This is a genomic window from Nocardioides islandensis, assembly GCF_015352455.1.
In the GTDB taxonomy this organism is placed as follows: domain Bacteria; phylum Actinomycetota; class Actinomycetes; order Propionibacteriales; family Nocardioidaceae; genus Nocardioides; species Nocardioides islandensis.
Window position 1 is genome coordinate 1 of the sequence record NZ_JADKPN010000014.1, and the last position, 54,877, is coordinate 54,877.

At 72.1% G+C, this 54,877-nt stretch carries 58 protein-coding genes (1 of these 58 cut by a window edge); 27 read left to right on the forward strand and 31 right to left on the reverse strand.

Annotated features, from left to right (window positions below):
• Positions 1-418, forward strand: a 418-nt coding sequence (locus ISU07_RS18885) for an HNH endonuclease signature motif containing protein (RefSeq protein ID WP_194708395.1), incomplete at its 5' end; no start/stop codon positions are given.
• A 3-nt stretch (positions 419-421) separates the two neighbouring features.
• On the opposite strand, the gene ISU07_RS18890 is transcribed toward ISU07_RS18885, so the two are convergent.
• Both ISU07_RS18890 and ISU07_RS18895 read right to left on the reverse strand, forming a co-directional pair.
• The gene (locus tag ISU07_RS18890; protein ID WP_194708396.1) at positions 422-1,210 is read right to left on the reverse strand and encodes a carbon-nitrogen hydrolase family protein; all 789 of its coding nucleotides are present in this window, start codon (positions 1,208-1,210) and stop codon (positions 422-424) included.
• A complete protein-coding gene (locus ISU07_RS18895; RefSeq protein ID WP_194708397.1) occupies positions 1,207-2,313 on the reverse strand; it encodes a GuaB3 family IMP dehydrogenase-related protein in 1,107 nt (368 codons plus the stop codon). The genes ISU07_RS18890 and ISU07_RS18895 overlap by 4 nt, the downstream gene beginning before the upstream one ends.
• 99 nt (positions 2,314-2,412) lie before the next feature.
• Between ISU07_RS18895 and ISU07_RS18900 the strand changes: the two genes are divergently transcribed.
• Complete coding sequence (locus tag ISU07_RS18900; RefSeq protein ID WP_194708398.1) at positions 2,413-3,735, forward strand: DUF2252 domain-containing protein; 1,323 nt, start codon at positions 2,413-2,415, stop codon at positions 3,733-3,735.
• Here ISU07_RS18900 and ISU07_RS18905 read toward each other — a convergent pair.
• The 3 genes from ISU07_RS18905 to guaB form a co-directional block, all read right to left on the reverse strand.
• Positions 3,732-4,136 carry a secondary thiamine-phosphate synthase enzyme YjbQ gene (locus tag ISU07_RS18905; protein ID WP_194708399.1) on the reverse strand — a complete coding sequence of 135 codons (405 nt, stop codon included), beginning with the start codon at positions 4,134-4,136 and terminating at the stop codon, positions 3,732-3,734. The two genes, ISU07_RS18900 and ISU07_RS18905, sit on opposite strands and share 4 nt — an antisense overlap.
• The gene (locus ISU07_RS18910; RefSeq protein ID WP_194708400.1) at positions 4,136-4,870 is read right to left on the reverse strand and encodes a phosphatase PAP2 family protein; all 735 of its coding nucleotides are present in this window, start codon (positions 4,868-4,870) and stop codon (positions 4,136-4,138) included. The genes ISU07_RS18905 and ISU07_RS18910 overlap by 1 nt, the downstream gene beginning before the upstream one ends.
• Positions 4,871-4,932: 62 nt before the next feature.
• Positions 4,933-6,453 carry an IMP dehydrogenase gene (gene guaB / locus ISU07_RS18915; protein ID WP_194708401.1) on the reverse strand — a complete coding sequence of 507 codons (1,521 nt, stop codon included), beginning with the start codon at positions 6,451-6,453 and terminating at the stop codon, positions 4,933-4,935.
• 87 nt (positions 6,454-6,540) lie between these two features.
• On the opposite strand from guaB, the gene ISU07_RS18920 reads away from it, so the two are divergent.
• On the forward strand, positions 6,541-7,098 hold the full coding sequence (locus tag ISU07_RS18920; RefSeq protein WP_194708402.1) for a hypothetical protein: 558 nt from the start codon (positions 6,541-6,543) through the stop codon (positions 7,096-7,098).
• A 6-nt stretch (positions 7,099-7,104) separates the two neighbouring features.
• On the opposite strand, the gene ISU07_RS18925 is transcribed toward ISU07_RS18920, so the two are convergent.
• Complete coding sequence (locus ISU07_RS18925) at positions 7,105-7,974, reverse strand: GNAT family N-acetyltransferase (protein WP_194708403.1); 870 nt, start codon at positions 7,972-7,974, stop codon at positions 7,105-7,107.
• Between the two features lie 98 nt (positions 7,975-8,072).
• On the opposite strand from ISU07_RS18925, the gene ISU07_RS18930 reads away from it, so the two are divergent.
• The 3 genes from ISU07_RS18930 to ISU07_RS18940 all read left to right on the forward strand — a co-directional run bounded on the left by ISU07_RS18930 (position 8,073) and on the right by ISU07_RS18940 (position 12,504).
• On the forward strand, positions 8,073-9,536 hold the full coding sequence (locus tag ISU07_RS18930) for a thrombospondin type 3 repeat-containing protein (RefSeq protein WP_194708404.1): 1,464 nt from the start codon (positions 8,073-8,075) through the stop codon (positions 9,534-9,536).
• A 61-nt stretch (positions 9,537-9,597) separates the two neighbouring features.
• Positions 9,598-11,235: a hypothetical protein gene (locus tag ISU07_RS18935; RefSeq protein WP_194708405.1), complete on the forward strand. Its 1,638-nt coding sequence runs from the start codon at positions 9,598-9,600 to the stop codon at positions 11,233-11,235.
• A 6-nt stretch (positions 11,236-11,241) separates the two neighbouring features.
• On the forward strand, positions 11,242-12,504 hold the full coding sequence (locus ISU07_RS18940; protein WP_194708406.1) for a hypothetical protein: 1,263 nt from the start codon (positions 11,242-11,244) through the stop codon (positions 12,502-12,504).
• 6 nt (positions 12,505-12,510) lie between these two features.
• Here ISU07_RS18940 and ISU07_RS18945 read toward each other — a convergent pair whose 3' ends face one another.
• From ISU07_RS18945 to ISU07_RS18955, 3 genes are read right to left on the reverse strand one after another with little or no spacing between them, the layout of a single operon-like run.
• Positions 12,511-12,924, reverse strand: a complete 414-nt coding sequence (locus ISU07_RS18945) for an MAPEG family protein (RefSeq protein WP_228522213.1) — start codon at positions 12,922-12,924, stop codon at positions 12,511-12,513.
• Positions 12,921-13,904, reverse strand: a complete 984-nt coding sequence (locus ISU07_RS18950) for an ATP-grasp domain-containing protein (RefSeq protein WP_194708407.1) — start codon at positions 13,902-13,904, stop codon at positions 12,921-12,923. Before ISU07_RS18950 ends, ISU07_RS18945 begins: the two co-directional genes overlap by 4 nt.
• Positions 13,901-14,875, reverse strand: a complete 975-nt coding sequence (locus ISU07_RS18955) for a glutamate-cysteine ligase family protein (protein ID WP_194708408.1) — start codon at positions 14,873-14,875, stop codon at positions 13,901-13,903. The genes ISU07_RS18950 and ISU07_RS18955 overlap by 4 nt, the downstream gene beginning before the upstream one ends.
• Positions 14,876-14,931: 56 nt before the next feature.
• On the opposite strand from ISU07_RS18955, the gene ISU07_RS18960 reads away from it, so the two are divergent.
• From ISU07_RS18960 to ISU07_RS18975, 4 genes are all read left to right on the forward strand, one after another.
• Positions 14,932-15,399, forward strand: coding sequence for a MarR family winged helix-turn-helix transcriptional regulator (locus ISU07_RS18960; RefSeq protein ID WP_194708409.1), 468 nt, complete (start codon positions 14,932-14,934; stop codon positions 15,397-15,399).
• Positions 15,400-15,439: 40 nt separating this feature from the next.
• Positions 15,440-15,922 (forward strand): sigma factor-like helix-turn-helix DNA-binding protein, encoded by a 483-nt coding sequence (locus ISU07_RS18965; protein ID WP_194708410.1) that lies wholly within the window; start codon positions 15,440-15,442, stop codon positions 15,920-15,922.
• On the forward strand, positions 15,915-16,979 hold the full coding sequence (locus ISU07_RS18970; RefSeq protein ID WP_194708411.1) for an NHL repeat-containing protein: 1,065 nt from the start codon (positions 15,915-15,917) through the stop codon (positions 16,977-16,979). The genes ISU07_RS18965 and ISU07_RS18970 overlap by 8 nt, the downstream gene beginning before the upstream one ends.
• A 78-nt stretch (positions 16,980-17,057) precedes the next feature.
• Positions 17,058-18,029 carry a TolB family protein gene (locus ISU07_RS18975; RefSeq protein ID WP_194708412.1) on the forward strand — a complete coding sequence of 324 codons (972 nt, stop codon included), beginning with the start codon at positions 17,058-17,060 and terminating at the stop codon, positions 18,027-18,029.
• A 69-nt stretch (positions 18,030-18,098) separates the two neighbouring features.
• On the opposite strand, the gene groL is transcribed toward ISU07_RS18975, so the two are convergent.
• Entirely contained in the window at positions 18,099-19,718 is a 1,620-nt protein-coding gene (gene groL, locus ISU07_RS18980; RefSeq protein WP_194708413.1) for a chaperonin GroEL, read from the reverse strand.
• 168 nt (positions 19,719-19,886) lie between these two features.
• A complete protein-coding gene (groES, locus tag ISU07_RS18985; protein WP_194697247.1) occupies positions 19,887-20,180 on the reverse strand; it encodes a co-chaperone GroES in 294 nt (97 codons plus the stop codon).
• A 207-nt stretch (positions 20,181-20,387) separates the two neighbouring features.
• Between groES and ISU07_RS18990 the strand changes: the two genes are divergently transcribed.
• Positions 20,388-21,554, forward strand: a complete 1,167-nt coding sequence (locus ISU07_RS18990) for a class I SAM-dependent methyltransferase (protein ID WP_194708414.1) — start codon at positions 20,388-20,390, stop codon at positions 21,552-21,554.
• A 59-nt stretch (positions 21,555-21,613) separates the two neighbouring features.
• Here ISU07_RS18990 and ISU07_RS18995 read toward each other — a convergent pair whose 3' ends face one another.
• From ISU07_RS18995 to ISU07_RS19010, 4 genes are all read right to left on the reverse strand, one after another.
• The gene (locus ISU07_RS18995; RefSeq protein WP_194708415.1) at positions 21,614-22,081 is read right to left on the reverse strand and encodes a hypothetical protein; all 468 of its coding nucleotides are present in this window, start codon (positions 22,079-22,081) and stop codon (positions 21,614-21,616) included.
• Positions 22,082-22,419: 338 nt separating this feature from the next.
• Complete coding sequence (locus ISU07_RS19000) at positions 22,420-23,997, reverse strand: glycoside hydrolase family 3 N-terminal domain-containing protein (RefSeq protein ID WP_194708416.1); 1,578 nt, start codon at positions 23,995-23,997, stop codon at positions 22,420-22,422.
• Between the two features lie 66 nt (positions 23,998-24,063).
• On the reverse strand, positions 24,064-24,669 hold the full coding sequence (locus ISU07_RS19005) for a hypothetical protein (protein ID WP_194708417.1): 606 nt from the start codon (positions 24,667-24,669) through the stop codon (positions 24,064-24,066).
• Positions 24,656-25,201: an RNA polymerase sigma factor gene (locus ISU07_RS19010; RefSeq protein ID WP_194708418.1), complete on the reverse strand. Its 546-nt coding sequence runs from the start codon at positions 25,199-25,201 to the stop codon at positions 24,656-24,658. The genes ISU07_RS19005 and ISU07_RS19010 overlap by 14 nt, the downstream gene beginning before the upstream one ends.
• Positions 25,202-25,358: 157 nt before the next feature.
• Here ISU07_RS19010 and ISU07_RS19015 point away from each other — a divergent pair, with 157 nt between their 5' ends.
• Both ISU07_RS19015 and ISU07_RS19020 read left to right on the forward strand, forming a co-directional pair.
• Positions 25,359-25,871 (forward strand): superoxide dismutase family protein, encoded by a 513-nt coding sequence (locus ISU07_RS19015; protein ID WP_194708419.1) that lies wholly within the window; start codon positions 25,359-25,361, stop codon positions 25,869-25,871.
• The gene (locus tag ISU07_RS19020; RefSeq protein WP_194708420.1) at positions 25,868-26,449 is read left to right on the forward strand and encodes a hypothetical protein; all 582 of its coding nucleotides are present in this window, start codon (positions 25,868-25,870) and stop codon (positions 26,447-26,449) included. The genes ISU07_RS19015 and ISU07_RS19020 overlap by 4 nt, the downstream gene beginning before the upstream one ends.
• Here ISU07_RS19020 and ISU07_RS19025 read toward each other — a convergent pair.
• Complete coding sequence (locus ISU07_RS19025) at positions 26,366-26,965, reverse strand: MBL fold metallo-hydrolase (protein WP_407671457.1); 600 nt, start codon at positions 26,963-26,965, stop codon at positions 26,366-26,368. The genes ISU07_RS19020 and ISU07_RS19025 overlap by 84 nt on opposite strands.
• Before the next feature lie 20 nt (positions 26,966-26,985).
• Positions 26,986-28,071: an S-(hydroxymethyl)mycothiol dehydrogenase gene (locus ISU07_RS19030; protein ID WP_194708421.1), complete on the reverse strand. Its 1,086-nt coding sequence runs from the start codon at positions 28,069-28,071 to the stop codon at positions 26,986-26,988.
• 183 nt (positions 28,072-28,254) lie between these two features.
• On the opposite strand from ISU07_RS19030, the gene ISU07_RS19035 reads away from it, so the two are divergent.
• Genes ISU07_RS19035 through ISU07_RS19045 form a run of 3 tightly spaced genes read left to right on the forward strand, consistent with a single transcriptional unit; the run spans position 28,255 to position 31,928 of the window.
• A complete protein-coding gene (locus tag ISU07_RS19035) occupies positions 28,255-29,709 on the forward strand; it encodes a coiled-coil domain-containing protein (RefSeq protein WP_194708422.1) in 1,455 nt (484 codons plus the stop codon).
• Entirely contained in the window at positions 29,706-30,734 is a 1,029-nt protein-coding gene (locus tag ISU07_RS19040; RefSeq protein ID WP_194708423.1) for a coiled-coil domain-containing protein, read from the forward strand. The genes ISU07_RS19035 and ISU07_RS19040 overlap by 4 nt, the downstream gene beginning before the upstream one ends.
• A 36-nt stretch (positions 30,735-30,770) precedes the next feature.
• Positions 30,771-31,928, forward strand: a complete 1,158-nt coding sequence (locus ISU07_RS19045; protein ID WP_194708424.1) for a hypothetical protein — start codon at positions 30,771-30,773, stop codon at positions 31,926-31,928.
• A gap of 9 nt (positions 31,929-31,937) precedes the next feature.
• Here ISU07_RS19045 and ISU07_RS19050 read toward each other — a convergent pair whose 3' ends face one another.
• Positions 31,938-32,306: a CBS domain-containing protein gene (locus ISU07_RS19050; RefSeq protein WP_194708425.1), complete on the reverse strand. Its 369-nt coding sequence runs from the start codon at positions 32,304-32,306 to the stop codon at positions 31,938-31,940.
• A gap of 117 nt (positions 32,307-32,423) precedes the next feature.
• Here ISU07_RS19050 and ISU07_RS19055 point away from each other — a divergent pair, with 117 nt between their 5' ends.
• Positions 32,424-32,984 carry a SigE family RNA polymerase sigma factor gene (locus ISU07_RS19055; RefSeq protein WP_323742708.1) on the forward strand — a complete coding sequence of 187 codons (561 nt, stop codon included), beginning with the start codon at positions 32,424-32,426 and terminating at the stop codon, positions 32,982-32,984.
• Positions 32,981-34,192, forward strand: coding sequence for a TolB-like translocation protein (locus ISU07_RS19060; RefSeq protein WP_194708426.1), 1,212 nt, complete (start codon positions 32,981-32,983; stop codon positions 34,190-34,192). The genes ISU07_RS19055 and ISU07_RS19060 overlap by 4 nt, the downstream gene beginning before the upstream one ends.
• Positions 34,193-34,197: 5 nt before the next feature.
• Here ISU07_RS19060 and tsaD read toward each other — a convergent pair whose 3' ends face one another.
• Positions 34,198-35,244 carry a tRNA (adenosine(37)-N6)-threonylcarbamoyltransferase complex transferase subunit TsaD gene (gene tsaD / locus ISU07_RS19065; protein ID WP_194708427.1) on the reverse strand — a complete coding sequence of 349 codons (1,047 nt, stop codon included), beginning with the start codon at positions 35,242-35,244 and terminating at the stop codon, positions 34,198-34,200.
• 142 nt (positions 35,245-35,386) lie between these two features.
• Between tsaD and ISU07_RS19070 the strand changes: the two genes are divergently transcribed.
• Positions 35,387-36,988 carry an HAD family acid phosphatase gene (locus ISU07_RS19070; RefSeq protein WP_194708428.1) on the forward strand — a complete coding sequence of 534 codons (1,602 nt, stop codon included), beginning with the start codon at positions 35,387-35,389 and terminating at the stop codon, positions 36,986-36,988.
• A 4-nt stretch (positions 36,989-36,992) separates the two neighbouring features.
• Here the strand turns inward: ISU07_RS19070 and rimI are convergent, their stop codons facing one another.
• Entirely contained in the window at positions 36,993-37,505 is a 513-nt protein-coding gene (rimI, locus tag ISU07_RS19075; RefSeq protein WP_323742709.1) for a ribosomal protein S18-alanine N-acetyltransferase, read from the reverse strand.
• Entirely contained in the window at positions 37,502-38,140 is a 639-nt protein-coding gene (gene tsaB / locus ISU07_RS19080) for a tRNA (adenosine(37)-N6)-threonylcarbamoyltransferase complex dimerization subunit type 1 TsaB (protein WP_194708430.1), read from the reverse strand. The genes rimI and tsaB overlap by 4 nt, the downstream gene beginning before the upstream one ends.
• Before the next feature lie 43 nt (positions 38,141-38,183).
• Between tsaB and ISU07_RS19085 the strand changes: the two genes are divergently transcribed.
• From ISU07_RS19085 to ISU07_RS19095, 3 genes are all read left to right on the forward strand, one after another.
• The gene (locus ISU07_RS19085; RefSeq protein WP_194708431.1) at positions 38,184-38,861 is read left to right on the forward strand and encodes a Type 1 glutamine amidotransferase-like domain-containing protein; all 678 of its coding nucleotides are present in this window, start codon (positions 38,184-38,186) and stop codon (positions 38,859-38,861) included.
• Between the two features lie 155 nt (positions 38,862-39,016).
• Complete coding sequence (locus ISU07_RS19090; RefSeq protein WP_194708432.1) at positions 39,017-39,793, forward strand: helix-turn-helix domain-containing protein; 777 nt, start codon at positions 39,017-39,019, stop codon at positions 39,791-39,793.
• 43 nt (positions 39,794-39,836) lie between these two features.
• Complete coding sequence (locus ISU07_RS19095) at positions 39,837-40,268, forward strand: HIT family protein (protein ID WP_194708433.1); 432 nt, start codon at positions 39,837-39,839, stop codon at positions 40,266-40,268.
• Positions 40,269-40,324: 56 nt separating this feature from the next.
• On the opposite strand, the gene ISU07_RS19100 is transcribed toward ISU07_RS19095, so the two are convergent.
• From ISU07_RS19100 to ISU07_RS19110, 3 genes are all read right to left on the reverse strand, one after another.
• Complete coding sequence (locus ISU07_RS19100; RefSeq protein ID WP_194708434.1) at positions 40,325-41,209, reverse strand: GNAT family N-acetyltransferase; 885 nt, start codon at positions 41,207-41,209, stop codon at positions 40,325-40,327.
• A gap of 96 nt (positions 41,210-41,305) precedes the next feature.
• Complete coding sequence (locus tag ISU07_RS19105) at positions 41,306-42,346, reverse strand: Vgb family protein (protein WP_194708435.1); 1,041 nt, start codon at positions 42,344-42,346, stop codon at positions 41,306-41,308.
• Between the two features lie 72 nt (positions 42,347-42,418).
• On the reverse strand, positions 42,419-43,204 hold the full coding sequence (locus ISU07_RS19110) for a hypothetical protein (RefSeq protein ID WP_194708436.1): 786 nt from the start codon (positions 43,202-43,204) through the stop codon (positions 42,419-42,421).
• A 205-nt stretch (positions 43,205-43,409) separates the two neighbouring features.
• Between ISU07_RS19110 and ISU07_RS19115 the strand changes: the two genes are divergently transcribed.
• The gene (locus tag ISU07_RS19115) at positions 43,410-43,949 is read left to right on the forward strand and encodes an RNA polymerase sigma factor (RefSeq protein ID WP_194708437.1); all 540 of its coding nucleotides are present in this window, start codon (positions 43,410-43,412) and stop codon (positions 43,947-43,949) included.
• Positions 43,942-44,757, forward strand: coding sequence for a hypothetical protein (locus ISU07_RS19120; RefSeq protein ID WP_194708438.1), 816 nt, complete (start codon positions 43,942-43,944; stop codon positions 44,755-44,757). The genes ISU07_RS19115 and ISU07_RS19120 overlap by 8 nt, the downstream gene beginning before the upstream one ends.
• Before the next feature lie 49 nt (positions 44,758-44,806).
• Here ISU07_RS19120 and ISU07_RS19125 read toward each other — a convergent pair whose 3' ends face one another.
• Complete coding sequence (locus ISU07_RS19125; RefSeq protein ID WP_228522227.1) at positions 44,807-45,304, reverse strand: SRPBCC domain-containing protein; 498 nt, start codon at positions 45,302-45,304, stop codon at positions 44,807-44,809.
• Between the two features lie 84 nt (positions 45,305-45,388).
• Between ISU07_RS19125 and ISU07_RS19130 the strand changes: the two genes are divergently transcribed.
• Complete coding sequence (locus ISU07_RS19130) at positions 45,389-46,063, forward strand: Type 1 glutamine amidotransferase-like domain-containing protein (RefSeq protein ID WP_194708440.1); 675 nt, start codon at positions 45,389-45,391, stop codon at positions 46,061-46,063.
• A gap of 24 nt (positions 46,064-46,087) precedes the next feature.
• On the opposite strand, the gene ISU07_RS19135 is transcribed toward ISU07_RS19130, so the two are convergent.
• Together ISU07_RS19135 and ISU07_RS19140 are read right to left on the reverse strand one after the other, a co-directional pair.
• Entirely contained in the window at positions 46,088-46,498 is a 411-nt protein-coding gene (locus ISU07_RS19135; RefSeq protein WP_194708441.1) for a hypothetical protein, read from the reverse strand.
• Between the two features lie 42 nt (positions 46,499-46,540).
• Positions 46,541-47,329 carry a metallophosphoesterase gene (locus tag ISU07_RS19140; protein ID WP_194708442.1) on the reverse strand — a complete coding sequence of 263 codons (789 nt, stop codon included), beginning with the start codon at positions 47,327-47,329 and terminating at the stop codon, positions 46,541-46,543.
• A 43-nt stretch (positions 47,330-47,372) separates the two neighbouring features.
• Between ISU07_RS19140 and ISU07_RS19145 the strand changes: the two genes are divergently transcribed.
• Both ISU07_RS19145 and ISU07_RS19150 read left to right on the forward strand, forming a co-directional pair.
• Entirely contained in the window at positions 47,373-47,948 is a 576-nt protein-coding gene (locus ISU07_RS19145) for a hypothetical protein (RefSeq protein ID WP_194708443.1), read from the forward strand.
• Between the two features lie 67 nt (positions 47,949-48,015).
• A complete protein-coding gene (locus ISU07_RS19150; protein WP_194708444.1) occupies positions 48,016-51,165 on the forward strand; it encodes an ATP-binding protein in 3,150 nt (1,049 codons plus the stop codon).
• On the opposite strand, the gene ISU07_RS19155 is transcribed toward ISU07_RS19150, so the two are convergent.
• From ISU07_RS19155 to ISU07_RS19170, 4 genes are all read right to left on the reverse strand, one after another.
• Positions 51,149-51,976, reverse strand: coding sequence for an ABC transporter permease (locus ISU07_RS19155; RefSeq protein WP_194708445.1), 828 nt, complete (start codon positions 51,974-51,976; stop codon positions 51,149-51,151). The two genes, ISU07_RS19150 and ISU07_RS19155, sit on opposite strands and share 17 nt — an antisense overlap.
• Positions 51,973-53,010: an ATP-binding cassette domain-containing protein gene (locus ISU07_RS19160; protein ID WP_194708446.1), complete on the reverse strand. Its 1,038-nt coding sequence runs from the start codon at positions 53,008-53,010 to the stop codon at positions 51,973-51,975. Before ISU07_RS19160 ends, ISU07_RS19155 begins: the two co-directional genes overlap by 4 nt.
• A gap of 74 nt (positions 53,011-53,084) precedes the next feature.
• On the reverse strand, positions 53,085-53,990 hold the full coding sequence (tsaE, locus tag ISU07_RS19165) for a tRNA (adenosine(37)-N6)-threonylcarbamoyltransferase complex ATPase subunit type 1 TsaE (protein ID WP_194708447.1): 906 nt from the start codon (positions 53,988-53,990) through the stop codon (positions 53,085-53,087).
• A protein-coding gene (locus ISU07_RS19170; protein WP_194708448.1) for an alpha/beta fold hydrolase crosses the window boundary here: on the reverse strand, positions 53,987-54,877 show its 3' portion. It continues 198 nt past the right edge of the window; only the last 891 of its 1,089 coding nucleotides appear in the window; its start codon lies off the right edge, out of view; the stop codon is at positions 53,987-53,989. Before ISU07_RS19170 ends, tsaE begins: the two co-directional genes overlap by 4 nt.

Sequence of the window (54,877 nt, forward strand, 5' to 3'; positions counted from 1 at the left end):
GATGGTGATGACCACCCTCGAGTCCCTCCGCAGCGGCGCCGGGATCGCGGAGACCTCCACCGGGGACCGGCTCACCGCCGACCAGACCCGACGGCTGGCATGTCAGGCCGGCATCATCCCCGTCGTCCTGAGCGGGAAGGGCGAGATCCTCGACCTCGGCCGCAGCAAACGGTTGTTCACCGGCCCCCTACGCAAGGCCCTGGCCCTCCGCGACCGCCAGTGCACCGCTGACGGCTGCACCATCCCCGCTGCCTGGTGCGAAGCCCACCACCACAACCAACCCTGGAGTAGGGGCGGGAAGACGAACCTGTCCGACGGCAAGCTCCTCTGCCCCTTCCACCACCACCGCGCCCACGACCCCGCCTGGGCCACCCACCACCACCCCAACGGCAGCACGACGTTCCACCGGCGGACGTGAGGGCTAGAGAACGACGCGCTCCCCCAGCCCGTCGCGGTGGTCGGCGAGCATCGTGTGGCGGGCGCGGGTGGCCTCCACCAGGGAGGTGTCGAGGTCGGCGACGGCGACGCCCGGTTCGGCTCCGAGGCGGACGAGGGGACGGCCCTCGGGGTCGTAGATCGCCGAGCCGCCGCTGAACTCGCGCGCGCCACAGGGGCCGGTGAGGCCGGCGAACACGACGTACATGCCGTTCTCGACCGCGCGGGCGGGGTAGTAGAGGTCGCGGCGGTGGTCGGAGCCGGCGAAGTACGCCGAGGAGCTGAGATAGGCGACTGCGCCGTCCTCGGCCGCGGCCCGGGCGTGCTCGGGGAAGCAGCCGTCGTAGCAGATGGACAGGCCGAGCTCGAGGCCGCCGACGCGGATCGAGGCGCCGTGGTCGCCGGCGGTGAAGACCTGCTTCTCGTCGCCGTCGAGGTGCTGCTTGTCGTAGGGCACGTCGACGGCGCCGTCGGGCTGCACCACCAGCGACGAGAGCGTCTTCACGCCCTCGGCCTCCAGCGCGGCCCCCACGACGGCGACCACTCCCGCCGAGCGAACCGCCGAGACGAGCGGAGCGAGCGGCAGGTCCGCCAACGACGGCAGCGGGGCTGCGAAGACCTCGAGTGCGTAGCCGTTGAGGAACGCCTCCGGCAGCACCACGACCGAAGCACCTTCCGCGGCCGCGTCGGCGACCAGCGAGGCAGCGGTGGCGACGTTCGCCGGCAGGTCGCCCGCGACGGCGACCCCTTGGGCCGCGGCGACCCGCAGGATCACTGGACGACGACCTCGATCCGCTGGAACTCCTTGAGCTCGGTGTAGCCCGTCGTCGCCATCGACCGCCGCAGCGCTCCGACCAGGTTCATCGTCCCGTCGGCGACGCGCGAGGGACCGAAGAGGATCTCCTCCATCGTGCCGACCGTGCCGATCTCGACCCGCTCTCCGCGCGGCAGCGAGTGGTGGTGCGCCTCCGCGCCCCAGTGGAAGCCGTGGCCGGGCGCGTCGGTCGCGCGAGCGAACGGCGAGCCGACCATCACGGCGTCGGCGCCGCAGGCGATGGCCTTGGCGATGTCGCCGGACTTGCCGATCGAGCCGTCGGCGATCACATGCACGTACCTGCCCCCCGACTCGTCCATGTAGTCGCGTCGGGCCGCGGCCACATCTGCGACGGCGGAGGCCATCGGCACGGCGACGCCGAGCACGGTCCGCGTCGTGTGCGCCGCGCCGCCGCCGAACCCGACCAGCACACCGGCGGCGCCGGTGCGCATCAGGTGGAGGGCGGCCTGGTACGTCGCGCAGCCGCCGACGATCACCGGCACGTCGAGCTCGTAGATGAACTCCTTGAGGTTCAGCGGCTCCGCCTGCGAGGAGACGTGCTCAGCCGACACCGTGGTGCCCCGGATGACGAACATGTCGACGCCCGCGTCGACCACGGTCTTGGCGAACTGCTTGGTGCGCTGGGGCGACAGCGACCCGGCCACGGTGACACCGGACTCGCGGATCTGGTGGAGCCGGCGGGTGATCAGCTCGGGCTTGATCTCCTCGGCGTAGATCTCCTGCAGGCGATGGGTCGCCTGCACGCCCTGGAGACCGGCCACCTCGGCGAGCAGCGGCTCCGGCTCCTCGTACCTGGTCCAGAGACCTTCGAGATTCAGCACGCCGAGCCCGCCGTACTGGCCGAACGCGATCGCGGTGTCCGGCGACATCACCGAGTCCATCGGCGCCGCCAGGATCGGCAGCTCGAAGCGGTACGCGTCGATCTGCCAGGCGACGCTGACCTCTTCCGGGTCGCGCGTGCGCCGCGAGGGCACGATCGCGATGTCGTCGAAGGAGTAGGCCCGACGCGCCCGCTTGGCCTTGCCGATGTCGATCTCGGTCACGGCGGCAGCCTATCGACGCCGGCCGCCGGACCGATGATCGTCGGTCCCGCTCGAAGCACACCAACCGGTGGTCGCCCGACTCCCCCTAAGGTCGACCGCATGCCGCCCAGCAACGCGAAGCGACAGGAGCTCATCGTCTCCACGCTCATCGAGGCCTTCGAACCGCTGATGAAGCAGGACCCGGACGGGTTCCGCACGAAGTTCCGCAAGATGGCCGCCGACCCGTTCGCCTTCTACCGCGGGAGCGCGTGCCTCTTCTACGCCGACATGGCGCGCCGCAAGGAGCACCAGGCCGACGAGCGCACCAGCCGCGTGTGGATCCACGGCGACCTGCACGCGGAGAACTTCGGCACGTACATGAACTCCGAGGGCATCCTCGTCTTCGACGTCAACGACTTCGACGAGGCCTACCTCGGCCACTTCACCTGGGACCTGCGCCGCTTCCTCGCGAGCCTGGCGCTGCTCGGCTGGCAGAAGGCGCTGCCCGAGGAGGACGTGCGGCGGATGTCGCGCACGTACCTCGCGGCGTACGTCGACCAGGTACGGCACTACGTGGAGGTCGAGGAGGACGAGGCGTTCGCGCTGCGCCTCGACAACACCGACGGCGCGATCCAGCAGGTGCTCGTCGCCGCGCGGAGGTGCAGCCGGGTCGAGATGCTCGACGACGTCACCGAGGTGGTCGACCAGGAACGGCGCTTCGCCCGCGGCCCGGGCGTCCGCGAGCTCAGCAAGACCGAGCGCGGCAAGGTCGAGCGCGCGTTCAAGCGGTACCTGACCACGCTGTCGGACTCCAAACGCCAGCAGCAGGCGGTGTTCTACGACATCAAGGACATCGTCGGGCGGGCCGGGTTCGGCATCGGCTCGGCGGGCCTGCCGGCGTACAACGTCCTCATCGAGGGCTTCAACCAGGCCCTGGAGAACGACGTCGTGCTGTCCATGAAGCAGGGCAACGTGCCCGCGGTCAGCCGGTTCGTCGAGGTCGACAGGGCCGAGGAGTTCTTCGAGAACCAGGGCCACCGCACCGTGGTGAGCCAGCGCGAGCTCCAGGTGCACACCGACCCGTTCCTCGGCTGGACCACCGTCGACAAGGTCGGGTACGTCGTCGCCGAGGTGTCGCCGTACGAAGCGGACCTCGACTGGTCCGAGCTCACCGAGCCCGAGGACATCGAGCCGGTCGTCGAGTGGCTCGGCCGCGCGACCGCCAAGGTCCACTGCGTCAGCGACGAGGACAGTGAGGAGGACCTGGTGGACTTCCAGACCGAGGAGGCCATCATCGAGGCGATCGAGGAGGACCTCGACGGCTTCGTCGAGGAGCTGGTGCAGTTCGGGATCGACTACGCCGCCAAGACCCGCAGGGACCACGCGCTGTTCGTCGAGGCCTTCCGCGAGGGGAAGTTCGATCTGGTGAAGGCGGTCTCCTAGCCGCCGAGGAACGACAGCCGGACCTCGCGGTCGGGGTTGTCGACGTTCAGGTCGACCAGGCAGATGCTCTGCCAGGTGCCGAGGGCCAGCCGGCCGCCGAGGACGGGGACGCTGGCGTACGGCGGCACGAGGGCCGGCATGACGTGCGAGCGGCCGTGCCCGGGTGAGCCGTGCCGGTGTCGCCACCGGTCGTCGGCCGGGAGCAGGTCGGCCAGGGCGGCCAGGAGGTCGTCGTCGGAACCTGCGCCCGTCTCGAGGATCGCGATGCCGGCAGTCGCATGCGGCACGAAGACGTGCAGAAGTCCGTCGCCCCGGCCGTCCACGAAGGCCGCGCACTCGCGGGTGAGGTCGTGGACCTCCTCACGGTCCCCGGTGCGCACGCTGATCGTGCGGGAGTCCATCAGGCCATCTTGTCGGCGTGCGGCGCCACGATCGACTCGGCGGCCTCCTCGGCGTCGGTCGCGGTCGGCCGTCGGTGGCTGAGCGGGTCGAACACCACCAGAGCCACGAGCACCACCGCGACGCCGAGGAACGAGCCGGCGACGACGTCGGACGGGAAGTGCCGGCCGAGGAACACACGGTCCAGGCACACCACCAGCCACATGACGACCGCGAGGCAGGTGAGCGTCGTGCGCAGCACGCCGTGCCGCACCATTCCCCACACCAGCAGGATGATGACGCCGGCCAGGGCCGCGGACGACGACGCGTGGCCGGAGGGGAAGGACTTGCTCGTCAGCGAGTCCACGGAGTCCTGCCACTGGGGGCGCGACCGGCCGAGCATCAGCTTGACGGCGGTCGTCAGCAGCGAGGTGGACACCATGACGACGACCACGAACGCCGCGGCGCGCCACCGTCGTCGGGCGAGCATCACGAGCACGATCAGGGTGGTCCAGATCGCCATGCCCAGCGTCGCGAAGGCGACCTCGATCACGCGGAGCACCGCCAGCACAGCGGCGTGCCCGTGGGCCCACTGTTCCGCGCGCAGGCCCAGGTGGTCGAAGGAGTCGAGGGGCGAGCGGTCCTGCGTCACGATGGCGCCGAACGCCAGGACGACCAGGGCGCAGCCCGCCGCGCAGGCCAGCCAGACCCTGGTGCGGGACCGGGCGATCCACGGGGCGGTGTCGGAGGGCGACATGCCCTCCACCCTGACCGGGTGGGTGAGGCGCCGACCACCCCCTCAGGGGCGGTCTTGCGACCTCAGCGACCGGAGTAGTTGGGCGCCTCGACCGTCATCTGCACGTCGTGCGGGTGGGACTCGGCCAGCGACGCCTGGGTGATGCGCACGAACTTCCCCTTCTCCTGGAGCTCGGGGATGGTGCGCGCACCGACGTAGAACATCGACTGGTTGAGCCCGCCGATGAGCTGGTGGGCGACCGCGGAGAGCGGACCGCGGTAGGCGACCTGGCCCTCGATGCCCTCGGGGACGATCTTGTCGTCGCTGGTGACCTCGGCCTGGAAGTAGCGGTCCTTGGAGTAGGACTTCTTGCCGCGGCTCGACATCGCGCCGAGCGACCCCATCCCGCGGAACGCCTTGAACTGCTTGCCGTTGACGAAGATCAGCTCGCCGGGAGCCTCCTCGCAACCGGCCAGCAAGGACCCCACCATCACCGAGTCGGCCCCGGCGACGACGGCCTTGGCGATGTCGCCGGAGTACTTGAGGCCGCCGTCGGCGATGACCGGCACACCGGCCGGCCGGCACGCCAGCGAGGCCTCGTGGACCGCGGAGATCTGGGGCACGCCGACGCCGGTGACGACGCGCGTGGTGCAGATGGCGCCGGGCCCGACGCCGACCTTGACGGCGTCGGCGCCCGCGTCCACGAACGCCTGCGCACCGTCGCGAGTGGCGACGTTGCCGCCGATCACCTGCACGTGCCTGGTCGCCGGGTCGGACTTCAGCCGCTGGACCATGTCGAGCAGCATCCGGACGTGGCCGTGGGCGGTGTCGGCCACGAGCACGTCGACGCCCGCCTCGATCAAGGTGGTGGCGCGCTGCCAGGCGTCGCCGAAGTAGCCGATGGCCGCGCCGACGAGCAGGCGTCCGTGGGCGTCGTACGACGCATCGGGGAACTGCTCGCCCTTCACGAAGTCCTTCACGGTGATGAGCCCGCCGAGGTGGCCCTGCTCGTCGACCAGCGGCAGCCGCTCGCGCTTGTGCTGGCGCAGCAGCCGGGTGGCCTCGTCGCGACCGATGCCGACCTGGCCGGTGATGAGCGGCATCGACGTCATCACCTCGTCGACCTTGGTGGTCGCCCACTCCGCGACCGGGGTGAAGCGCAGGTCGCGGTTGGTGATGATGCCGAGGAGCCGGTTCTGGGTGTCGACGACCGGGAGGCCGGACACGCGGTACTCGCCGCAGATGCGGTCCAGGTCCTCGAGCGTCTGGTCGGGGCCGATGGTCACCGGGTTGGAGATGATGCCGGTCTGGGTCCGCTTGACGAGGTCCACCTGGTAGGCCTGGTCCTCGACCGAGAGGTTGCGGTGCAGCACGCCGATCCCGCCCTCGCGGGCCATCGCGATGGCCATCCGGCTCTCGGTGACGGTGTCCATCGCGGCGCTGACCACCGGCGACTTGATGGTGATCTCCCGGGTCAGCCGGGTGCTGGTGTCGATGTCGCTCGGCGCGAGGTCGGAGAAGCCCGGGAGCAGCAGGACGTCGTCGTAGGTGAGGCCGAGGCTGGCGAACTTCTCGGGTACATCGGGTGACTCTGCTGGGGTCATGTGGCGGTGGCAGACCTTTCGCGCGGCGGTGACGCCCAGTCTACGGGCCGTTCGGCCACGTCCCGCGTCGGCGGTACGGTCCCGCACATGGGCTTCTGGGCCACGGCCATGGACGGCATCGTCGGCAGCACGCTCGGAGGCGCCGTCACCGCCGGAGCGGTCTACGCCACGATCAGGTTCGAGCGGCGGTCACGCGCGGAGGCGATCGAGTCCGAGCGCCGGGCCCGCGTCGAGGCCCTGGAGTTCGAGCGCCGGGCACGCGTCAAGACCGCCACCACCCTGGCGGTCACCGACCTGCACCGGGACGCCTGGGACCTCCTGACCGCCATCGACGCCGACCCGGGCAACTACAGCCCGAACCAGGCGGTCGGCACCACCTACAGCGTGGTGCTGGCGCACGCCATCGACGCGTGGCCCCACTTCGCGAACCGCATCCGCTCGAACATCGCGGCCATGTACACGCTCAACGGCGTCGTCGCGCGCTCGACCAGCAGCACCGAACGGACCGACGCGCTCCAGCGGATGCGTCGGGTGGTCGCCGACATCGCCGAGCTGTGTCGCGCCTGGCTGGAACAGCCCGACGAGTTCGAGGCGCGGTTGGAGGCCGAGCCGGGCCTCCTCCAGGCGTCCGCGGACGACACCTGACGCCCTTCAGCGGTGGAGCGCCGCCAGCGGGATGCGGACCGTCAGCCGGTCGCCGGACATCTTGATCCGCCCGCGCAGGCCCGCCGCGAGCACCATCGGCAGCACGGCCTGGTTGTCGGCGCGCGTCGTGAGCACCAGCTCGCCGGCGCCGTGGGCGGCGGCCAGTCGCACCGTCTCCGCGAGCAGCCGGCTGCCGATCCCGCGCCGCCGCCACGCCGGGTCGACCGTGAGGGTGAGCACCCAGACGTCCGGCTCGTCGAGTGCGGGCCGGATCGCGGCGCCGCCCACGCTCGCGCCGTCCACCACGGCGTCGACCCGCTCCCCCTCGGCGACCAGCTCGGGCTCGGAGCCGGAGACGGCGGGGACCGGGGGCGGTACGTGCTGGCGGGCGATCACGTCGTCGACCAGGCCGGCCAGCGCGGCGGCCCGGGCGTGCTCGGTGGCCGTGAACGGCGCCGTACGCCGCACCTGCACCAGCACCGACGCCACGGTCACGTCCAGCACGTCCTGGGTCGACTCCCCGGTGGCCGGCTCGGCCTCGGCGTCGAACAGTCGCGCGAGCACGTCCGGGAAGCCGGCCGGCGCGGACAGCACGGCGCGGGCCGCCTGCACGTACCGCGTCGGCTGGTCGGCCAGCGCCGCCTCGGTGCACGGCGCGCAGCTGACCGCCGTACCTCCCGAGCGTGCGACCAGCGCCGCGACGTCGTCGCTCGACCAGCCCGCGGGCGTGTCCAGCACGAGCTCGTCGGTCACCAGGTCGACGCCCGGGAAGATCTGGAAGCCGAGGATGTTCACCTCGCTCGTCCCGCACTCCGTCGCCAGCGCGGCCAAGGCGCCCGGCCGGTCCGGCAACGTCGCCCGTACTCGCCACAGCATGTCCCGATGCTCGCCCGGCGCCGTTTCCGGTCCAGGGCACGCGTGTTTCGTGCAGGAAAACTCCTTCCGAGCCGTCCGTGCTCACCTAACCTCGGCCCATGCGCCGCGTCGTCCGTGGCCTCGCGCTGCTCCTGGCCATCTCCCCCCTCGCCGTCCTCGTGCCGGGGCAGTCGGCCGTGCCGGCGGCGACCCCTGCCGACTACGACACCTTCGGCCTGGCGACCGTGAATGCGGTCGCCGGCGGGGTCGAGCAGCCGCTGACGACGGCCGGGAGCTGGTCCACGGGCAGCGTCGACACCACGGGCTTCACCGAGCAGCTCGGAGAGACGCCGGCCACCTGCCCCCCGAACACCACCCGCACGGCCTGGATCCGGGTCAACCCCGGCGTCGACGGGATGCTGCGCGTCGTGGCGAGCGCCTCGTACTCCGGCGTCGTGGCGCTGGTGCGCGCGAACCAGGCCCCGTACGGCGCCGCGACGCTCGCCGACGTCACCGGGACCGAGGCGTGCACGACGGCCATGAGCATCGGTGACTGCGGACCCTCGGCCCCGTGCCAGCACGTCAGCGCGTCCTCCGACTACTACGTCCTGATCGCGACGACGACAGGAAGCGGCGGCCCGACGCAGGTCAGCGTCCAGTTCGTCCCCGACGACGCCGACAAGGACGGGGTGCCCGACACCCTCGACATGTGCCCGTCGGTCGCGGGGCAGGCGAGCGCCGCCGGGTGCCCGGACACCGACCAGGACGGCGTCGCGAACGCCGTGGACGACTGCCCGCAGGTACCCGGCGTCACGGCACCCGCGCCGTACGACGGCTGCCCGCCCGGCCCCACCCCGCCGACGGCGGAGAGCTACGTCCGGGTGTCCTCCCTGACCGGCAACGCCGACACGACCAACGACCTCGCCGTCCGGCTGGCCCTCAGCTGGCCGGCCGGCGCCCAGCGGGCGTGGATCGCCACCGACGGCGGCGTCGCCGTCTCTCTCCCGGTGGCCGCGGCGGTCGACTGGCAGCTGCCGCCCGTGCCGGCCCACCAGCCGCAGGCCGTGCGCACCGTGACGGTGACGTACCGAGGTCCGGGCATCGCCGACACGACCCGCACCGACTCGATCGTGCTCGACACCCAGGCGCCGCGCGTCCCGCTCCAGCGGCTCTACGACAACGGCAAGGGCTGGTTCGTGGTCGTCAACGCCGGCGACCTCGGGACCGGCCCCGCACGGATCCTGCTCCTCTCACGCCGCGCCACCTCGATGAAGGAGAAGGTCGTCTGCCAGGCGATCCCCTGCGCCTCCTCCACGGCGCAGGTCTTCTTCACCAGGCTGCGGCCGGGCAACGTTCGCGTCACCGACGCCGCCGGCAACGCCAAGGCGGTCCGGTTGGTCCGTCGCGCCACCTCGTGCTCGCCCGGCGCCGGCGAGTACCCCGTCTTCGAGGGCCTGAAGGGCGGGTACGACTGCTACTCGGCCGGCGACAGGTGCACGCCGGACGACGGCCACTACTGGAACAAGTCCGGGTACGTGCGGTGCCGCAAGCTGGCCGGCCGCTTCCGGGTCGTGGAGCGCTAGACGTCTGAAACTCACCCGCACGGCCGTACCCATCCGGCCGTGAGGTACCTACGATGCGCCCATGCGTCGCTACTACGGGGGGCTGGCGATGCTCCTGGCCCTGGTTCCTGCCATCACGATCGCCGGTCCGGCGACCTCAATTGCGTCCGATCCTGTCTCGGGAGACTCCGTCCCACCGGCTGACAACGCGCTCTACGACACGTTCGACGCGGTCACCGTGAACCCCGTCGTCGGAGGCGTCGAGCAACAGGTGACCGGCTTCCTCGACGTCACCGCGACGATCGACACCTCCACCTTCTCCGTGCAGAGCCTCGAGTCGGACGAGCACGCGCCACCGGCGACGTTGAACCGCAACGGTTGTTCACAGTCGCCACCGTCCTACGCCGGCCGCACGGCGTGGATCCGCTTCAACCCGGGAGGCAAGGGCGTGCTCAAGGTCCGCGCCGTCACGTCGTACGACGCGGTGCTGATGGTGCGTGAGGGGACGGACCGGCCGTTCGGGCAGACCTCCTTGACCAACCTGGACGGGCACAGCAGCGACTGCAGCAACCAGAACGCGAACCCGACGGGCGGCGCGGAGCAGGTGTCCACGGACCCGAGCACCTGCGTCACCGCGGGCTGCTTCGTGGTGTCGCCGGACTTCAACTACTTCATCCAGGTCGGTGGCCGGTGCCCCGAGGTCTCGCCGGGCGTGACCTCCCCGTCGACGTGCGACCCACCCACCGGGGTCCCGGGCGGCAGCACGCAGGTCCAGATCACGTTCGTCCCGGACGACTCCGACGGCGACGGCATCGGCGACTCGGTGGACGCCTGCCCGTCCGTGCCGGGGCCGGCGTCGGCGGCCGGCTGCCCCGACGCCGACGGCGACGGGATCAAGGACGCCGACGACAGCTGCCCGGCGCTGGCCGGAGTGCCGGCCGCCGCGCCGTACAACGGCTGCCCGGCGGGCCCCACGCCCCCGGACCCGGGGAACCCGCCGTACGTCACGATCGTCGGCCCGGCCGGCAACCTGGACACCTCGAACACCACCTCGGTGGGACTCACGCTGAACTGGCCGCAGGGCGCGCAGACGATGCGGATCTCCAACGGGGACGGGGTCTTCACGGCGCCGATCCGGATCACCTCGGCGACCTACCCGTGGACCTTGCGACCCCTGACGTCCAGCCAGTCGAGTGCCTCGCGCGACGTGAAGGTCGTGTTCCAAGGACCCGGCATCCCCGACAACGCGCAGGACGACAGCATCACCCTCGACACCGTGCGGCCGGCCGGCGTCGGCGGCGAGTTCTCGGCCATGGCCAGGAAGGGCTGGCACTTCTTCGTGACGGGCAAGGACAGCGGCACCGGCGTGCGGAGGATCCAGATGCTCGACCGCAGCCGCCACGTCATCGACACCAAGACCTTCTGCACGACGCACTGCTCGAGCACCGAGCGGGTCGGCCTGTTCTCCAGGTCCAAGAAGCCCGTCTTCGCCCGCGTCGTCGACCTGGCCGGCAACCAGAAGGTCATCCGGCTGCAGCGCAGCCTGGCGTCGTGCGCGTTCCCGCCGTACAAGGTCTACCGCTACAACAGCACCAAGAGCCGGTGCTTCGCGCTCGGCGACACGTGCAACCCGACGCCCGGGGTGTGGGACTGGAGGCACGCCGACATCGCGCTCGCCTGTCGCAAGGTCGGGGACGGCCACCAGGTCGAGCTCCGGTAGCGACGGGTGACCATCGACGCCGGAACCCTCCTCCCCTGGGCGGCGGTCGCCACCGCTGCCGCCTTCGCCGCACGCATCTGGGCGGGTCGGCGGCACCGCCCGTACGCCGCGCGCGCGGCGACGCTCGTGCTGGGCGCAGCCCTGATGTCACTGGCCCTGCTCGCGGGCGCGCTGCTCATCCGCACCGACGCCCCCAACCCCGAGGACCCTCGCGCGATCGGCGTGCTCGTGTGGCGACCGGGCCAGGAGCCGGGCCGCTCGAGCTCGGCCAACCTGGCGGTCAGCGCCGCGGTGGAGATGTCCAGCTGTGACGAGCGGCCCGAGATCCGGCTGACGATCACCCCGACCGTCGAGTTCTGGTCCGCACGCGCCCGCGCACTCGCGGGCGGGGCTGTCGTGGGCATCGCCGTGCCCGACGCCACGATCTCGGACCTGAGCGCCAGCGTGACGACCGACCCGCTCGGCGGGCTCACCCGCCCCGGCGTCACGGTGACCGACTCCGTTCCCGTCCCCCTCACCTCGGTGGAGCATCGCAGTGCCGGCGACGTCACGGTCGCGACCGTCACGCTCGACCGGTGGGGCGACACGAACTACCCGGTCAGCTTCCGGTTCCGTGCCGACTGGATCGTGGACACCACTCCGCTGGGTCGCTGCTACGTCGAGCTGCCGTCGCTCGTGGGCGTTCCCACCGTCCTGAGCGCGGCCGAGGTCGCGGGCCGCGCACGGGACGTCGGCGACGAGCTGCCCGGCCTCCAGAACGACGTGGACATCTCCTCGCACGGCCGGCACGCGGGCTACGAGCCCCGCTACCAGCTGACGCGCGGAGTGACGTCCGTCCAGCTGCACGGCATGTCCCTCGACGACGGGAGCTCGCTCCCCGGCCCGGACGCGAACCTGGAGGGCCGCCAGGCCTGGACCTGCACGTCCAAGGTCCTGGACTCGGTCGGCTTCATCGACGCCCTGCGACCAGGCGACGCGCCTCCCGACCTGGCGATCGCGCGGGACGCCAACACGGGCGTCTACTCGCTCTCGACCGGACGCATCGGCGAGGTGCTGGGCGAGCCGTCGTGCAACACGCTCGCCGCCGTCGAGGAGTCGAGCCTGGGCACTCGTCGGGACTTCGCCTTGATCGGCATCGGCGCCCTGTTCTCGCTGGGCATCGAGCGCCTGGTCGCGGCGTTCCACAGCGTGCCGCACCCGCCCAAGCCGACCAACACCCTCACCAGCTCGCCGCACGTCCGGTTGCGCCGGCCGCGCCGGAGGCCCTGAGCGGCCTCAGGCCATCGCGACGATCGCGGTGACGCCGAGCGCGATGCCGGTCAGGTAGGTGCCCATCGCGCCGATGTCGCGGACCGGCCCGTGCGTGGCCATCGTCCTCGAGGTCAGCAGGCCGACGGCGTGCAGCGTCCGGGAGACGACGGCGGCGATCGCGAGCGCCTGGACCCACCAGCCGTCGCTGAGCATCGCGCACACCAGGATCAGCACGATCAGCGTCGGCACGTACTCGGCCGCGTTGCCGTGGGCGCGCTGCGCGATGAACATCCGGTCGGCGGGGTCGGTCGGCATCTGGTTGCCGGTGTTGCCGCGGATCGTGCGGTGCCGCGTGACGTTGGCACCCAGCAGGAAGAGCAGGATGCCGAGCAGCGCGATGCACACGACGACGGTCAGGGTGATGCGATCAGTGCTCATGCGGAGTGCCTTTCGGTGACGGGTGGGGCGAGGAGACGGCGTACGACCGCGTCGCTCAGGTCGGTGCCCAGCAGGGCGTCGGTCTTGTGCGTGCCGCCCGGACAGGTGACGTTGACCTCGATCAGCCGGCCGGCGATCACGTCGAGGCCGGCGAGCGCGATGCCGTGCTCGACCAGCAGCGGGCCGACCGCGGCCACGATCCGGCGGTCGTGGGCGTCCAGGTTCGCGGCGGCGACCGGCGCGCCGATCCGGAAGTCGTCCGCCGACGGCCGACGCAGCACGGCTCCCGCGACCTCGCCGTCGAGCAGGAAGAGCCGCTTGTTGCCGTCCCGGACGTCGGCGAGGTAGGCCTGCGCGACCACGTGCCGCGTGCCGGCGTGCGTGGCCGACTCGGCCAGCGACAGCGCGGCGTCGTCGTCGCGCAGCAGCCACACGTCCCGGCCGGCGAACCCGTCGACCGGCTTGACCACGGCCGCGCCCGTGCGGGCCACCAGGTCGCGGACGGCCGCCGGGTCGGTGGTGACCACGGTCTCCGGACACAGCTCCGGGAACATCAGCGCCACGAGCTTCTCGTGCAGGGCGCGGATCCCGGACGGCCGGTTGGCGACCCGCCCGCCGAGCGTCTCGACGAGGTCGAGCAGGTACGTCGTGTGCAGGTAGCGCGCGTCGACCGGCGGGTCGATGCGGAGCAAGGTGAGCTCGGTCTCGCCGGCCACGTCGAGGGTGCGCCGCGCGTCGACGCGGTACCAAGGGTCTGCGACGACCCAGCGGTGGTCCCCGCCCCGGCGGCGAGGCGCCAGCCGCAGGCGTTGCGCGCGCGCCGTCACCCGGCCCTCGGCGACGGCGAGGTCCTCGGGCCCGCAGGCCCACACCTCGGCACCGCTCGCCTGCACCTGCACCGAGGCCATCAGCCCGACGCTGGCGTCGATGTCCGCCTGCAGACCCTCCAGCGGGTCCACGACGAACAGCACGGCGCTCACGCCGCACTCCTCGCCGGGGCCCGGCCGGTCAGCGCCACCAGCTCGTGGCCACGGTCCGCGACGTCGCCGGTGCCGTGCGCCGCGTCGTACCAGTGCCGCTCGAGGTGCCGTTCCTCGCCGGCCAGCCGGTGCAGGGCCTCGGCGCGCAGCTCGTCGTCGTGGGTCAGCGCGGCGAGGACCGAGACGAGGGCGCCGATCCGGTCGTCCTGCTGGACGTCGGGGAAGCGGACCTCGAGGTAGCGGCGGCGCGGGCGCACCGGCGGGAACAGCGTGGTCAGGTGCTCGGCCGGCGTCGAGACGATGGGCACCGCACCCGTCGCGAAGGACGCGTACGTCGTCACCGGGTGGTCGCCGCGCAGCAGCCGGCCGTCGAACGCCGTGCGGGTCGGGTCGACCGTGAGCCAGGTCGCCAGCCGCGACCTCGGGCCGGTGGCGCGGGCGAAGGCCGCCGCGAGGAAGGGGGCCGCGAGGTTCAGCAGCCGCCACTGGTCGAGGCCGGCCCGGCCGGGCCACCAGTCCAGGCAGACCTGCGTGGACGCGGTACGTCGCATCATCACCCTCCCCGCCGGGCCGACCTCGTCGAAGCGACGCTGCATCGCGACGTACCGCGGCGACGTGAGCCGCAACGGGACCGCCGGCCGCGGGTCGACCGGGGACGCGGTCAGGTCGATGCCGGCCGCCCCGCACGCCGCACGGACCGCGGCGAGGTCCCGGGCGACCGACCGCGCGAGACTCGCGGGGCTCGTCGCGCTGGGCAGGCTGAGCTCGAGCTGGCCGCCGGGCTCGAAGCCGACGTACGGCGCGCAGGCCAGACCCTCGACCGCCGCACGAACCCGCTCGGGCTCCACCGGATCGCCCGTGACAGCGTCGGCGACCAGGAGCTCGTGCTCCACGGCCACACGCGTCGACCGCGGACCGCGCGCCGCGGGGAACAACCCGGCCACCAGGTGGCGGCAGTCGTTCGCGTCCATGTCGGCTCCTGATACTGTAAGGACTCCTGTCAATATATTGGAAGGCTTCCTTACAGATGTCAAGCCCCGGACCCGGCGACCTGAGCCGCACGCCGCTGATCGCCCTCGTGCACTGGGCCAACAAGGCGCTGCAGACGGACATGGTGCTGTTCGCGCACCGGGCGGGGCACCAGGGCGTCAAGCAGGCCCACAACGCGGTGTTCGCGACCCTGCACTCCACTCCCCAACGGACCACGGACATGGCGGCCGCGATGGGCATCACCCGGCAGTCGATGGGTGAGATCGTCCGCGACATGGTCGCCCTCGGGATCTTGGACATGGTCCCCGACCCTCACGACGGGCGGGCCAAGCTGGTGGGCTACTCCGAGGAGGGACTGCGTGTCGCGGGTGACGGGTTCGCCCACATCCGCGACCTCGAGCAGAGGTTCGTCGAGGAGCTCGGCGCCGAGGACTACGAGACCGCACGACGGGTGCTCCAGCGGGTCACGGAGATGCTCGACGCGGACGCCGCCGCCGACGTCTGAACGCGAGTAGCCTCACCTCAGGCCTGCCGCAGGAGGGGCGATGAGGCGTGCCGAGGGGGACTACGACGGCGTGTTCGCCGCCGAGTACGCGCCTGTGCTCCGCACGGTCTACCTCGTCTGCCACGACCTCCCGCTGGCCCAGGACGTCACCCAGGACGCCTTCGTCGAGCTGCTGCGCCACTGGGGCAAGGTCAGCCGTTACGACCGCCCCGGCGCCTGGGTCCGCCGGGTGGCGATCCGCCGGCTGCTCAAGGTACGGCGGCGCGACGCCCGGCGTCGCCAGGCCGAGCTCTCCTTCGAGCCCGGGTCGGCCGGTGGGTCGAGCGACCTCGACGTGCTCCGCGCGGGGGCCGGACTGCCCCTGCGACAGCGCACCGCGGTGGTCCTCTACTACTACGAGGACCGGCCGCTCCACGAGGTCGCCGAAATCCTCGACTGCTCGCCCTCGACGGCCGCCGCGCACGTGCACCGGGCCCGCGCCAAGCTCGGCAACCTCCTCAAGGAGGTGAGCCACGATGGCTGAGCGGCGCCTCGGCGAGGTCTTCGAACGTCGTGCCGGCACCGTGGATCCCGACGTCCCGGCCGCCCTGCGGGAGGTGCACAGCCGGGCCCGGCGACGTACGACGCGGCGCCGGACGGTTGCTGCGCTCGCCTGCGTGGGCGTGGTCCTGGTCGCGGGCGTCACGGCCACGCTGATGGCACCCGGCTCCCTGCGCGGCGCCGACCCGGTGGTCCCGCCGCCGCCCCACGAGGACTCGGCGCCGGTCACCGTCGTCCGCCGGGTCAGCGCCGCCGACCTCGGCCTGCGCAAGCTGCTGAGCGCCGCGGTCGGCGCCGACGGCCGCGTGTACGTCACCGACTCCAGCCAACAGGTCGCCGAGCTGACGCCGGACCTCGAGGTGGTGCGCACGTGGGGATCGAGCGGGGCTGGTGACGGGCAGTTCCGGTTGGTCCAGGGCGCCATCGCGGTGGGGCCTGACGGCAAGGTGTACGTCTCGGACACCGGCAACTTCCGCGTCCAGGTGTTCACCGCCGACGGCAGGTACGTGCGGTCGCTCGGGGAGTTCGGCAACGGCCCCGGCCAGCTCACCTGGCCCTTCGACCTGGCGGTGGACGCCGACGGGTTCGTGTACGTGGCCGACGACAAGGAGGAGACCCTCGCCAAGCTCACCCCGTCCGGCAAGCAGGTGTGGCGCATCGGCGGGATCGGCGAGACCGACCCGCGCCTGCAGGGCCACCAGCACCTCGCGATGATCGACGCCGTGGGCCGCGCCGTCGTCACCAACGACGACGCGGGTGTGGTGGTGCTGATCGCCCCGGACGGGTCCGTGGCCGAGGCGCCCTTCGGCGAGTCCTTCTCCTCCGGTGACCTCTGCGACACCACCGAGCACGCCGGGCTCTTCTACCTGACCACGTGCACCACCTCGTCGCCGCTCGACGTGTACGACGCCGACGGCGCCCTGGTCGGCACGGTGGCCGACGCCGGGCTCGCCCAGTCCCCGCGCTGGGGCCGCGACGGCACCGGCTACGCCGTGACCGCCGACGGCGGCCTCGTCGAGCTGGAGGCCAGGACCGACTGAGAAAAGTTCCGGCGCCGTGTCAACGACGGCGGCACCCCAGGGCTGTGTCTGTCACGAGGGACCCTCCAGGAGGCTGACATGAAGACCACCACCACCTGCGCCGTTGTCGCGGCGCTCGGCCTGGCCGCGGTGCTCACGGCACCGACCGTGCAGGCAGCGGACCCGGTGAGCCACGAGCGCATCCTCACCAGCGGCCTGCTGGTCGCGCACGGCGGCGCGAAGGTGACCACGCTGGACCCGGACGGCACGGGGCGAGCACCCGTGAAGCTGCCCGACGACCTGGAGGACTTCAACAAGAGCACCTGGTCCCACGACGGCACCCGGGTGCTGCACAGCAACGTCCTGGTGTTCGACGACTCCGGCGAGCTGGTCGCCTTCCGACCGGCCATCACGACTCCGGACGGCAGCGGGTACCGGCTGCTGCGGATGCGCACCCAGCCCATGGACCTGTACTGCAGCGCCTGGTCCCTCGACGACACCCGCATCCTGTGCGGCACCCGGCGCGGCGTCTTCAGCTTCCGGGTCAGGGACGGCCGCGGCGGCCGTCGCGTCACGACCAACCCGTACGGCGGCCAGGACCTCGCCGTCGGCTACTCACCGGACGGCACCACGCTGGCGTGGCTGCGCGAGCGTCCCGACCCCACGCCTGACGAGGGCACCGATCTGGAACGGGAGGCCCTCTACATCGCCGACGCCGACGGCGCCCACGCTCGCCGGGTGACCGCGTGGGGGCTGCTCCAGGCGCACGAGGTCGCCGGGGCGACCTGGTCCCCCGACGGGACGACGGTCATCTCCGCGAACCGTCACGGCCGGCTGGTCGAGATCGAGGTGGCCACAGGGACCGTCACACCGGTTCCCCTGGACCTCCGCCGGAGCGACTACGCGGTGATGCCGGACTACTCACCCGACGGTCAGCAGGTCGTGTTCTCGATGTTCCGCAAGGCACCCGCGGACCTGTTCGTCGCGAACCTCGACGGGTCCGGCCTGCAGCAGATCACGCACACCGACGACCGCTCGGAGCTGTCGCCGGACTGGGCCACGATCCCCTGAGCAGCGTCCAGGACGACACCGGCCCGCCCGAGGAACCTCGGGCGGGCCGGTGCGTGGATCAGGGGCGGGTCAGTGACCGTGGCCGTGGCCGTGACCGGCCGCGGGCGCCTCTTCCTTCTCGGGCTTCTCGACGATCAGCGTCTCGGTCGTCAGCAGCATCGCGGCGATCGAGGTCGCGTTGACCAGCGCGGAGCGGGTCACCTTGACCGGGTCGAGCACGCCCTGGGCGACCAGGTCGCCGTACTCGCTCGTCGCGGCGTTGTAGCCGGTGCCGACGCCGGCGTCGCGGACCTTGGCCACGATGACGTAGCCGTTCTCGCCGCCGTTCTCGGCGATCCAGCGCAGCGGCTCGTCGACGGACTTGCGCACGATGCGCACGCCGGTGGCCTCGTCACCGGTGAGGCCGAGGTCCTCGGAGAGCACGGACGCGGCGTGGATGAGGGCGGAGCCGCCGCCGGCGACGATGCCCTCCTCGATGGCCGCACGGGTCGCGGACACGGCGTCCTCGATCCGGTGCTTCTTCTCCTTCAGCTCCACCTCGGTGGCGGCGCCGACCTTGATGACGCACACACCGCCGGCGAGCTTGGCGAGGCGCTCCTGGAGCTTCTCGCGGTCCCAGTCGGAGTCGGTGTTCTCGATCTCGGCCTTGAGCTGGTTGACGCGGCCCTCGACCTCGGCCTTGTCGCCGGCGCCGTCGACGATCGTGGTGTTGTCCTTGGTGATCACCACGCGCCGGGCCTGGCCCAGCACCTCGAGCCCGACCTGGTCGAGCTTGAGGCCGACCTCGGGCGCCACGACCTGACCGCCGGTCAGGGTCGCGATGTCCTGCATCATCGCCTTGCGACGGTCGCCGAACGCCGGGCTCTTCACCGCGACGGCGGTGAAGGTGCCGCGGATCTTGTTCACCACCAGCGTCGACAGGGCCTCGCCCTCGACGTCCTCGGCCAGGATGAACAGCGGCTTGCCGGACTGGATGACCTTCTCCAGCAGCGGGAGGATGTCGGCGATCGCCGAGATCTTCCCCTGGTGCAGCAGGATGTAGGGGTCGTCGAGGACGGCCTCCATGCGCTCCGGGTCGGTGACGAAGTACGCCGAGATGTAGCCCTTGTCGAACTGCATCCCCTCGGTGAACTCCAGCTCGGTGCCCATGGTGTTGGACTCCTCGACCGTGATCACGCCGTCCTTGCCGACCTTGTCGAAGGACTCGGCCAGCAGCTCGCCGATCAGGCTGTCGCGGCTGGAGATGGTGGCGACCGAGGCCATGTCCTCCTTGGAGTCCACCTCGCGGGCGGCCTCGCGCAGCGCGTCGCCGACGGCCTCGGCCGCGGCGTCCATGCCGCGCTTGAGCGCCATCGGGTTGGCACCGGCGGCCACGGCGCGCAGGCCCTCGTGGACCATCGCCTGAGCCAGCACAGTCGCGGTCGTCGTACCGTCGCCGGCGACGTCGTTGGTCTTGGTCGCGACCTCCTTGGTGAGCTGCGCGCCGAGGTTCTCGAACGGGTCGTCGAGCTCGATCTCGCGGGCCACGGTGACGCCGTCGTTGGTGATGGTCGGCGCGCCCCACTTCTTGTCGAGCACGACGTAGCGGCCCTTGGGGCCGAGCGTCACCTTGACGGTGTTGGCGAGCTTGTCGACGCCGCGCTCGAGGGAGCGCCTCGCGTGCTCGTCGAACTCCAGGATCTTGGGCATGTCAGTCCTTCACGAGTGCTGGTTCATGGGCCGATACGGGGGTGCTAGAGGGAAGCGAACGGGTCGTGTGCCTTCGAGACGCCTCGTCCCTCGGCTCCTCAGGGACCACCCCGGGAAACAGGAGCGGGCGCGTCGTGAGGCACACGACCCGGTTCAGGTGCTTCTGGATCAGGACACGACGGCGAGCACGTCGCGCGCCGAGAGGATGAGGTACTCGTTGCCGGAGTACTTGACCTCGGTGCCGCCGTACTTGCTGTAGATGACCTTGTCGCCGACCGCGACGTCCAGCGGGACGCGGTTGCCGTTGTCGTCGATGCGACCCGGACCGATGGCCAGGACCTCGCCCTCCTGGGGCTTCTCCTTGGCCGTGTCGGGGATGACCAGGCCGGACGCCGTGGTCTGCTCCGCGTCGAGCGGCTTCACGACGATGCGGTCCTCGAGGGGCTTGATGTTGACCGACACGATGTCGACCTCCACTTTCTGAACTGTTGTCAGGTCTCACGGGGCCTGCTGAGAGGTACGCCGTCGCGGGGGTCGTACGTCGTCGCAAGCGGTGGTGCTGCGCTGATACTGGGTTGGCACACTCGAGGCGAGAGTGCCAACCGCGACGTTAGCACTCCCCCCACACGAGTGCCAGGCCAGGTGGACCACCACGGCAGGATGGGCGGCATGGACCTCGACGCCTTCCGCTGGCTGCTGACCGACGACGGCCAGCGGCTGCTGGCGCGAGCGGTCGAGCTGACGGCAGAAGGGGCGGACGAGCTCGTCGTCCAGTCCGCGTTGCGGCGTACGGCGGCGCCCGAGCACGTGGCCGTCGCGGTCGGGCAGGCGGAGCTGCGGCGCCGGGCGGTGCCGAAGTTCGGGGACCTGGCCACCCTCATGTACTTCACCCCCGACGGCCTCGAGCAGGCCACCCGGCTGAGCGTGTCCACGCACCGCGCCGGCCGGCTGCAGGCGGCCGTGACCCAGACCGTCGTCGACCTCGGCTGCGGGATCGGCGGCGACCTGCTGGCCTTCGCCCGGGCCGGCGTGCTCACCGCGGGCGTCGACCTCGACCCGGTGCGCGTCGCGGTCGCCGGGGCCAACCTGGCCGCGCTCGGCCTGGCCGGGGCGGTGCAGGTGGCCGACGCGACCACGGTCGACACCTCGCCGTTCGACGTCGCGTTCGCCGACCCGGCCCGGCGCACCGGACGCGGCCGGACGTTCCATGCCGACGACTGGACGCCACCCTGGTCGTTCGTCGAGCGCCTGCTCACGCGTGACGCGTGCGTGAAGGTCGCGCCGGGCATCCCGCACGCGCTCGTCCCGCACGACGTCGAGGCCGAGTGGGTCAGCGACCACGGCGAGGTGAAGGAGGCGGCGCTGTGGTCGGGCCGGTTGGCGACGGTGTCGCGGCGCGCGACCGTGATCGGCGACGGTGGGCTCGCCACGCTCACCGACGAGGACGACCCCGGTGGCGACGTCGGTGACCTCGGCGCCTTCCTCTACGAGCCGGACGGTGCCGTCATCCGGGCGGGTCTGGTCACCGCCGTCGCCGCCGGGGTCGGCGGTCGCCTGGTCGATCGCAAGATCGCGTACGTGACGTCGGAGGAGTCGTTCCGGACACCCTTCGCCCGGTCCTACCGCGTCCTGGAGGAGCTGCCGTACCGCGAGAAGCAGCTGCGCGCGGCGCTGCGGGCGCGCGGCATCGGCACGCTGACGATCAAGAAGCGCGGCGTCGACATCTCGCCCGAGCAGCTGCGCAAGCGGCTCGACCTCCGCGGGGAGGACGAGGCCACGCTGGTGCTGACCCGCGCCCGTGAGCAGGGCATCGCCCTGCTCGTGAAGCCGTTCTGACCGAGGTGATCACGACGACCGGGTGAGGCCCGAAGGCCCACCCGGTCGACGAGACGTGATCAGAGGCAGTTGTTGTTGCCCGGCGGCGGGTCAGCCGTCGCGCCGGACGGGTGCGGCCAGTCCTTGGGATTGACCCCGTGGTCCGACGTGCCACACCGGTCGATGCCGTTGAACGTCGCCTGGACGAAGCCGGTCGTGGCTCCGGCCGGGTCGGGGTTGCCGCCGATGAGCTTCGTGTAGGAGAAGTCCAGACGAGCAGACCCGTTGGCGCTGTCCGGGAACTCCAGAGCGTCGATGTAGTAGCACACCGTCGAGCCGGGCGTGATGCTCACCGACGTCGGCGTCACCGCACCCGAGGCCGCCGTCTTGGTCACGCCGTTGATCGTCATGCTGGTGATCGTCACGGTGTTGCCCACGATGGCCTGGCTGGCCGTGAAGCAGAACGTGAAGTGGTAGATCTTGAAGGTGTCGTCAGGCCCGCTGTTGCCTGGGTGCTTGCAGATCGTGCCGCACAGCTGCACGGTCACGGGCTGCGAAGCAGCGAAAGCGGGTGCGGCGTAAGCGACGGCAGCGATCGGCGCTGACCATGCGACACCGCGTGTGACGGTGCGCCGCGAGATTTGAGTCCCCCCGGACTTGACGCGCGCAGGCGTCTTGATGGAATCCATTGTTACCCCCCCGGATTACATGTGGAGACCACACCATAGACCGCCGCGGGGTCGTTGGGAAATGCGGTAGGCACACGGTCACCCCGGTGGGCTGGACCAGTCGAATTCCTGAGCCTGGGGACGTATCTCCCTTCGGGTTCCGCGGTTCCTGTCCCTCCCGGCTCCGGAACCGGTCGATCTCGACGATTTGCTCGCTTTCAGCACCCGGTCCGCGGTAACGCGGGGACCCTCACCGGCAGGTGTCCTGGGGCCGATCGGTGCCCGAGGAGGAACCCCACGAGGGCACGCATCGCGCCGGCGGTGACGCCGTACGTCGCCACCCGGACAGGTGCCGCACTGCGGGCCAGCAGGTCCGGACGGTCGAGCGCCACCACCACTCCGCCTCGCGGTGGTCGGCCACGGGTGGCCAGCACGACCCGGGTACCGCGGCCGACGCCCAGTCCCTGGCGCGCGGCCGCCGCCCGGAAGACCGCGACGGCGTCGGCCGGGCCGGCGACGCGCACGTGCCCGCCGACGAGTCGACCCGAGCACGGTCCGGCCACGGACGTGAGCGCCTCCCCCGACAGCCGGGCCGAGAGACGGGCCGCCGACCCCAGGCGTGCGGGTCTCGCGTCCGCGTGCCGCACGTGCAGGAGCAACGCGACCATCCGGCTCGCCGCGGCGGCGAGCCGCGTCCTCGGCAGCCGGCCGGCTCGGACCGCGTCGACGATGCCCGTGCGAGCGGCGCGGGCGTCGGCCGGCATCAGGACGATGTCGACGCCCGCGTTCACGGCGCGGGCCGCCGCCCTGGCGGAGCCGTAGCGCTTCGAGATCGCACCCATGGAGAGTGCGTCGGTCATCACCACGCCACGGAAGCCCAGCTCGTCGCGGAGCAGCCCGGTGACGACCTTCCGGGACAGCGAGGCGGGGACGTGCGGGTCGACCGCACGGACGTCGAGGTGCCCGATCATCACGGCCGAGGCGCCGGCCTCGACGCCGCGGCGGAACGGCACCAGCGCCGTACGCCGCAGCACGTCGAGCGGCGTCCGCAGCACCGGGAGGGCCTGGTGGCTGTCCACAGTGACCGCGCCGTGTCCCGGGAAGTGCTTGAGGACGCCGATCACGCCGGCATCGGCGAGCCCGGCCTCGGCGGCCACGACCTGGGCGGCGGCGACGCGCGGGAACCCGGACGCCGAGCGGGTGCCGATCACCGGGTCCGCGGGCCCCCGGGTCACGTCGGCGACGGGCGCGAGCACCGAGGTGAACCCGAGCCCGCGCATCTCCCGGCCGTTGGCGGCCGCCACCTCGCGGGTGAGCCCCGGGTCGCGGGCGGCTCCGGTGGACATGAACGCCGGGAACGCGGTCGCCTCGCGGATGCGGACGACCGTCCCGCCCTCCTGGTCGACGCCGATGAACGCCGGGTAGCCGCGCGGCCGGACGACGCGCTGCACCGAGGCGTTGACCGCGCGGATCTGGGCGCTGGACGTGATGTTCTCGGCGACCGGGACCGCACCGCCCAGGTGCAGGCGGTCGACCAGGGCCGCCGGAGACCGCGTGCCGTGGTACCCCGCCACGATCACCTGTCCCGCCTGCTCGCTGAGCGACATCGCGCCCACCAGTTCGCGGGCGCGGCTCACCTCCGCGCGGGTCGGTCCCCAGGAGGTCGCCACGGGGGCCGGGACGCGCCGCACCGGCGCCCGGTCGAGCGTCGGGACCGAGCCGTCGGTGGGGGTGGGGGTCGCCAGCGCGGCACCGGCGAGCAGCAACGCGGCGGCGCCGGTGAGGAGGCGGCGCACGTCCGGCAGTCTCCCAACCCCGGCCGCCACTCCGTGGCAGAACGCGCCAGACCCGTCACCTGCAGGTCACCCACCCATCCGTGGCGGCAGCCGCCGGTTGAGCGAGAACAACCGGCCGAGGACCGGCATGATCACGATGTTGAGCCCGTGCAGCATGCCGATGATCAGCAGGATGCCGCCGACCCGGACGAGCTCGTCCTTGACCAACCTCGCGCTCACCTCGTCGACCCACGAGAGCGGCGGCTCCACCCGGATCGTGAAGAGGATGTACGCCGCGAAGATCAGGTAGTAGACGATGTCGGTGAGCACGATGTAGCTCTTGCCGGTCAGCGGGTTGTCGTGGAAGACGTCGGCGGCGTAGGCCCGGCCGAACCGCTTGATGAACGGCCCGAGCCACACGGCGATGCCGACGAGTGCGACGTTCGTGGCGATCTCCAGGATCCACCAGGGCATGTGCAGTCCCTCCTCGTCCTTCGGGGTCAGGGTGATGGTGAGCACGGCGGTCAGCGCGACGCCGGCGGCCCAGGCCAGGGCGATGCCGCGCGCGTGGCGGCGCCGGGTGCGGTCGTCGGCGATGCTCCCGACGACGCGGGCGAACAGGTCGGGCGACGGCTCGGTGTGGGCGCCGGCGTCCCCGAGGGCGTCGTGCAGACGAGTCTCAAGATCGGCCATGCGGGTCCTCCAAGGCGGCGGCGAGGCCGCGCAGGCCCCGCTTCAGGTGGGTCTTGACCGAGTTCGCCGAGACGCCGAGCGCCTCGGCGATCTGGTCCACGGAGAGCTCGAGGTAGTAGCGCAGCGCGAGGCACTCGCGCTGGCGGTACGGCAGCCCGCGCAGCGCGACCACCACCTCGCGACGCGACTCCGCGCGCGACGCGGTCTCCTCGGCGGACGGCTCGTCCGGAGCCGCTGGCGGCCGGTGCCGCAGGGACACGAGTCCGCGCCGGTTGTGGTCGCGCGCGAGGTTGACCACGATCGAGCGGAGGTACGCCGCGGCCTTGTCCCGCTCGCGGATCCGGTGCGCGTTGCGCGCCATGCGGATGAACGCCTCCTGCACCAGGTCCTCCGCCGCCGTGCGGTCGTCGGTGAAGAAGCGGGCCAGGGCGACCAGGCGCTGTCCCTCCTGCTCGAAGAGCGCGGCGACCAGCGCGTCGGCGTCGTCCGCCGACCCGCTCCTCACCTGGCTCCAGGACTTGCCTTGGGGCATCGCCGAGACGGACTCCATCGTTGGTGCAGACGAACCGCGAGACCCTTCCGGGTGACACGTCCCGCCCGCGAGTTCTTGCAGGTTTCCCTTGTCACCCGTGCGGTGTCCAGGGCCGTCCGTCGAGGTGTCCAGACCTCTCCACGAACGGAGCCCGACCATGAACCTGCGCCGTACGACGATCCTCGCCGCCGCCGTCGCCCTGCTGACCACACCGGTCGTCGCCACCTCGGCCGCACCGGCCCAAGTGTTCCGGGGCGACCTCGTCGACCTCTCCGCGGCGACGCCCGACCCGTTCGGGGATGCCACCGCCCACCTCGTCATGACCCCGAACGGCAGGGGCACGACGTTCCACCTGCGAATCCAGGGCATCGACCCGGCGGTCGTCGGCGAGTCGTACGGCGCCCACCTCCACGTGGGTCCGTGCGTCGAGGGGAACGGCGCCGCCGCGGGTCCGCACTACAACGCGTCCACCACCAGTCCGCCGGTCGTCAGCGACCAGACCGAGGTGTGGCTGGACTTCACGGTCGTCGGGGACGGGACGGGGGCGGGCGACGCCACGGTGCCGTTCGTGCCCGCCCCCGGAGACCGGGCCGTCGTGGTGCACGCCGAGGAGACCGCACCCAACGGCACGGCCGGGCCACGCCTGGTCTGCCTCCCGGTGTCCTGGTGACGGCGCTGCTGCGCGGCGCCGGGCTCGGCCTCGCGCTCGGCGCGGTCTGGGGCGTGCTTGCACGCATCTGGATGCGGCTGATCACCACCGACCCCGAGTTCTCCTGGGCCGGGACGCTGGCGATCATCGGGTTCTCCGCGCTGCTGGGCCTCGGCGTCGGGCTGGTGCACGCGTCGCGGCGTACCGGGCGGTCCCGGTGGTGGACGCTCGCCGTCGTGCCGGGGCTGGTCCTCTTCATGAGCCCGGGCATGCTGCTGGCACCGGCGTTCCTGCTCGGGGGTCCGGCGTTCGGCGTCCGCGGCCGGCTGCTCCGGGTCGTGGGTGTGCTGACGATCGTCGGCACGCTGGCGCTGGCCCTGTACCTCGTGCTGTTCATGCCGGACCCGGGGGCGGAGGACCCGTCGTTCGGGGACGTCCTGGTGTTCGAGGTGGGCTTCGCCGTGCTCGCGGTGGCGCTGGCGTGGGCGAGCTCGCTGGTGTGGCAGCGGAAGGCGTCAGCCGTCCAGGGCCACGCGCTCGGCGCCGATGGTGGTGTCGTCGCCGTGGCCGGTGTGCACGACCGTCTCGTCGGGCAGTGAGAACAGGCGCGACCGGATCGAGGCCCTGATCTGGTCGGCGTCGCTGTAGGAGCGGCCGGTCGCGCCCGGCCCGCCCTGGAAGAGCGTGTCGCCGGTGAAGACGCAGCCGAGGTCGGCGGCGTACAGGCAGACCGCACCCGGGGCGTGGCCGGGCGTGTGCCGCACCTGCAGCGTCGTGCCGCCCACGTCGATGGTGAACCCGTCGGCGAGGTCGACGTCCCACAAGTGGTCGGTGTGCGTCAGCTCCCACAGGGGCCGGTCGTCGGGGTGCAGCAGGATCGGCGCGCCCTGCCCGTCGTTGACCGCCTCGCGCAGCGCCGGCGCGACGCGCACGTGGTCGTCGTGGGCGTGGGTGCAGAGGATCGCCTTGACCTGGCGTCCGCCGACCACCGCCAGGATCGCGTCGACGTCGTGCGGGGCGTCGATGACGACGCACTCCGCGTCGTCGCCGACCACCCAGATGTTGTTGTCGACGTCGAAGGTCGCGCCGTCGAGGGAGAAGGTGCCCGAGACCACTGCGTGGTCGACGCGCGCGCTCAGAAGATCACGACCGACCGCAGCACGTCGCCGTGGTGCATCTTCTCGAACGCCGCCTCGACGTCGTCGATGCCGATCTCCTCGGACACGAAGGCATCGAGGTCCAGCCGGCCCTGGCGGTAGAGGTCGACGAGCATCGGGAAGTCCCGGGTGGGCAGGCAGTCGCCGTACCAGCTCGACTTCAGGGCGCCGCCGCGGCCGAAGACGTCGATGAGCGGGATGTCGGGGATGCGCATGTCGGGGGTCGGTACGCCGACCAGGACCAGCGTCCCGGCCAGGTCGCGGGCGTAGAAGCCCTGCTTCCACGTCTCGGGCCGGCCGACCGCGTCGATGACGACGTCCGCGCCGTGGCCCTCGGTGAGCGCCTGGATCCCGGCGACCGGGTCCTCCTCGGCGGAGTTGATGGTGTGGGTCGCGCCCATCTTCGTGGCCGTCTCGAGCTTGCGCGGGTCGATGTCGACGGCGATGACCGTGCCCGCCCCGGCGAGCACTGAGCCCGCGATCGCGGCCGCGCCCACGCCACCGCAGCCGATGACGGCGACGCTCTTGCCACGGCTCACGTTGCCGGTGTTCAGGGCGGCACCGAGGCCGGCCATCACGCCGCACCCGAGCAGGCCGGCGGCGGCCGCCCGGGTCGACGGGTCGACCTTCGTGCACTGACCGGCGGCGACCAGGGTCTTCTCGGCGAACGCTCCGATACCCAGCGCCGGGCTGAGCTCGGTGCCGTCGGCGAGCGTCATCTTCTGGGTGGCGTTGAAGGTGGCGAAGCAGTACCACGGCTCACCGCGCTTGCACGCCCGGCAGGTGCCGCAGACCGCCCGCCAGTTGAGGATCACGAAGTCACCGGGGGCGAGGTCGCGTACGTCGTCCCCCACGGCCTCCACGACACCGGCGGCCTCGTGGCCCAGGAGGAACGGGAAGTCGTCGTTGATGCCGCCCTCGCGGTAGTGGAGGTCGGTGTGGCAGACGCCGCAGGCCTGCACCTGCACCAGCGCCTCACCGGGGCCGGGGTCCGGCACCAGGATCGTCTCGACGCTGACCGGTGCACCCTTCGAACGGGCGACGACACCTCGGACCTCGTGCATGCTGCGGTTCCTTTTCGGCTCGACGGGCGCCCGGCCGTGGACCGGCTGCCGGACTGGCGCCAGCGTAGGGCCGCGTCTCGGGCGACCGCTGACCCCAGGCCGACGGGAGGATATGCTCCGCGGGTACGCGTGTCGGCAGGTGCGTTGCCTGTGGGGGGCGAAAGGCCGGCGAGACAGGACGCGATGGACGGTATGCAGGCGATCGACCCACATGCGGCGGCTGAGGTGCAGCCGGGGACCGCTGAGACACCTGGCGGCACCGCCGCGGCGCAGCTGTTGCTGCACGCGCAGCAGGTCGCCGACGAGCTGCGCTCGCAGGCCGAGCAGCAGGCCGCCGAGGCGATGGCGCTCGCCGAGCAGCTGGAGTCCGAGAGCCGCCGGCTGCACGAGGAGGCCAGCACCGAGCGCGCCGAGGCCGCGCGGGCGCTCTCCCAGGCCGAGGCCCGCCTGGCCGACGCCTCCGCCGAGGCCCGCCAGTCCGTCGCCGACGCAGGCGAGCAGGTCCGGCTGCTCCTCGACGCCGCCGACGCCCAACGGCAGGCGATCCTGGCCGAGGCGTCCGAGGCGGCCGTCCGCGACCGGGAGGCCCTCGACCGCGAGCTCGCCGTCACCCGCGAGGACGCCGAACGGATCCGCGCCGAGAGCCGGGCCGAGACCGACCACCGGCTGGCCACCACCGCCTCCCTCACGCTGCGGCTGCTCACCCTGGCCACGGTGTCGATGCGGCACCAACAGCTCGAGACGGTCCGGGCCGCCGAGGAGCTGCGCATCACCGCGGACGAGGACGCCGCCGCGGTCCGCGCGCAGGCGACCCAAGAGGTCGAGGCGCTGCGCAAGGACGCCGACACCCACGCCCACGCCGTGCTCGCCGAGGCCGAGCACGTCCGCGCACACGCCCACCAGACGGCCGAGGAGCTGCTCCGCAACGCCCGCGCCGAGGCCGGCGAGGCCATCCGCGCCGCCGAGGAGCAGACCGCCTGGACGCAGAGCACGATGCAGGCGCTCCTGGACAACGCCGAGCAGGAGGCCGAGCGCCTGCGGGCAGCCGCTCGCGCCGAGGGCGCCGACCACGTGGCGCAGCGGCGTCGGCGGATCCAGGCGGTCGTGGACCGCGTGGGCGCCCGCGTGCGCGAGGCCGTGGAGACCGCCGAGCGTGACGCCCAGGAGCTGGCCGCCGTGGCGGCGAGCCTGGTCGCCACCGCGGAGAGTGATGCCGCCCGGATTCGCGCCGAGGCCGAGGACGCCCGCCTGGCCGCCATCGCCTCCGCCGAGGACGAGGCGTCGCTCGTGCACGAGCGTGCGCGTCGTCGCGAGGAGGAGACCGAGTCGACCACCCGGCTGCTGCGCGAGCAGGTCGCCGACGAGGTGGTCCGCAACCGGCAGTCCGCCCAGGACGAGCTGCGCGCCGCCCGCCGGGAGGCGACCGACCTGGTCGCCGCCGCCCGCGCGGAGGCCGACGACCTGCGCGGCAAGGCGCGCGCCGTCCTCGAGGACGCGCGCACCGAGGCCGCCGTCCTCACCAAGCGCCGCGACGAGATCGCGGCCGAGCTCGAAGGCCTGTCCGGCGTCATCCAGGCGCTGGCCGTGCCCACCGAAGGTTCTACCGGACCCGCCCCCGAGGAGAAGGAACACCCATGACCGAGACCCCCCCGTTCCGCGTGGTACTGCGCGGCTACGAGCCCGCCCAGGTCGACAAGCGGCTCCAGGAGCTCGCCCAGCAGGCCGACCAGGCGCGCCAGCAGGCCGCCCAGCTCGCCGAGCGCGTGCAGCAGCTCGAGCAGCACCGAGAGTCCGAGGGTGACGGCGAGTCGCAGCCGGTGCTCGCGACGTTCGAGCACCTCGGCCAGCGGATCTCGAAGATCCTCAGCCTGGCCGAGGCCGAGGCCAAGGACCTGCTGGACAAGGGACGCGCGGCCCTGGAGAGCGAGCGCAGCGCGGTCGCCGAGGAGGTGTCGCGGCAGCGCAGCGACGCCGACCGGCACGCCGAGCAGCGTCGTACCGATGCCGACACCGAGGCCTCGCGCGTCCTCGAGGACGCCCGCAAGACCGCCGACGACCGGCTCGACGCCGCGGAGCGCGACGCCGCCGCCCGGCTCCAGGAGGCCGAGGCGGTCTACGAGCACCAGCGCGCGAAGGCCGCCCAGGCCGCCGCCGACTTCGAGACCACGCTCGCCCGCCGGCGGGCCGCGGCCGAGGAGGACTTCACCACGCAGGTGCAGGACCACCAGAGTCGGCTGGCCGAGATCGAGTCGCACATCGACCTCACGCGCACCAACGCCGAGAAGATGAACGACGAGGCCGTGCGCGAGAGCCGCCGGCTGGTCGAGGAGGCCGAGAAGCAGGCCGCCAGCATCGTCGGCGAGGCACGCGCCCAGGCCGCACGTGTCCGCGCCGACTCCGACCGCGAGCTGTCCGCCGCCACGCAGCGCCGCGACAGCATCAACGCCCAGCTGACCAACGTGCGGCAGATGCTGGCCACGCTCACCGGCGGCGCGATGGTGCCGATGGTCGACCCCTTCGAGGCCCCGGCCGGCGAGGCCGCACCCGAGGCCGAGGCCGACCACGACACCGACTCCGACTCGGGGGCCGAGGCTCCGGTCGAGGCGGAGACCGACGAGGTCGTCGAGGCCGAGGACGGCGCGGAGGACGACCGGCAGGGCTGACGGCAACCGGACATCGGCGGGGCGCGTCCCAGGGGCATGAGTCCCGGACGCGCCCCTGCGGTTGTCGCTGCTGTTGCCGCCGTGCTGTCGCTCGGCGCGTGCGGCACGCAGACCTGGGCCCCGGGGGTGGCCGACGACCCGACGAGCACGCCGAGCTCGTCCGCGACCGACGAGCCGACGCCGTCGCCCACGGCCACGCCGTCGACGACGGCGAGCACCGCTGACACCCCCGACCCGGTGGACCCGGGCGTGCTCACGATCCGCGGCGTCCCTCGCGGCGCGCCGCCCCGCATCCCGTACCTCGCCCACGCCGGCGACACCTGGGCCCTCGTCCGGCCCGACGGGACGACGGAGTCGCTGGACCGCGAGTACGGCGAGTTCGCGACGATGGGCGACGGGCTCGTCGCGACGACGTACTCCGCCACGGGCACCCAGGTCGTGCTGCTCGACGGCCAGCTGCAGGAGGTGCACGCGTACGACGTCCCCGAGGGCGGGCTGGTGGCCACGCCCGACGGAGCGATCGTCGGCTGGTTGGGCGCCGACGGACGTCCGCACGTGGTCGAGCACGGCGGCGACCAGGAGTGGGACCTGCCCGAGGTGACGGGCGGCAGCAGCCTGGCCGCACTCCTCAGCGACGGCACGACCTGCAAGGAGGGCGTGGAGGGCGTCGGCTGCGCGGCGTACGTCAACTCCCCCGACGGCACCCGGGCCTGGATCTCCATCTCCCACGGGATCGTCGACACCGTGCCGGGCGTGGTGGCCGTGGGCGACGTGGCGACCGGGGACGCCGGCATGGTCGCCATGACCTCGGTGTCCGACGAGGGCTCCTGCTGGGGCCGGTTCCAGGACTTCAGGCGGAAGCCCGTCTGGGAGACCTGCGACTACACGCTGTTCGACTTCTCGCCGGCAGGTACGGGCATCCTGGCCGGACCGGCGTACCTCGACGGCTTCGGCCAGGGCCTCGCCGCCGTCCTCGACCTGGACGGCCAGGTGCGTGCGGAGTGGCACAGCCGCGACCAGGCCGCCCTGCTGCACACCGTCTGGGAGGACGACGACCACGTGCTCGCGCTGGTGTTCCAGGACGACCAGTGGGCCGTGCTGAGGCTCGGCGTCGCCGACGGGTCGGTGGAGCTCGCGGTGCCGCCGGTGCCGGACCGTGGCGGGGCCTCCCCGTTCGTGCTGCCCACCCGGTGACTCCGCGTCTCAGACGCGGGCGAAGTACGCCGCCTCGTCGACCGCCTCGCCCCGCTTGACCCCACCGCGGATGGCGTAGGAGTCCAGCAGCAGCTCGGCCACCTCGCGCCGGCTCAGGCGCTCCAGGACCGCCCAGGTCGAGACGCGGTAGCGGAAGGTGTGCACCACCGGGAACACCTCGCGGCGTCCCTGGAGCGCATCACCCAGGGACATGTCTCCGCTCCACGACTGCAGAAGCTCCCGGCCGTCGTCGTCCCAGCGCAGCCGGGCGAACTGGTGCCGCCCGGCCGACCACGACGGCGATCCCTCGTGGGCGGTGGTCGCGCGCGCGTCGGGCAACCCCTTCACCAGGTCGTCCACGTCCTCCCAGGTGGCCACGAGCCCACGGTCGCACGGCCTGGAGGGCCAGCGCTTGATCGTGTTTGCAACCTCCACCGGCCCGGTTGCGTCTTGGTGCTGTCCGAGTTACCGATGATGTCCGGAGAGGGACTGACCGTGGCCGCCAGCCCCACCGCCGAACCGGGGACGCTGATGCCCGACAGACGCGCTGCGCGCGACGCCGACTTCGCGGCGTACCTGCAGGCACGCCAGGCGAGCGTGCTGCGGACGGCGTACCTGCTCACCGGGGACCGGCACACGGCCGAGGACCTGGTGCAGACGGCGTTCGCCAAGCTGTACCTCTCGTGGGACCGGGTCCGGGACCAGGGCTCGATCGACGGGTACCTGCGGCGCATCCTCGTCAACGAGAACAACTCCCTGTGGCGGCGCGGCTGGAAGAGGCGCGAGCACGCCACCGAGCAGCTCCCCGAGCCGGCACCGCACGTCGACCAGTACGACGACGGGCGCAGCGCCGCGCTGTGGGAGCTCGTCCAGTCGCTGCCCAAGAAGGCGCGTGCCGTCCTGGTGCTGCGCTACTACGAGCAGCTCTCCGAGGCCGAGACGGCCGAGGTGCTCGGCGTCTCCGTCGGCACCGTGAAGTCCCAGACCAGCCGGGCCCTGGCCGCGCTCCGCGAGCGCACGCCGGCCCACCTCAACCCCCAGGAGGGGGAGCGATGAACGACCTCGACGAGTTCGACGACAGGGAGCTGACCCGCGTCTTCACCGAGCGCGCCGACGGCCTCGGCCCCGGCCCGCTGTCGTTCGACGACGTCCGCGGCACGGCCACCTCGATCCGCCGTCGGCGTCGCGTCGCCGGCGGTCTGGCCGTTGCCGCCGCGATCGCGGTGGTCGTGCCGACGGCGATGATCGCCTCCAAGGGCTCGAACACCGACGGCCCGCTGCCGCCGGCCACCGGGCCGACCACGGTCAGCGACACCGCGAACCCGACGCCGACGTCGACGCCGGTCATGGGCAAGCCGCACGCCCTCGACGTGCGCGACCTGCCGACCGGCGCCCCGCCCAGGATCGACTACCGCGACGACGCGGCGGCCAACGACCTGCGGGCCTACGTGGCCCTGGGCACCGAGACCGCCGTGCTGGTGGGCGAGAAGGTCACGATCACCCGCGACGACGGCGGCACGCCCCACGGCCCGTACCCGGCCACCTCCCTGGCCTCCGCCGCCGGCGGAGGGGCCGTGGCCTGGGTCGACCTGAAGGGCCGTGTGATGCTCTGGGACTCGGGTAGCAGCACCGAGCCGGTCGTGATGGGCGACTCGGGCCTCCAGGGCGCGATCATCCAGGCGCTCACTGGCGCCTGCGTCGACGGCGGCCCGTGCTCGGCCTGGGTCTCCGGCGGCAAGGGCCCGGAGGCCGTGGCCACCTCCGTGCGCGTGGACCGGGACGGCACCGTGAGCCCCGCCGACCCGAGCGACACCGTGTTCCTGGTCAAGGACGTCACCGAGAGCGGTCAGCTCATCGGCGTCTCGCAGCGGGACGACTACAACTCCTGCTCGTCGCTCGTCTCGGCGACCACGCAGTGGAAGACCTGCAAGCACACGCTGGACGCGTTCTCCCCGAGCGGCGCCTACGTGGCGGCCAGCGACTCGTTCCACTCCGGCGACCTCAACGGTTCGATCGCCATCTACGACGCGGCCACCGGCAAGGCCACGACGTACCGGGTCGCCAACGCCGGCGACTCGGCGTTCTACGGGTACTTCGCGTGGGAGGACGACTCGCACCTCCTGTTCTCGGCCTACCAGGACGGGAAGTGGTCGATCGTGCGGATGGGGGTCGACGGGGCCATGGAGTACGCCGTCGCGCCGGCCGAGCTGGGAGACAACCTGTCCGACCCGTTCGTCTTCGCGGGCGACGCCGCACCGATGTAGGCCGGCTACGCGACGACGGTCGTCACCGGCATCGAGGAGTCGGCGGGCAGGTCGAGCGTCGAGGGTGTGCGCCCGCGCGCGACCAGCTCGGCCCCCAGCGCCGCCACCATGGCGCCGTTGTCGGTGCACAGCCCGGGCCGGGGCACGCGCACGCGGATGCCCCGGTCGGCGGCACGCTCGGTGGCCAGGGCGCGCAGGCGTGAGTTCGCGGCCACGCCGCCGCCGATGAGGATGTCCTCGATCCCCCGCTCGGTCGCGGCGTCGAGCGCCTTGCGGACCAGCACGTCGCAGACAGCCTCCTGGAAGGAGGCTGCGACGTCGGCCACCGGCACCGGCTCCCCGGAGCGCTCGCGCGCCTCGACCCAGCGCGCGACGGCCGTCTTGAGCCCGGAGAACGAGAAGTCGAACCGGTGCCGCTCCAGGTCGCGGCGAGAGGTCAGCCCGCGCGGGAAGTCGATGGTCACCTGACCCTCACGCGCGGCCCGGTCGATGTGCGGTCCGCCCGGGAACGGCAGCCCGAGCAGCCGCGCGACCTTGTCGAAGGCCTCGCCCGCCGCGTCGTCGATCGTGGCGCCCATGGGCTCGACGCCGACGGTCACGTCGTGGACCTCCAGCAGCGACGAGTGACCGCCCGACACGAGCAGCGCCAGGCAGGGCTCGGGCAGCGGGCCGTGCTCGAGCTGGTCGACGGCGACGTGCGCGGCGAGGTGGTTCACGCCGTACAGCGGCTTCCCGAGCCCGATGGCCAGCGCCTTGGCCGCGGCCACGCCGACCAGCAGTGCTCCGGCGAGGCCGGGCCCGCTGGTCACCGCGATGGCGTCGACGTCGTGGAGGCGTACGCCGGCGGTCTCGGCCGCCCGCTCGAGCGTCGGCACCATCGCCTCCAGGTGTGCGCGCGAGGCGACCTCCGGCACGACCCCGCCGAACCTCGCGTGCTCGTCGACCGAGCTGGCCACGGCGTCGGCGAGCAGCGTGGTCCCGCGGACGAGCCCGACACCGGTCTCGTCGCAGGACGTCTCGATGCCGAGGACGAGGGGGCCTTCCGAACTCACGACGAACATTCTGTCGGGCCGCCGCATCTGACCCAGAGGTACCCGGGTGGTCGACCCCAGGAGGGGGGCGGTCGGACGGGGTACTAACTTGGCCCATTGGTCTGCATCAGCGCCTTATCGCCTATCGGAAAGGTCATCATCCATGCTGAATCCGGTATCGAGGGGGCGCGGCCTTCTTGCCGTCGCCTCCGCCGGCGCACTCGTCATCGGCCTGCAAGCCGGTGCCGGCGCCTCTCCCGCCCTGAAGGCTCGGGACCCGCTGACCCCGCGTACCCACTTCGCCATGAAGGCCGACGGCTCGAGCGGCCTGACGAAGTCCGGCGAGGGCATCCCCAACATCGACTCGGTCAAGGCGACCATCCGGACGTACTACAACGCGTCCAGCGACGGGATCGCCGACAAGACCAAGTCGCCGTACATCACGGAGATGAGCAAGCTGCTGAACGACCAGCAGCCGTACCTCGCGCAGCACAAGACAGACGTCAAGCCGGCGATCGTCCTGGACACCGACGACACCACGCTCTGGACCTACGACATGGAGGACGGGGCGATGCACTTCAACTTCGACCCGGCGCTCCAGAACACGTGGGTGCAGCAGCAGCTGTTCCCGGCCACCCCGGGCATGGTCGACTTCGTCGGCAAGGCCACCCAGATGGGCTACACGGTCTTCGGCCTGACCGGTCGCAACGACGACCAGAAAGCCGCGACGCTGGCCAACCTGTCGAAGGTCGGGTACGGCACGGCGTTCTCCGCCGACAACTTCTACACGAAGTGGACCGGCAAGCCCGGCAGCACGCAGCCGTCGTACATCACGTGCGCGGCGGCGTCCTGCACCACCGTCGAGTACAAGGCGCAGACGCGCGCGCACATCGAGGCGCTCGGCTACAGCATCGTGCTCAACGTCGGTGACCAGTGGTCCGACCTGATGGGCGGCCACTCGGGCAAGGCGCTCAAGCTGCCCAACCCGACGTACTACCTGCCGAGCCCGAACCTGCCGGGCGTGTCCCAGCCCGAGCTCCAGCCGCACACGGTGTTCACCATGGCGCCGGACGGCTCGAGCGGCGCGACGGTCGGTGGGGAGAACATCCCCAACATCGACTCGGTCAAGGCGACCATCCGCGCCTACTACGGCGCCACCGCCGGCATCGCGGCCAAGCACAAGTCGCGGTACATCAACGAGATGCAGAAGCTGCGCAACAAGTGGGCCGACCGGCTGAAGACCCGGTGCGCGAACCAGAGCACGTACGGCAACAAGCCCGCCGTCGTGTTCGACGCCGACGACACCACGCTGTGGACCTACGACATGGAGGACGCGGCGATGCACTTCAACTTCGACCCGGTCCTCCAGGACGAGTGGGTGCAGGACGCGCGCTTCCCGGCCGTGCCCGGCATGAAGCGGGTCGTCAAGGCCGCGCAGAGCCACGGCTGCAAGGTGTTCGGCGTGACCGGTCGCGGCGCGGACCAGAAGAAGGCCACGCTGAGGAACCTGCACAAGTTCTACGGCGACGCGTTCACGTCCAGGCGGTACTTCACCAAGTGGGCGGACGGCAAGCAGCCGAAGTACATCACCTGCGAGGTCGCCGACGCCTGCACGCGCGTGGAGTTCAAGTCGCAGACCCGTGCGCACATCGAGCAGAAGTTCGGGGTCAAGATCATCGCCAACTTCGGTGACCAGTTCTCCGACCTGCTGGGCGGCCACGGCCGTGCGGTGAAGCTGCCGAACCCGACGTACTACCTCCCGTGACGGGTCAGTAGTCGTCGCTCGACGCGGTGCCGCCGCGGTGTCCTAACGTCTTCCCCAGGACCACCGCGGTGGCACCGTCCCGGTAGTAACCAGGACGGCGGCCGACCTCCTCGAAGCCCTGCGCTTCGTAGAAGGCGGCCGCCGTCGCGTTGTCCACACGCACCTCGAGCAGCAGGCGCGTGGCCCCGCCCGCGGCCGCCCGCGCCTCCACAGCAGCCAGCAGGTCGCTCGCCAGGCCGCGGCGCCGGTACGCCGGGTCGACGGCGATCCTCTGGAGCTCGGCGTCGTCGCCCGCATCGCTGGCGACGGCGTGACCGACCACGCTCCCCTCCAGCTCGGCGACCAGGTAGCCCACCGTCGGCAGCTGCGCCGCGATCCCCTGCTCGACCAGGCCGCGCGACCACGCGTCGTCGCCGAGGCAGACCTTCTCGAGCCGGACGACCGCCTCCACGTCGGCTGCGGTGGCCCGTCGGACGGTTCCCGAGGAGCCGGGGGACGAGACGTCTCGCAGGGTCACGAGACCCTCTTGCGGTCCCCCGGGGCGACGGCGTCCGGACGTCGTAGGTACCTCGGCTCGGCGTCGGTCAGCTCGACCCGCTCCTCGACGACCGCCGTGGCCAGCCATGCGGCGCTGGGCAGCGCAGGCGCGACCGCTCGGCCGAACGCCTCCGGGTAGAGCACGGCGCCCTCGCCGGCCACCGGGAGGTCCGTCGCGACGTTCACCGGCTTGTCGACGACCGGCCCGGACAGACGGGTGCCCTGCTCGTCGTACGCCGCGAGGTACACCTCCTTGCGCCGCGCGTCGGTCGCCACGACGAAGTCCGTCGTCCCACCGAGCCCTGCGGCCGCCTCCAGCGCGATCGCGTCGAGCGAGCACACGCCGTACGCCGGGATCTCCAGCACCAGGCTGAGCGTGCGGGCGGTGACCAGACCGACCCGCAGTCCCGTGAACGGACCCGGGCCGGTGCCGACCGCGAGGGCCGTGAGGTCCTGCCGCACGATGCCCGCCCGGGCCATCACGTCCTCGATCAGCGGCGCCAGCTGCTCGCCGTGCTTCATCCGCTGCTGCGACCGTGCCTCGGCCACGACGTCCTCGCCGTCGTGCAGCGCGACGGTGACGAAGGGGGTCGCGGTGTCGAAGGCGAGGAGCACCCTCGCAGGCTACGCAATCCGGGGGTCGTCCTAGGTTGGGGGCATGAAGCTGCTGCTCACCGACGCCGGCGTCACCAACCCCACCATCCGGCAGGCGCTGGTCGACCTGCTGGGCAAGCCGGTCGAGGAGTCGAGCGCGCTCTGCATCCCCACCGCGCAGTACGGCCACCCCAACGTCGGACCCGGCACCAGGCCGTGGCAGTTCATCAGCGGTCGGGAGGACCATCCGGGAGCCATGGTCGACCTGGGCTGGAAGTCGATGGGCATCCTCGAGCTCACGGCCCTGCCGAGCATCGACGAGGAGAAGTGGGTCCCCCTGGTCCGGGAGACCGACGCCCTGCTCGTGGCCGGCGGCGACGCGCTGTACCTGTTCCACTGGATGCGCGAGTCCGGACTGGCCGACCTGATCCCGTCGCTGACCGACACGGTCTGGGTCGGCTTGAGCGCCGGCAGCATGGTGATGACCCCCCGGATCGGCGAGGACTTCGTGGGCTGGAAGTCACCGTCGGGCAGTGACGAGACGCTGGGCCTCGTCGACTTCCACATCTGCCCGCACGTCAACGGCGAGGGCAGGCCCGGCAACACGATGGCCGAGGCCGAGTCCTGGGCAGCGACGATCGACGGGCCGGCGTACGTCACCGACGAGCAGACCGCCATCCAGGTGGTCGACGGCACGGTACAGGTCGTCTCCGAAGGGCAGTGGACGCAGCTCAACGGGTGACTCCATGGCCGCCGACGACCACTTCGTGGCCTTCCTGGACCTGCTGCAGGCCGACCTCGAGTCCGGCGAGGACCACGGGCTGCACGACGACGCCGCGGCCCTGGCCGCGCGGGCGTACCTCTCACGCTTCCACTTTCGAGCGCGTCGTCGCGGCTGTGGCCCGGGAGACCCCCACGAGGTTCCGCGGCCGGATCCTGATGGAGCGGGCGGGGTACCGGATGATCGCCACCGACGCCACGCTGCTCGACATCGCCCTGGAGGCCGGCTTCTCCTCGCACGAGGCGTTCACGCGGGCCTTCCGGCGCGAGCACGGGGTGGCGCCGTCGGCCTGGCGGCGTCGGCCTGGATCGTTCCGGATCGAGGCTCCCTCGGACGTGCACTTCCACCCACCCGGTGGCCTCCGGCTGCCGGCCCGGCACAGGATGGACAGCGTGGACCTGGTTGTCGAGATGGTCGAGCACCACGTGTGGCTGGTCGGCGAGCTGGTCGACCGGGCCCTTGCTCTCTCGGACGCGGACCTGGACACCCCTCTGCCGGGGCCGGTGCCGGACATCGACGGCGACACGCTGCGCTGGGCCCTGTCGCGGCTGATCGGCCAGATGGCGATGTGGAACGCCGCCGTGGCCGATGCGACCTACGACTTCGGCCTCGAGGTCGACGAGCCGGCCGCGGCGATGCGCCGGCGGCTCGACGTGACGGGGCCCGACTTCGTCGCGAACGTCCGACGGTTCGCCGACGAGGGCCGCTTCGACGAGACGTTCGTGGACGCGTTCGCGCCGCGTCCGGTGGTGCTCACCTACGGGGCGATGGTGGCGCACGTGCTCACCTTCGCCGCCCACCACCGGCTGCTGGCCGTCGCGGCGCTGCGCGGGCTCGGCGTGGAGGACCTGGGGTTCGGCGACCCCAAGCAGTGGTTCGAGGTGGACCGCTAACCGGGTCAAGCGTGGCGCCGGCGGCTCGCGGCAGGCTGGTCCCATGAGCGATGACAGCTGCTGGTTCTGCGCCGACCCCCGTACCGAGCCGCCTCCTGGCGGCTGGCTCGTCGACGACGAGCTGTGGCGGGCGGGCCATGCGCCGGCGTCGTACTCCTGCGCCGGCACGATGGTCCTCGAGTCCCGCCGGCACGTGCTCGACGCCTCGGGCTTCACCGACGAGGAGGCCGCGTCGTACGGCGCCGTGCTGGGCCGCCTGGTCGGCGCGATGCGGGCGGGCACCGGGTGCGACCGGGTCTACCAGTGGTCGACCATGGACAAGTACCCGCACTTCCACGTCTGGCTGCTGCCCTGGTGGCGGACCTCCGGCTCACGCGGCCCGGCCTACCTCGCGGAGACGGTCTTCCACGGCGCGCCCGAGCACGACGTCGACCGCACCGCCGCGCGGATCCGTGACGCGCTCCTTGCGGTCTGAGTGCTCACGCGGGCGTGTCGGTCCGAGCTGCTTCTCAGTCGGGGTGTTCGTCCTCGTCAGAGGGTGAGAGGAAGTGCCCGGGACACCGTGACGCTGTCATGGGTCGTGACGTAGCCGAGGTGCTCGTTGAGGCGCAGCATCGACGAGTTGCCGGCCTGCGTCCAGGTGTAGATCTCGTCCAGTCCGTTGAGAGCAGCCCAGTGCAGCGTTCGGCGCTTGAGGTGGGAGGCGATGCCGCGGCCGCGCCAGCCTCGGCGAACCCCGGTCAACGCGTTCTCAGCACGTTCGGGCCGGTCGGCGTCGCGGTTGAGACCGGCGCAGCCGATCACCTCGTCGTCGTACAGGGCGAGGAACATCGGGTCGCCGTACCACGTCGTGTTCCACTGCTCGGCGCTGATCTCCAAGGGCGAGTACACGGCGAAGTCGGCGAGCACCTCCTTGCCGAATGTCTCGAAACAGCCGGGCCACAGGTCGGGACGTTGGCTCGCCTCGATCACCTCGACGCCGGCCGGCGGACCCGTCGGAGCCGGTTCGTCGCCCACCTGGCGTACCTGTTCGACCTCGCGGTCGACCTCGACGAACCCGAAGTGTTCGGCGAACGCCAGGGACCCCTCGTCGTCGACACTGGTCCCGACCGTGGGCAGGCCCAGGCTGCTGCAGTGTGCGGCCAGTGCTCGCAAGAGCGCAGACCCCACGCCCTTGCGACGATGCTCGGACAGGACGCGCGGGGCGACGAACCCCGTGCCGGCGGTGTCGCCCCGATCGGCGATGCCCGAGCCCACCACGACGCCGTCCTCGGCGGCCAGCAACAGCAAGCGGTCCGATGAGTCCAGCTCCCGCATCTCCTCGACGGTGAGGCAGCGCGAGCCGGTCTCGACGGCGAGCCGGACGGTCCGCCACGCCTCGTACTCGTCGTCGGTGACGCACGCGGACAGCTGCATGGTCGCAACCTAGTCGGCGGGTCATGCCGCTGGCCGTTGACGATGTGCGGCTGGCGCACGCCCGAAGCACACACCCGGCCTCTCGAGCTGGCCGACCTAACCGTCGATCGCGTCGAGCGGCAGCCGCCACACCCGGTTGATGTCGTGTGCGGAGACCCAGACGGCGTCGTCTCCGACCGTCACCGCGCCGCTGCCGGACGGCGGGCCGTAGGTCTCGGCCACCGTGTTGTCGCGCGGGTCGATCCGCACGAGCAGTGGATCCCCTCCGCCGCGGGCCCAGACCCAGCCTCCTCCCACGGCCAGGTCGCCCCCACCACCTGGCACACCGGCCTCGATCGTCGTGGCCTCGCCGGACTGCGGATCGACTCGGGTGACCGTGCCGTCGCCCTGGTTGAGAGTCCAGACCGCGCCCTCGCCGACGTCGAAGAACCGCGGCGACTCGCCGGTCGTGGTCGTCCGGGCGACGTGTTGGCTGGCGGGGTCGATCTGCTGGACCAGGTTCTTCTCCGGGTTGACGACCCAGACGCTCCCGTACCCGTAGCGAACCGACCTCGCCCCGGACCTGACGGGAACCGACGCGGTCACCTTCATCGTGTCCGCGTCGATGCGCACGACCCTGCACGCGACGCAGCTCTCGCCGTCCGCCGCGATCCAGACCGACCCGCTCCCGGCGCCGATCGTTCCTTCGCTGTCCAGCGAGGTGCCCGCGGGCAGCACCGCGTGACCGCTGACCTTGTTGCTCGCCGGGTCGATCCGGGCCACCCCCGGCTCACCGCACGTGGCGGTCCATACGAAACCCATGCCGGTCGTGGTGGACTCACACGGCCCCTGGGGGACGAGGACGTTCGCCAGGATCTCCCCGGTCGCCGGGTCCAGCCGGACCAGCCCGTAGTCGTTGGTGAGCCACACCGCACCCTCGCCCGCCGTCAGCCAGTCGCCGTACACGTCGAACGGCGTGGCCACCTCGTCCAGGTCGGTGAAGGCCGGCTCGGCCGGCTCCGTCGCCGTAGACGACACCTTCGGGCTCGGCGACGACCCGGCCGCAGGTTCTGACGAGTCCTCGTCCCCGCACCCGCTCAGCACCGACAGCGCCACCAGCGAGGCGATGGTCAGCGTCGACCCCGCCCATGTCCCCATGACGTCCCTCCTGACTGCCGAGGATGACGGCCGTGCGCGGAGCAACGCAACCGGAGCGCCTGGACGGGTCGGCTACTCCTCGATCTCGATCGATTCGAGCACCGTCTGCAGCTCGGCCAGGTCCGTCTGCGAGTGGGGGTTGCCCACCTGGGTCAGGAACACCTGGCGCTCTCCTTCCACATCGACGACGTAGACCGTCGCGACGGCACCGGGCAGGAGGACGAAGTACTTGTCGGCAGGCTCGCTGTACCAGACCTGGAGGCCCGCGAACCCGTACTCGGCCATCTGACACCTGTCGAGATCCGCGTGCTTCGGGATCCTGAGGTCGATGCGGGTCGCCGGGTATCCGCCGAAGATCGTGTCCGTGACGTTCGTCTTCAGCGCCCCGCCCTTCTGGTCGAGCAGGGCGGTGATGAGAGCGTCCACGCCTGGTCCGACCGCCTGGGTCGTGCCGCCCTCCCCTCGGCATGCATCCGTGAAGATCTCGTCGACCACGACTGCGTAGAACCCGAACTCGTCAGGCTGGTCGGAGTGCTGGGCGTAGACGTGCCCGTACTGCACGGTCCAACCCGCCGGGAAGGTGACCCTGAAGCCCGCGACCGACCACGGGGAGCTCGGGACGGCGTAGGTGCCCGACCCGAGCGGGACCTGGGCCCCCTCGTCCTGGCCGTTCCACTCCGGGATCGAGAGAAGGGCGGAGGACGCCGACGTCCCGGCCGAGGGGGACGTCGGGCGCCCAGCCGCCTCCGCGGTGTCGGCATCGTCCGCGCATCCGCTCAGGCCGGCGGCCACCAGCAGCCCCACCGCCAAGGCCAGGCGGCGCATCGACGTGGTCCCCACACTCTGGTTCGTGCTCACGACGAGACGACCATCGAGGTGTCCGAAAGGATCCGCCGAGCGAGATGAAGATCCGTGCAACCTTTCACCCCCTCCGCTGGTCGTGGGGGCATGACACGGAAGCCTTTCCGGGCCGGCCAGTCCCGACCGGCGCATACTTCCCCCCAGGACCAGGCCGAGCCGCCACAGGTCCTCGACTCCATCCACCTCGAGAAGTAGGGCCGCGATGGTCGCGCACCCTCTGCAACCCGTCGCCGGGCAGGCACGCCACGCGGACGTGCCGAGGGTTCGCACGGTCTTCGAGGCGTCGTACCGTCGTCTGGTCGGCCAGCTGTACGTCGTCTGCGGCGACCTCACCGAGGCGGAGGAGGTCGTCGCGGAGGCTTTCGCACGTGCGGTGCAGCACCAGCGCACGTTCGAGCGGCTCGACAACCCTGAGGCCTGGTTGCGCACGGTCGCGGTCAACGTGAGCCGTACCCGGTTCCGCAAGGGCCTGCGCGTCGTCCACCGCGAGCACGACGAGGCGCGCCGGCCGGCGCTCGACGACGAACGGCTCGCGCTCATGGCTGCGCTGCGCAGGCTGCCGACGCCCCAACGAGAGGCGATCGCCCTGTTCTACCTCGCGGACCTCCCGATCCACGAGGTCGCCACAGCCACCGGTGTCACCGTCGGCACCGTGAAGTCACGACTCTCCCGCGGACGAGCCGCGCTCGCCGTCCTGCTCGCCGACCTTCCCGACTCGCCTGAGGAGACTCGCCGTGGCTGACCTCGACCGACTTCTTCGTCCCGGCATCTCCCACGCGGCGGCCGATGCCGTCGAGCCGCCCGACTTCGCGCCCATCGAACGCCGGGGCGTTCGGCGCCGGCGGGCCCACACCGTGCTGGCCGCCGCGGCCGTCGTGGTCGTGCTGCTCGGTGTCGCAGGCGGCGTCCGGATCTTCGACGCCGACAAGTCCTCGGCTCCCCACGTGGTCGACCAGCCACCGCCGCGGTCGCTCCCGGCCGAGGACGGGGTGGTCGAACCGGGCACCTACCTGGTGCCGAGCAGCACCTGGTCCACGGTGGACTACACCATCACGTTCCCCGAGGGCTGGAGGGTCCGGGACCAGTACATCTTCGACGCCAACAGCGAACAGATCGACGAGCTCAGCATCGAACCCTTCGTGGTGACCAAGATCTACGCCGACGCCTGCCAGGGCGAACGCGGCCCCCAGACCCAGGTAGGACCCGGCGTCGACGACCTGGTCGACGCACTGCTCGCCCAGCCCGGCCCGGCCAAGACCCGCGTGGAGACCACCCTGGGCGGCTACCCGGCCACCCGGGTCGACCTACGGGTCCCCGACCGGCTGAAGACCAAGAACTGCTTCGAGGGACCCGGCACCGGAGCCCAGATCTGGCTCAACGGACCCAAGAACTACCTGGTCCTCGACCCCAACGGCCTCCTCAGCATCTACGTCGTCGACGTCGACGGCCAACGCGCGGTGTTCACCAGCCAGACCAGACCCGCGTACACCTCCCCCGAGGACCGGGCCGAGCTGCAACAGGTCCTCGACTCCATCCACATCGAGAAGTAGCCGGGCGACACTCGAACTGCTGGAACCGGATGTCAGGGTCGGCCCGACCTCAACCGATCTCCGCCTGCTGGTAGGTGGGCGTGAGCTCTTCCCAGCGTCGCTGCCAGCCGGGCGCTCCGGCCTCGGAGCTCCAGCCCTCCGGGTGGACCGGGCCGGCCACCCCCAGCGACCGACCGAGATCCTCGAGGTGGACCCGCCACCCAGAGGCATGGAAGGGAAGATGCGTCATCGGCAGGCCGCGCTCCTCGACCACCAGCCGGGTCTTGGCGCCCTCCTCGGTCAGCCACGCCTCGATCTGCCCCTCGTCGTCCGTGCCCGGCTCCGTCGTCAGCAGCAGGTGGCGGGGCGCGTCGCACGCCTCGATGCGCAGGTGACCGGTCCAGGTGCTCGTGAAGACGACCTGGATCGTGGAACCGACCCCCATGTCGCCGTCGACCCGGGCGATCCAGCGCGCCAGACGCTCGTCATCCCTCGAGTCCTGTCGTGGCCTGACTCGGCTCCGAAGTCCGAAGTCCCGGCCCGAGGGCTGAACGGCTGAACGGCGCAGGCATGCTGTTCAACCCCGATGACTTTCGCCGTGGCCGGCAGTCTGCAGGCCATACCCATGCGTGGCACTCGACTTGGAGGCATCGTGAAGCTTCTTCTCACGTCCGGCGGCATCACGAACACCAGCATCCGCGACGCGCTGGTCGACCTGCTGGGCAAACCGGTCGCCGAGTCGAGCGCGCTCTGCGTCCCGACGGCGCAGTGGGGGCACCCGAACTGCGGGCCGGTGTCGGTCCGGGGGTTTGCCAGCGGTGCGCCCCCGTGGGGTGGCATGACCTCCATGGAGTGGAAGTCGCTGGGCCTGCTCGAGCTGACCGCGCTGCCCACGATCGGCCCGGAGCGCTGGGTCCCCTGGGTTCGGGAGGCCGACGTGCTGCTGGTCGACGGCGGCGACGCGACGTACCTGTGCCACTGGATGCGGGAGTCCGGTCTGGCCGACCTCCTGCCGTCGCTGCCCGACACGGTCTGGGTGGGGGTCAGCGCCGGCAGCATGGTGATGACCCCGCGCATCGGCGATGACTTCGTGAACTGGCCGTCGGCGCCGGACGACCGAACCCTCGGCGTTGTGGACTTCTCGATCTTTCCGCACCTGGACGTCTTCCCGACCAACACCTTGGCTGAGGCGGAGCGCTGGGCCACCGGCCTGGGCCACCCGGCGTACGTCCTGGATGACCAGAGCGCCATCAAGGTGAGCGACGGCACGGTCGAGGTGGTCTCCGAAGGGCAGTGGAGGCTGCTCTCGCCACCGCCGGGCCCGTGACGACGCGAGCTGGTCGCTGGATGACTACGCGCCGCCGAGCAGCTCCCCGCGCTCGCGCCAGGACCAGGTGAGCGCCGTCAGTGAGAAGGCCAGCGTGAGCGTCACGATGACGGCCTCGAACACGCCGCCGGCACCCGTGGCGAAGATGCCGTTCTCGACGTCGTAGAGGAAGTCCATCCCGAAGAGGTAGAGCCCGGCGCTCCCGGACGCGATCAACCAGAACAGGGCGCTCGGCCGACGGCGCCGCAGCGTCACCAGCGCACACACACACGCAACGCCGAGCCACGTGTCCGCGAGTGGGAAGGCGTTCTCGAACTCGTAGTAGGCCTGCCGGCTCTCGCTGGCGATCCAGTCACGCCGGGCGAACCAGAGCGTCCAGTACACGACGTCGAGGACGATCGCGAGGACGAGCATGACCTCGATGGTTCGGCGCATGCCCGCAGTATCGCGACCCGGCCAGCTGCCCGACCTCCGTGCTCACGAGGACAGGGCCCGCCAGTGCGTGGTGACCCGGCCGTCGCCGTGGAGGAAGTGCAGACCGTAGCTGGGCGGGGCGTCGTACCAGACGATCGGCAGGTCCTCCTGGTCCAGCGGGACCGTGGAGACCGCGCCACCGCCGACGAGCAGCGGCCGGCCGGCGAACGTCGAGGCGCCCATGGTGTGCGCGTGGCCGCACAGGGTGGCGCGGACGTGGGGGTGGCGCTCCAGCACCCGGCAGAGGTCGGCGGAGTCGGTGAGCTTGATCGGGTCCATCAGCGAGATGCCCAGCTCGACGGGCGGGTGGTGCAGCACGACGAACGTCGGCGCGAGGTCGGCGGCCAGCTCGCCGTCCAGCCAGGCCAGCGTGTCCGGGCCGAGGTACCCAGGGTCCTGGCGCTCGCCGTCGACCTCGTCGATGAGCGAGTCGAGCATCAGGAAGCGGACCCCGTCGACCGTGTGAGCCCGGTTCGCACGGCCGTCGGGCGAGGCCAGCGGGCCGTCGAGGAAGGCGTCGACGTACGGCGCCCGCACGTCGTGGTTGCCCGGGCTGATGACCAGCGGGCCCTCCCAGGCGGAGAGCACCTGCACGGCCTCGGCGTACTCCTTCTCGTACCCGTGGTCCGTCACGTCGCCCGAATGCACCAGCACGTCCGGCCGCGGGTTCATGTGCAGCAGCGCATCCAGCACCCGGCGGGTGCGGTCGGCGGCCTGGCCCGCGTCGTGGCCGAAGTGGGTGTCGGTGACGTGCGCGACGACCAGGGCGAGGGTGGAGACAGAGCTGGGCACGGTCTCAGGCTAGGGAAGACCCGACTTCAGTACTGTCCGCTGCGTGACACAACGGGGGAACTCGATCTGGCTGCCGGCCGCGGTCCTGGTGCTGACCGTCGCGCAGCTCGCGGTGGCCGAGTGGGTGCCTGGCATCGAGCGGTTCGCGGACAAGGCCTTCGGCGCGCGGCTCATCGCGTACCCGGTGATGATGCTGCTGACCCCGGCCATCTGGTGGCTGGTCAACCGGGGCAGGCGCAAGCGCCCGCCGTACGTCGCCTTCGCGCTGATCATGCTGCCGTTCCTCGTCGACGTGACCGGCAACAGCCTGGACCTCTACGACACCGTCATCTGGTGGGACGACTTCAACCACTTCGTCAACTGGGTGTTCCTGTGCCTCGGCCTGGCGCTGGTGATCGCGCCGACGCTGCGGCCGGCGTGGGTGCTGGTCGCGCTGGTGACCGGGTTCGGCTGCGTGCTGGCGCTCGGGTGGGAGCTGGGCGAGTGGTACACGTTCATCCGCCACGGCACCGAGCTCGACACGGCCTACGAGGACACGCTCGGGGACATGGCGCTCGGCACGCTCGGCAGCCTGGTCGCCGGCTTCCTCGTCCTCCGTCTCGGCCGCCGGCGCACGTGAGCACCCGACGACGTGCACGCCGCGGTGGTGCTGCTGGTGGTCGAGCGCGGGCTCCTATCCTGACCGGGTGCCCCCTGCCCTGACCCTCCTGGACGGAGTGTCCTGGCGCGGCCGGGCCATCCCCGGCGACCGGGTCGCGGCGCTGCTCGCGGCGCTGGTCGCGCGGCCCGAGGGCGTCGCCGACTCCCGGCTGATCGACCTGATCTGGACCGACGACGAGCCGGCGAACCCGACCAAGGCGCTCCAGGTGCTCGTGTCGCGGGTGCGCACGGCACTCGGGGCGGACGCGGTCGAGCGGTACGACGGCGGGTACCGCCTCGGCGTACCCGCCGACGACGTCGACGCACTCCTCCTGCGCCGGCTGACCCGCGAAGCCGGAGCGGCGCTGGACGCCGGCGAGGCGTCGAGGGCCGCCGACCTCGCGGCCCGCGCCTCGGTCCTGGACGTGGCGGGCCCCAGGAACGGCGAGACCGGCGACCACGGGCCTCTCGCCGAGCTCCGGCAGGACGCCGCTGCGGACCGGCGGCGGTCCGAGCGAGTGCTCGGCCTCGCCCTGGCTGCCGCCGGGCGGGACCAGGAGGCGCTGCCGTACCTGGAGACCGTGCACGCCGCTTCCGTCCACGACACGACCGTGACGGCGGCCCTGCTGCGCAGCGTGGCCGCCACGTCGGGGGCGGCCGCGGCGCTGGAGCGGTACGAGTCGTACCGCGAGGACCTCGCCGACCGGCTCGGCGTCGACCCTGACCCCGATCTCCAGCGGCTGCACCGCGAGCTCCTCGTCGCCGACTCCCCGGTGCGCGACGGCGTGCACTTCGACGCCGACACCCTGCTCGGCCGGGAGGAGGACCTCGCCGACCTGCGGACCGCCGTGCGTCGCAGCCGGCTGGTGTCGGTGATCGGTCCGGGCGGGCTCGGCAAGACGCGGGTCGCGCACGTGCTGGCCCGCGAGGCGGCGCAGCCGCGGGTGTACTTCGTCGAGCTGGTCGGCGTCACGTCCGGCGACGACGTGGTGGCCGAGGTGGGCGCAGCGCTGGGCGTGCGCGGTTCGGTGACCGGGCGGCGTACGTTGACGCCCGCCCAGCTCGCCGACGTCCGCAGCCGGATCGCCGCCGAGCTGGACACCGCCCCGACGCTGCTGGTGCTCGACAACTGCGAGCACGTGCTGGAGTCGGTGGCCTCGCTGGTCGCGCTGCTGCTCGTCACCACCCGCGACCTGCGCGTGCTCACGACGAGCCGGGCGCCCCTCGGGCTGGCCGCCGAGCAGGCGGTCGCGCTGCGCCAGCTGGCCGCGGACGACGCGGCCGAGCTGTTCGACCGGCGCGCCCGGGCCGCCCGCGCGGACGCCGACCTGCCGCGCGACGTCGTCACCGACATCGTCGCCCGCCTGGACGGTCTCCCGCTGGCCATCGAGCTGGCCGCGGCCCGGGTACGGACGATGACGGTGGAGGAGGTGCGCCGCCGGCTCGACGACCTCTTCGGCCTGCTCCGTTCGCGCGACCGGTCCGCCCCCGAACGACACCGCACCCTGACCGCCGTCATCGAGTGGTCGTGGGACCTGCTCGACCCCGACGACCAGGACGGGATGGCGCGGCTCTCGGTCTTCCACGACGGCTTCACGAGGGAGACGGCCGTCGCCGTCCTGGGTCGCGACGGCGCCGACCTCGTCGAGACGCTGGCCGAGCAGTCACTGCTGACCGTCAGCGAAGCCGGCGGCGGGACCCGCTTCCGGATGCTGGAGACCGTCCGCGAGTTCGCCGCCGAGCGGCTGACGAGCTCCGGCAAGCGCGAGGACACCCAGGCCCGGCAGGGTGCCTGGGCGGCGGCGTACGTCGACCGGTGCTCGACCGACCTGTTCGGCCCCGACGAGATCGCCGCGGTGGACGCGCTCGCGGTCGAGGAGAACAACCTGGCCGACGTGCTCCGCCGCGCGCTGCGTGACGGCGACCGCGCCCTCGTCGCCCGGCTGCTGGCCTGCCTGGGCGGGTTCTGGACCATCTCCGGGAACCACCCGCGCATCTTCACGATCGCCGACTCCGCCGAGGCGCTGCTCGTCGACTGGGACCCGCCCGAGGAGCTCCTGACCACCGCCCAGCTGGTCCTGTCCTGGCTGACGGTCCATCTCAGCTGGATGCCGAACCGCTCGATCGACGGGCTGCGCGCCACCCTCGAACGCTGGGGCGTCCCGGACCACCCGTGGGCACGGGTGGCGTACGCGATGTTCGTCGAGACGGAGGACGGTCGGCCGGTCGACGAGCGCGTCGCCGCCATGGCCCGCGAGGCCGACCCGGTGACCGCGCAGATGGGTCTGCTCTGGGCCGCCCTGATCAGCGAGAACTCCAGCGACCTCGCCAGGTCCGCGGCGTACGCCCGGGAGGGGCTCACGCACCCGCCGCTCACGCCGTACCTCGAGGGAGCGCTGCACGGGCAGCTCGCCCAGCTGGCGATGTCGTCCGGCGACCACGACAGCGCGGCCCGGCACGCCGACATCGCCGTCCCGATCCTGCGTCGGCTGCACGCGGACGACGACGCGCGGTCGCTGCTGCTGATCGCGTTCATGAACACCCTGCTCGACGGGGACCTCGACGGCGCGGAGGAGATGCTCGCCGAGCTCGAGGCCGAGAGCGCCGACCCCCGCCTCGGCTCGCAGATGGCGCTCTGCGCGGCCCGCGCCGAGCTGGCCCTCGTGCGGGGCGACGTGCCGACCGGGCTGCGGTACTTCGACGACGCCCTGACCAGCGTGGCGCCGGTGGAGGGGCTGGAGTTCGCGGGCATGAGCCCCTGGGTGATGCTCGCCGCGTCCGGGTCGCTGGTGGCCCGGGTGAGGTACGGCTCGACGCCGGCGGACCGGGTCCGCGCCGCCGAGCTGCGGGACCTCCTGGTCGACCAGCACCTCGAGCACGCCGACAGCGGAGACCTGCCGTACCTCGACTTCCCGCTGAACGGCGTGCTCGTCGCGGCGGTCGGCGCGTGGGCCGTGTCCGCAGAGTCCCCGGACCTGCGCGACGCCGGCCTGCGGCTGCTCGCCGTCGCGGACAGGTGGGCCTACAACCGCAGCTTCCCGGTGATGGCCTGGGACGGCCTGCGCGAGCTGGCCGGACGCAGCAGCCCGGGCCGCCTCGACGCGGTGCTGGCGGAGTACGCCGACCGGCCGCCGGCCGATCTCGTCGAGGAGGCCCGAGCTCTGCTGCGCCGGACGCGGACTACATCTTCTTCGTGAAGCCCCGCACCGCGAGCGGGGCGAAGATCGCGATCACCGCGAGGCAGCCGACCAGCGCCCAGCCGACCTCGGCGGTCACCTGGCCGGTGTTGGCCAGGTCGCGGAGCGCGGTGACGACGTGCGAGACCGGGTTGACCTTGGTGAAGGCCTCCAGCCAGCCCGGCAGGGTGTCGGCCGGCACGAACGCGTTCGACAGGAAGGTCAGCGGGAACATCACCATCAGCGAGTAGGCCTGCACCGACTGGGCCGTCTTCCCGACGGTGCCGAACCAGGTGAAGATCCAGGCCAGCGACCAGCCGGCGACCACGCCGAGCAGGATGGCGCCCGCCACGCCGAGCACGCCGCCGCCGGGGCGGTAGCCGATGACCATGCCGGTGCCGAAGGTGAGCACGCCCGCGATCAGGTACCGGATCATGTCGGCGACCATCGGTCCGGCCAGCGGGGCCACCCGGGAGATCGGGAGGACCTTGAACCGGTCGAAGACGCCCTTGTCCATGTCCTCGCGGATCTGGGTGCCGGTGGCCACGCAGGCGGTCAGAACTGTCTGCGCGATCAGGCCGGGGATGAGGAGCGGCAGGTAGTTGTCGACGCTGCCGGCGACGGCGCCGCCGAAGATGCCGGCGAACATCGCGGTGAACAGCAACGGCTGGATGATCACGTCGAAGAACTGCTCCAGGTTGCGGCGCATCTTCAGCGTGGCCCGCCACGCCATGGTCATCGTCTGCCGGACGGTGGCCTGCAGCCCGACGTGACGGGGCAGCCCAGAGATGGACACCGCGGTCTCGCTGCTGTGAATGGGCAGAGCGGTCATCGGATCTCCTCGGAGGTCTCGTTGTCGTCGTTGTCGTGGGTGTCGTGGCCGGTCAGCGCGAGGAACACCTCGTCGAGAGACGGCTTGGCCACGGCGACGGACTCGATGGCGATGCCGGCCTCGCGGAGGGCGAGGAGGACGTCGACGGCCTGGTCGCTGCGGCTCAGGGCCACGGTGAGGCGGCGCGCCTCGGGCGTGGGCACGGCCTGCTCGTCGAGCAGCCGCTGCACGATGCCGGCCGCGCGCTCGAGGTCGGCCGGGTCGGCCGTCTGCACCTGGAGCGAGGAGCCGCCGATGGAGGACTTGAGCTCGTCCGGCGTACCGAGCGCGACGGTCCTGCCGCGGTCGATCACCTGGATCCGGTCGGCCAGCTGGTCGGCCTCGTCGAGGTACTGCGTGGTCAGCAGGACGGTGCTGCCGTCCCGGACCAGGCCGCGGATGGTCTCCCACATCTGCCCACGCGTGCGCGGGTCGAGCCCGGTCGTGGGCTCGTCGAGGAAGATCAGCGGCGGTCGGGTGATCAGGCTGACGGCCAGGTCGAGCCGACGGCGCATGCCGCCGGAGAACTGCTTGATCGGCTTGTTCGCGGCCTCGGTGAGGTCGAACGACTCGAGCAGCTCCTCGGCCTTGCGCCGGGACTCGGCGCGGCCGACGCCCTGGAGGCGGCCGAAGAGGACGAGGTTCTCGGTGGCCGTGAGCAGCTCGTCGACCGAGGCGTACTGCCCGGTCACGCCGAGCAGCTGGCGCACGACGTGCGGCTCGCGGCGGACGTCGACGCCGAAGATGGTCGCCTCGCCGTCGTCGATCGGCAGCAGGGTCGCGAGCATGGAGAGCGTGGTGGTCTTGCCGGCGCCGTTCGGGCCGAGGACGCCGAAGACCTCGCCGCGCCGGACGGAGAGGTCGATCCCGTCCACGGCACGCATGTCGCCGAACTGCTTGACGAGACCACGGGCGTCGACGGCGAGGTCACTGCCGGAGCTCGCGGCCGGGGTGCGAGTGAGAGGTGCTGCGGTGGCAGCAGTTGCAGAAGTCATGGGAAGACCATCCCGGCCCCCGGTTTCACCGTGGTTGCACGGCGCTCCCGCACGGTTTCACGGGGTGGTCCCGGTCACGGCCAGGAGACACCGAGCCACCGGGCCCCGACGGGGACGACGGTGACGGTGCGCGGGTCGAGCTCCCCCTCCTCGACCGCCTCGGCGGAGCGGGCGATCCGTACCTCGAGGCGGCTGTCGGCGAGACCCTCGGCGATGCCCGTGCCCCACTCGACGACCGTCACCGCCTCGTCCAGGGAGGCGTCCAGGTCGAGGTCGTCGAGCTCGTCGATGCCGCCGAGCCGGTAGGCATCCGCGTGCACGAGGGCCGGGCCGCTGCCGAGCGAGGGATGCACGCGGGCGATCACGAACGTCGGCGAGGTGACGTCGCCGCGCACCCCGAGCCCGGCGCCGAGGCCTTGCGTGAACGTCGTCTTGCCCGCGCCCAGCTCCCCCGCGAGCACGACGAGGTCGCCGGCCCTGACGCGCTCGCCGACCACCCGGCCGAGGCCGCGCATCGCATCGGCGTCGGGGGCCGGGTACGTGTGCGGGACGGCACGCCGCAGCTCGACGTGGGGCGAGGTACGGGCGGTCTCCACGAACCCGTGCCCCTGCCAGAACGCGATCGTCGCGGGCAGCTCCTCGCGGGCCACGACCGCCACCTCGTCGCCGTCGGCGATGCTCAGCGCCTCGGCGACCAGCGCACCGGCGACGCCGAGACGCTGGGCCGACGGCACCACGCCGAAGCGGCGCAGCCAGACCGTGCGATCGTCCCGCGCCATCAGCGTCGCGCCGACGGCTCGGCCCTCGAGGGTGGCGACCAGCCCGCCCCCGGCAGCCAGCGCCTGCGCGATGCGCTCGGTCGACTCCGCCATCGCGTCGGCCGGCGGGTCGAGCGGCGGCCTGGCCCCGAACGCCGCCCGAACCACGGCGTGCACGGTGTCGGCCGCCTCCGCACCCACCCGGCGTACGACGAGCGTCACTTCTGGTCCACGAGATCACCCGCCGCGGCGAGCAGCTGGTCGAGCTCGGCGTTGACCTGGTCGTGCCGCTCGAGCATCACCATGTGGCCGGCGCCCTCGCACTCGAGCAGCGTCGAGCCCGGGATCAGCTCGTGCAGCCGGCGGCTGTGCTCGATCGGCGTGAGCTTGTCGCGAGTGCCGCAGATGATCGCGACCGGGACCTCGCTCATGGCGCTCACGGTCTCGAACTTGTCGAGGGTGCCGAACGTCGGGAAGAAGTCGGCCACCACCCCGAACGGCGTGGCCGAGAGCATCTGGTCGACGAACTCGACGTACCTGGCCGGCACGGCGTCCCCGAAGGCCAGCCCGTCGGTGGCCACCAGCGCCACCGACCGACCGATCTTGCGGAACCGGTCGACGGTGCGGTGGCGCCGGGCCAGCGTGGCGACGAGTCGGCCGGCCAGCTGGCCGGCGATCGTGGACGGCAGCAGCGGGACCACGACGCGGTGCGGGTCGATGCCACCGGCCGTCGTCGCGATCAGCCCGACGCCGACAACCCGGTCGCCGAACAGCTCGGGGTGCTGCTCGGCCAGCGCGACGATCGTCATGCCGCCCATCGAGTGGCCCACCAGCACGACCGGCCCGTCGGGCACGGCCTGGTCGATGACGCGCAGCAGGTCGTGGCCGAGCTGCTCGATGGTCGCGTGCTCCTCGGCGGACCGGCCGGAGCGCCCGTGGGAGCGCTGGTCGTAGTAGACGGCGCGCACCAGGCCGCGGTACGCCGCGCGCTGGAAGTGCCACGAGTCCTGGTTCAGGGCGTAGCCGTGCACGAACACGACGGTCAGCTCGGTGTGCCGGCGCCGTGCGCGCGCACCCTTGCCGCCGACCGCTTCGGGGTCGAGCTCGTC

Excerpts from the sequence above, each read along its gene's own strand:
- ISU07_RS18900 (WP_194708398.1), top strand. The coding sequence starts at position 2,413 with ATGCCGCCCAGCAACGCGAAGCGACAGGAGCTCATCGTCTCCACGCTC.
- ISU07_RS18905 (WP_194708399.1), bottom strand. The coding sequence starts at position 4,136 with ATGGACTCCCGCACGATCAGCGTGCGCACCGGGGACCGTGAGGAGGTC.
- ISU07_RS18910 (WP_194708400.1), bottom strand. The coding sequence starts at position 4,870 with ATGTCGCCCTCCGACACCGCCCCGTGGATCGCCCGGTCCCGCACCAGG.
- guaB (WP_194708401.1), bottom strand. The coding sequence starts at position 6,453 with ATGACCCCAGCAGAGTCACCCGATGTACCCGAGAAGTTCGCCAGCCTC.
- ISU07_RS18920 (WP_194708402.1), top strand. The coding sequence starts at position 6,541 with ATGGGCTTCTGGGCCACGGCCATGGACGGCATCGTCGGCAGCACGCTC.
- ISU07_RS18925 (WP_194708403.1), bottom strand. The coding sequence starts at position 7,974 with ATGCTGTGGCGAGTACGGGCGACGTTGCCGGACCGGCCGGGCGCCTTG.
- ISU07_RS18930 (WP_194708404.1), top strand. The coding sequence starts at position 8,073 with ATGCGCCGCGTCGTCCGTGGCCTCGCGCTGCTCCTGGCCATCTCCCCC.
- ISU07_RS18935 (WP_194708405.1), top strand. The coding sequence starts at position 9,598 with ATGCGTCGCTACTACGGGGGGCTGGCGATGCTCCTGGCCCTGGTTCCT.
- ISU07_RS18945 (WP_228522213.1), bottom strand. The coding sequence starts at position 12,924 with ATGAGCACTGATCGCATCACCCTGACCGTCGTCGTGTGCATCGCGCTG.
- ISU07_RS18955 (WP_194708408.1), bottom strand. The coding sequence starts at position 14,875 with ATGGACGCGAACGACTGCCGCCACCTGGTGGCCGGGTTGTTCCCCGCG.
- ISU07_RS18960 (WP_194708409.1), top strand. The coding sequence starts at position 14,932 with ATGTCAAGCCCCGGACCCGGCGACCTGAGCCGCACGCCGCTGATCGCC.
- ISU07_RS18965 (WP_194708410.1), top strand. The coding sequence starts at position 15,440 with ATGAGGCGTGCCGAGGGGGACTACGACGGCGTGTTCGCCGCCGAGTAC.
- ISU07_RS18970 (WP_194708411.1), top strand. The coding sequence starts at position 15,915 with ATGGCTGAGCGGCGCCTCGGCGAGGTCTTCGAACGTCGTGCCGGCACC.
- ISU07_RS18975 (WP_194708412.1), top strand. The coding sequence starts at position 17,058 with ATGAAGACCACCACCACCTGCGCCGTTGTCGCGGCGCTCGGCCTGGCC.
- groL (WP_194708413.1), bottom strand. The coding sequence starts at position 19,718 with ATGCCCAAGATCCTGGAGTTCGACGAGCACGCGAGGCGCTCCCTCGAG.
- ISU07_RS18990 (WP_194708414.1), top strand. The coding sequence starts at position 20,388 with ATGGACCTCGACGCCTTCCGCTGGCTGCTGACCGACGACGGCCAGCGG.
- ISU07_RS19005 (WP_194708417.1), bottom strand. The coding sequence starts at position 24,669 with ATGGCCGATCTTGAGACTCGTCTGCACGACGCCCTCGGGGACGCCGGC.
- ISU07_RS19010 (WP_194708418.1), bottom strand. The coding sequence starts at position 25,201 with ATGCCCCAAGGCAAGTCCTGGAGCCAGGTGAGGAGCGGGTCGGCGGAC.
- ISU07_RS19015 (WP_194708419.1), top strand. The coding sequence starts at position 25,359 with ATGAACCTGCGCCGTACGACGATCCTCGCCGCCGCCGTCGCCCTGCTG.
- ISU07_RS19030 (WP_194708421.1), bottom strand. The coding sequence starts at position 28,071 with ATGCACGAGGTCCGAGGTGTCGTCGCCCGTTCGAAGGGTGCACCGGTC.
- ISU07_RS19035 (WP_194708422.1), top strand. The coding sequence starts at position 28,255 with ATGGACGGTATGCAGGCGATCGACCCACATGCGGCGGCTGAGGTGCAG.
- ISU07_RS19040 (WP_194708423.1), top strand. The coding sequence starts at position 29,706 with ATGACCGAGACCCCCCCGTTCCGCGTGGTACTGCGCGGCTACGAGCCC.
- ISU07_RS19045 (WP_194708424.1), top strand. The coding sequence starts at position 30,771 with ATGAGTCCCGGACGCGCCCCTGCGGTTGTCGCTGCTGTTGCCGCCGTG.
- ISU07_RS19060 (WP_194708426.1), top strand. The coding sequence starts at position 32,981 with ATGAACGACCTCGACGAGTTCGACGACAGGGAGCTGACCCGCGTCTTC.
- ISU07_RS19070 (WP_194708428.1), top strand. The coding sequence starts at position 35,387 with ATGCTGAATCCGGTATCGAGGGGGCGCGGCCTTCTTGCCGTCGCCTCC.
- ISU07_RS19085 (WP_194708431.1), top strand. The coding sequence starts at position 38,184 with ATGAAGCTGCTGCTCACCGACGCCGGCGTCACCAACCCCACCATCCGG.
- ISU07_RS19095 (WP_194708433.1), top strand. The coding sequence starts at position 39,837 with ATGAGCGATGACAGCTGCTGGTTCTGCGCCGACCCCCGTACCGAGCCG.
- ISU07_RS19100 (WP_194708434.1), bottom strand. The coding sequence starts at position 41,209 with ATGCAGCTGTCCGCGTGCGTCACCGACGACGAGTACGAGGCGTGGCGG.
- ISU07_RS19105 (WP_194708435.1), bottom strand. The coding sequence starts at position 42,346 with ATGGGGACATGGGCGGGGTCGACGCTGACCATCGCCTCGCTGGTGGCG.
- ISU07_RS19115 (WP_194708437.1), top strand. The coding sequence starts at position 43,410 with ATGGTCGCGCACCCTCTGCAACCCGTCGCCGGGCAGGCACGCCACGCG.
- ISU07_RS19135 (WP_194708441.1), bottom strand. The coding sequence starts at position 46,498 with ATGCGCCGAACCATCGAGGTCATGCTCGTCCTCGCGATCGTCCTCGAC.
- ISU07_RS19155 (WP_194708445.1), bottom strand. The coding sequence starts at position 51,976 with ATGACCGCTCTGCCCATTCACAGCAGCGAGACCGCGGTGTCCATCTCT.
- ISU07_RS19160 (WP_194708446.1), bottom strand. The coding sequence starts at position 53,010 with ATGACTTCTGCAACTGCTGCCACCGCAGCACCTCTCACTCGCACCCCG.